Source organism: Prochlorococcus marinus str. MIT 9401 (assembly GCF_000760095.1).
GTDB lineage: Bacteria > Cyanobacteriota > Cyanobacteriia > PCC-6307 > Cyanobiaceae > Prochlorococcus_A > Prochlorococcus_A marinus_I.
Genome location: NZ_JNAR01000012.1, coordinates 1 through 44,189, shown reverse-complemented (window position 1 = coordinate 44,189; position 44,189 = coordinate 1). Strand labels below are relative to the sequence as shown.

At 29.6% G+C, this 44,189-nt stretch carries 66 protein-coding genes and 2 rRNA genes; 29 read left to right on the top strand and 39 right to left on the bottom strand.

Going from position 1 to position 44,189, the window contains the following annotated elements:
• Positions 1 to 36: 36 nt before the first annotated feature.
• Entirely contained in the window at positions 37 to 291 is a 255-nt protein-coding gene (locus EV01_RS04535) for a hypothetical protein (RefSeq protein ID WP_025967683.1), read from the bottom strand.
• Between the two features lie 175 nt (positions 292 to 466).
• On the opposite strand from EV01_RS04535, the gene EV01_RS04540 reads away from it, so the two are divergent.
• Positions 467 to 1,231 carry a 3-oxoacyl-ACP reductase gene (locus tag EV01_RS04540; RefSeq protein ID WP_032517503.1) on the top strand — a complete coding sequence of 255 codons (765 nt, stop codon included), beginning with the start codon at positions 467 to 469 and terminating at the stop codon, positions 1,229 to 1,231.
• A 121-nt stretch (positions 1,232 to 1,352) separates the two neighbouring features.
• Here the strand turns inward: EV01_RS04540 and EV01_RS04545 are convergent, their stop codons facing one another.
• From EV01_RS04545 to EV01_RS04555, 3 genes are all read right to left on the bottom strand, one after another.
• Positions 1,353 to 1,544, bottom strand: coding sequence for a hypothetical protein (locus tag EV01_RS04545; protein WP_032517502.1), 192 nt, complete (start codon positions 1,542 to 1,544; stop codon positions 1,353 to 1,355).
• A gap of 200 nt (positions 1,545 to 1,744) precedes the next feature.
• Complete coding sequence (locus tag EV01_RS04550; protein ID WP_032517501.1) at positions 1,745 to 1,951, bottom strand: hypothetical protein; 207 nt, start codon at positions 1,949 to 1,951, stop codon at positions 1,745 to 1,747.
• Positions 1,952 to 2,099: 148 nt separating this feature from the next.
• On the bottom strand, positions 2,100 to 3,284 hold the full coding sequence (locus EV01_RS04555) for a glycosyltransferase (RefSeq protein ID WP_032517500.1): 1,185 nt from the start codon (positions 3,282 to 3,284) through the stop codon (positions 2,100 to 2,102).
• 248 nt (positions 3,285 to 3,532) lie between these two features.
• Between EV01_RS04555 and EV01_RS04560 the strand changes: the two genes are divergently transcribed.
• From EV01_RS04560 to EV01_RS04570, 3 genes are all read left to right on the top strand, one after another.
• Positions 3,533 to 3,730, top strand: coding sequence for a hypothetical protein (locus EV01_RS04560; RefSeq protein ID WP_032517499.1), 198 nt, complete (start codon positions 3,533 to 3,535; stop codon positions 3,728 to 3,730).
• Positions 3,731 to 3,808: 78 nt separating this feature from the next.
• Entirely contained in the window at positions 3,809 to 4,507 is a 699-nt protein-coding gene (locus tag EV01_RS04565; RefSeq protein ID WP_193741464.1) for an esterase/lipase family protein, read from the top strand.
• Positions 4,508 to 4,597: 90 nt separating this feature from the next.
• A complete protein-coding gene (locus EV01_RS04570; RefSeq protein ID WP_032517497.1) occupies positions 4,598 to 5,230 on the top strand; it encodes a TVP38/TMEM64 family protein in 633 nt (210 codons plus the stop codon).
• A gap of 32 nt (positions 5,231 to 5,262) precedes the next feature.
• Here EV01_RS04570 and EV01_RS04575 read toward each other — a convergent pair whose 3' ends face one another.
• The 10 genes from EV01_RS04575 to EV01_RS04615 all read right to left on the bottom strand — a co-directional run bounded on the left by EV01_RS04575 (position 5,263) and on the right by EV01_RS04615 (position 11,731).
• Positions 5,263 to 5,517: a hypothetical protein gene (locus EV01_RS04575; RefSeq protein ID WP_032517496.1), complete on the bottom strand. Its 255-nt coding sequence runs from the start codon at positions 5,515 to 5,517 to the stop codon at positions 5,263 to 5,265.
• A gap of 4 nt (positions 5,518 to 5,521) precedes the next feature.
• A complete protein-coding gene (locus EV01_RS04580; protein WP_032517495.1) occupies positions 5,522 to 5,707 on the bottom strand; it encodes a hypothetical protein in 186 nt (61 codons plus the stop codon).
• 4 nt (positions 5,708 to 5,711) lie between these two features.
• The gene (locus tag EV01_RS04585) at positions 5,712 to 6,422 is read right to left on the bottom strand and encodes a helix-hairpin-helix domain-containing protein (RefSeq protein WP_032517494.1); all 711 of its coding nucleotides are present in this window, start codon (positions 6,420 to 6,422) and stop codon (positions 5,712 to 5,714) included.
• A gap of 48 nt (positions 6,423 to 6,470) precedes the next feature.
• The gene (locus EV01_RS04590; protein ID WP_032517493.1) at positions 6,471 to 7,658 is read right to left on the bottom strand and encodes an FAD-dependent oxidoreductase; all 1,188 of its coding nucleotides are present in this window, start codon (positions 7,656 to 7,658) and stop codon (positions 6,471 to 6,473) included.
• Positions 7,659 to 7,662: 4 nt separating this feature from the next.
• On the bottom strand, positions 7,663 to 8,706 hold the full coding sequence (locus EV01_RS04595; RefSeq protein WP_032517491.1) for a glutamate dehydrogenase: 1,044 nt from the start codon (positions 8,704 to 8,706) through the stop codon (positions 7,663 to 7,665).
• Positions 8,706 to 9,758 (bottom strand): SAM-dependent methyltransferase, encoded by a 1,053-nt coding sequence (locus EV01_RS04600; protein WP_032517488.1) that lies wholly within the window; start codon positions 9,756 to 9,758, stop codon positions 8,706 to 8,708. The genes EV01_RS04595 and EV01_RS04600 overlap by 1 nt, the downstream gene beginning before the upstream one ends.
• A gap of 228 nt (positions 9,759 to 9,986) precedes the next feature.
• Positions 9,987 to 10,364: a hypothetical protein gene (locus EV01_RS09975; protein WP_241433448.1), complete on the bottom strand. Its 378-nt coding sequence runs from the start codon at positions 10,362 to 10,364 to the stop codon at positions 9,987 to 9,989.
• A gap of 312 nt (positions 10,365 to 10,676) precedes the next feature.
• On the bottom strand, positions 10,677 to 11,099 hold the full coding sequence (locus tag EV01_RS0108895; protein WP_241433447.1) for a hypothetical protein: 423 nt from the start codon (positions 11,097 to 11,099) through the stop codon (positions 10,677 to 10,679).
• A gap of 181 nt (positions 11,100 to 11,280) precedes the next feature.
• The gene (locus EV01_RS0108890; RefSeq protein ID WP_032517485.1) at positions 11,281 to 11,490 is read right to left on the bottom strand and encodes a hypothetical protein; all 210 of its coding nucleotides are present in this window, start codon (positions 11,488 to 11,490) and stop codon (positions 11,281 to 11,283) included.
• A complete protein-coding gene (locus tag EV01_RS04615) occupies positions 11,480 to 11,731 on the bottom strand; it encodes a hypothetical protein (protein WP_032517484.1) in 252 nt (83 codons plus the stop codon). Before EV01_RS04615 ends, EV01_RS0108890 begins: the two co-directional genes overlap by 11 nt.
• A gap of 540 nt (positions 11,732 to 12,271) precedes the next feature.
• Here EV01_RS04615 and EV01_RS04620 point away from each other — a divergent pair.
• Positions 12,272 to 15,880, top strand: a complete 3,609-nt coding sequence (locus tag EV01_RS04620; protein ID WP_032517483.1) for a BspA family leucine-rich repeat surface protein — start codon at positions 12,272 to 12,274, stop codon at positions 15,878 to 15,880.
• 69 nt (positions 15,881 to 15,949) lie between these two features.
• Here EV01_RS04620 and EV01_RS04625 read toward each other — a convergent pair whose 3' ends face one another.
• From EV01_RS04625 to EV01_RS04635, 3 genes are read right to left on the bottom strand one after another with little or no spacing between them, the layout of a single operon-like run.
• Positions 15,950 to 16,207, bottom strand: coding sequence for a DUF1651 domain-containing protein (locus EV01_RS04625; RefSeq protein WP_032517482.1), 258 nt, complete (start codon positions 16,205 to 16,207; stop codon positions 15,950 to 15,952).
• A 32-nt stretch (positions 16,208 to 16,239) separates the two neighbouring features.
• Positions 16,240 to 16,518 carry a DUF3764 family protein gene (locus EV01_RS04630; protein ID WP_032517481.1) on the bottom strand — a complete coding sequence of 93 codons (279 nt, stop codon included), beginning with the start codon at positions 16,516 to 16,518 and terminating at the stop codon, positions 16,240 to 16,242.
• A 52-nt stretch (positions 16,519 to 16,570) separates the two neighbouring features.
• Positions 16,571 to 16,891 carry a DUF3303 domain-containing protein gene (locus EV01_RS04635; RefSeq protein WP_032517480.1) on the bottom strand — a complete coding sequence of 107 codons (321 nt, stop codon included), beginning with the start codon at positions 16,889 to 16,891 and terminating at the stop codon, positions 16,571 to 16,573.
• A 168-nt stretch (positions 16,892 to 17,059) separates the two neighbouring features.
• On the opposite strand from EV01_RS04635, the gene EV01_RS09750 reads away from it, so the two are divergent.
• Positions 17,060 to 17,209 (top strand): hypothetical protein, encoded by a 150-nt coding sequence (locus EV01_RS09750; RefSeq protein WP_193741400.1) that lies wholly within the window; start codon positions 17,060 to 17,062, stop codon positions 17,207 to 17,209.
• Positions 17,210 to 17,278: 69 nt separating this feature from the next.
• On the opposite strand, the gene EV01_RS04640 is transcribed toward EV01_RS09750, so the two are convergent.
• The 3 genes from EV01_RS04640 to EV01_RS09745 all read right to left on the bottom strand — a co-directional run bounded on the left by EV01_RS04640 (position 17,279) and on the right by EV01_RS09745 (position 18,410).
• A complete protein-coding gene (locus tag EV01_RS04640) occupies positions 17,279 to 17,656 on the bottom strand; it encodes a hypothetical protein (RefSeq protein ID WP_032517479.1) in 378 nt (125 codons plus the stop codon).
• A 66-nt stretch (positions 17,657 to 17,722) separates the two neighbouring features.
• Complete coding sequence (locus EV01_RS04645) at positions 17,723 to 18,190, bottom strand: cupin domain-containing protein (RefSeq protein ID WP_032517478.1); 468 nt, start codon at positions 18,188 to 18,190, stop codon at positions 17,723 to 17,725.
• Positions 18,191 to 18,266: 76 nt separating this feature from the next.
• Positions 18,267 to 18,410 (bottom strand): hypothetical protein, encoded by a 144-nt coding sequence (locus tag EV01_RS09745; protein WP_179850525.1) that lies wholly within the window; start codon positions 18,408 to 18,410, stop codon positions 18,267 to 18,269.
• 182 nt (positions 18,411 to 18,592) lie between these two features.
• Between EV01_RS09745 and EV01_RS09500 the strand changes: the two genes are divergently transcribed.
• Positions 18,593 to 18,778 carry a hypothetical protein gene (locus EV01_RS09500; protein ID WP_152556193.1) on the top strand — a complete coding sequence of 62 codons (186 nt, stop codon included), beginning with the start codon at positions 18,593 to 18,595 and terminating at the stop codon, positions 18,776 to 18,778.
• An 18-nt stretch (positions 18,779 to 18,796) separates the two neighbouring features.
• On the opposite strand, the gene thiD is transcribed toward EV01_RS09500, so the two are convergent.
• Complete coding sequence (gene thiD / locus EV01_RS04650; protein WP_032517477.1) at positions 18,797 to 19,576, bottom strand: bifunctional hydroxymethylpyrimidine kinase/phosphomethylpyrimidine kinase; 780 nt, start codon at positions 19,574 to 19,576, stop codon at positions 18,797 to 18,799.
• 49 nt (positions 19,577 to 19,625) lie between these two features.
• Positions 19,626 to 20,249 carry a TenA family protein gene (locus EV01_RS04655; protein WP_032517476.1) on the bottom strand — a complete coding sequence of 208 codons (624 nt, stop codon included), beginning with the start codon at positions 20,247 to 20,249 and terminating at the stop codon, positions 19,626 to 19,628.
• 565 nt (positions 20,250 to 20,814) lie between these two features.
• On the opposite strand from EV01_RS04655, the gene EV01_RS04660 reads away from it, so the two are divergent.
• From EV01_RS04660 to EV01_RS09740, 5 genes are all read left to right on the top strand, one after another.
• Entirely contained in the window at positions 20,815 to 21,222 is a 408-nt protein-coding gene (locus EV01_RS04660; RefSeq protein WP_241433446.1) for a DUF2834 domain-containing protein, read from the top strand.
• Positions 21,209 to 21,592 carry a hypothetical protein gene (locus tag EV01_RS04665; RefSeq protein WP_032517475.1) on the top strand — a complete coding sequence of 128 codons (384 nt, stop codon included), beginning with the start codon at positions 21,209 to 21,211 and terminating at the stop codon, positions 21,590 to 21,592. Before EV01_RS04660 ends, EV01_RS04665 begins: the two co-directional genes overlap by 14 nt.
• 60 nt (positions 21,593 to 21,652) lie before the next feature.
• On the top strand, positions 21,653 to 23,146 hold the full coding sequence (locus tag EV01_RS04670; protein WP_032517473.1) for an FAD-binding domain-containing protein: 1,494 nt from the start codon (positions 21,653 to 21,655) through the stop codon (positions 23,144 to 23,146).
• Positions 23,147 to 23,285: 139 nt separating this feature from the next.
• Positions 23,286 to 23,543 (top strand): hypothetical protein, encoded by a 258-nt coding sequence (locus EV01_RS04675; RefSeq protein WP_032517472.1) that lies wholly within the window; start codon positions 23,286 to 23,288, stop codon positions 23,541 to 23,543.
• Positions 23,543 to 23,716, top strand: coding sequence for a hypothetical protein (locus tag EV01_RS09740; protein WP_193741401.1), 174 nt, complete (start codon positions 23,543 to 23,545; stop codon positions 23,714 to 23,716). The genes EV01_RS04675 and EV01_RS09740 overlap by 1 nt, the downstream gene beginning before the upstream one ends.
• Before the next feature lie 23 nt (positions 23,717 to 23,739).
• Here EV01_RS09740 and pip read toward each other — a convergent pair whose 3' ends face one another.
• From pip to EV01_RS09735, 3 genes are all read right to left on the bottom strand, one after another.
• Positions 23,740 to 24,690, bottom strand: a complete 951-nt coding sequence (gene pip, locus EV01_RS04680) for a prolyl aminopeptidase (RefSeq protein WP_032517471.1) — start codon at positions 24,688 to 24,690, stop codon at positions 23,740 to 23,742.
• Between the two features lie 505 nt (positions 24,691 to 25,195).
• Positions 25,196 to 25,378 carry a hypothetical protein gene (locus EV01_RS04685; protein ID WP_025887448.1) on the bottom strand — a complete coding sequence of 61 codons (183 nt, stop codon included), beginning with the start codon at positions 25,376 to 25,378 and terminating at the stop codon, positions 25,196 to 25,198.
• A gap of 2 nt (positions 25,379 to 25,380) precedes the next feature.
• Entirely contained in the window at positions 25,381 to 25,521 is a 141-nt protein-coding gene (locus EV01_RS09735) for a hypothetical protein (protein WP_193741402.1), read from the bottom strand.
• 377 nt (positions 25,522 to 25,898) lie between these two features.
• Between EV01_RS09735 and EV01_RS04690 the strand changes: the two genes are divergently transcribed.
• Both EV01_RS04690 and EV01_RS04695 read left to right on the top strand, forming a co-directional pair.
• Positions 25,899 to 26,096 carry a hypothetical protein gene (locus EV01_RS04690; protein WP_025952379.1) on the top strand — a complete coding sequence of 66 codons (198 nt, stop codon included), beginning with the start codon at positions 25,899 to 25,901 and terminating at the stop codon, positions 26,094 to 26,096.
• 29 nt (positions 26,097 to 26,125) lie between these two features.
• A complete protein-coding gene (locus tag EV01_RS04695) occupies positions 26,126 to 26,974 on the top strand; it encodes a CPBP family intramembrane glutamic endopeptidase (protein WP_241433413.1) in 849 nt (282 codons plus the stop codon).
• Between the two features lie 254 nt (positions 26,975 to 27,228).
• Here EV01_RS04695 and EV01_RS0108885 read toward each other — a convergent pair whose 3' ends face one another.
• Positions 27,229 to 27,477: a DUF1651 domain-containing protein gene (locus EV01_RS0108885; RefSeq protein ID WP_032517469.1), complete on the bottom strand. Its 249-nt coding sequence runs from the start codon at positions 27,475 to 27,477 to the stop codon at positions 27,229 to 27,231.
• 72 nt (positions 27,478 to 27,549) lie between these two features.
• Complete coding sequence (gene arfB, locus EV01_RS04700) at positions 27,550 to 27,978, bottom strand: alternative ribosome rescue aminoacyl-tRNA hydrolase ArfB (protein ID WP_032517467.1); 429 nt, start codon at positions 27,976 to 27,978, stop codon at positions 27,550 to 27,552.
• Between the two features lie 90 nt (positions 27,979 to 28,068).
• Here arfB and EV01_RS04705 point away from each other — a divergent pair, with 90 nt between their 5' ends.
• Both EV01_RS04705 and EV01_RS04710 read left to right on the top strand, forming a co-directional pair.
• Positions 28,069 to 28,419, top strand: coding sequence for a hypothetical protein (locus EV01_RS04705; protein ID WP_241433414.1), 351 nt, complete (start codon positions 28,069 to 28,071; stop codon positions 28,417 to 28,419).
• A 229-nt stretch (positions 28,420 to 28,648) separates the two neighbouring features.
• The gene (locus EV01_RS04710; RefSeq protein WP_032517466.1) at positions 28,649 to 28,993 is read left to right on the top strand and encodes a hypothetical protein; all 345 of its coding nucleotides are present in this window, start codon (positions 28,649 to 28,651) and stop codon (positions 28,991 to 28,993) included.
• A 100-nt stretch (positions 28,994 to 29,093) separates the two neighbouring features.
• Here EV01_RS04710 and EV01_RS04715 read toward each other — a convergent pair whose 3' ends face one another.
• The 3 genes from EV01_RS04715 to EV01_RS04725 all read right to left on the bottom strand — a co-directional run bounded on the left by EV01_RS04715 (position 29,094) and on the right by EV01_RS04725 (position 30,362).
• Positions 29,094 to 29,366, bottom strand: coding sequence for a small RNA NsiR4-regulated ssr1528 family protein (locus tag EV01_RS04715; protein ID WP_032517465.1), 273 nt, complete (start codon positions 29,364 to 29,366; stop codon positions 29,094 to 29,096).
• Positions 29,367 to 29,432: 66 nt separating this feature from the next.
• The gene (locus EV01_RS04720; protein WP_012007141.1) at positions 29,433 to 29,882 is read right to left on the bottom strand and encodes a peroxiredoxin; all 450 of its coding nucleotides are present in this window, start codon (positions 29,880 to 29,882) and stop codon (positions 29,433 to 29,435) included.
• A gap of 315 nt (positions 29,883 to 30,197) precedes the next feature.
• Positions 30,198 to 30,362, bottom strand: a complete 165-nt coding sequence (locus EV01_RS04725) for a hypothetical protein (RefSeq protein ID WP_233119437.1) — start codon at positions 30,360 to 30,362, stop codon at positions 30,198 to 30,200.
• A gap of 459 nt (positions 30,363 to 30,821) precedes the next feature.
• Here EV01_RS04725 and EV01_RS04730 point away from each other — a divergent pair, with 459 nt between their 5' ends.
• The gene (locus tag EV01_RS04730; RefSeq protein WP_002808122.1) at positions 30,822 to 31,082 is read left to right on the top strand and encodes a TatA/E family twin arginine-targeting protein translocase; all 261 of its coding nucleotides are present in this window, start codon (positions 30,822 to 30,824) and stop codon (positions 31,080 to 31,082) included.
• A gap of 4 nt (positions 31,083 to 31,086) precedes the next feature.
• Positions 31,087 to 31,479 carry a hypothetical protein gene (locus EV01_RS04735; protein WP_032517460.1) on the top strand — a complete coding sequence of 131 codons (393 nt, stop codon included), beginning with the start codon at positions 31,087 to 31,089 and terminating at the stop codon, positions 31,477 to 31,479.
• Position 31,480: 1 nt separating this feature from the next.
• Here the strand turns inward: EV01_RS04735 and EV01_RS0108880 are convergent, their stop codons facing one another.
• Entirely contained in the window at positions 31,481 to 31,798 is a 318-nt protein-coding gene (locus EV01_RS0108880) for a hypothetical protein (protein ID WP_002805817.1), read from the bottom strand.
• Positions 31,799 to 31,889: 91 nt separating this feature from the next.
• Here EV01_RS0108880 and EV01_RS04740 point away from each other — a divergent pair, with 91 nt between their 5' ends.
• Positions 31,890 to 32,105 (top strand): Nif11-like leader peptide family natural product precursor, encoded by a 216-nt coding sequence (locus tag EV01_RS04740; RefSeq protein ID WP_011817836.1) that lies wholly within the window; start codon positions 31,890 to 31,892, stop codon positions 32,103 to 32,105.
• Position 32,106: 1 nt separating this feature from the next.
• On the opposite strand, the gene EV01_RS04745 is transcribed toward EV01_RS04740, so the two are convergent.
• Positions 32,107 to 32,592, bottom strand: coding sequence for a hypothetical protein (locus tag EV01_RS04745; RefSeq protein WP_032517459.1), 486 nt, complete (start codon positions 32,590 to 32,592; stop codon positions 32,107 to 32,109).
• A 322-nt stretch (positions 32,593 to 32,914) separates the two neighbouring features.
• On the opposite strand from EV01_RS04745, the gene EV01_RS04750 reads away from it, so the two are divergent.
• Both EV01_RS04750 and EV01_RS04755 read left to right on the top strand, forming a co-directional pair.
• Entirely contained in the window at positions 32,915 to 34,444 is a 1,530-nt protein-coding gene (locus tag EV01_RS04750; RefSeq protein ID WP_032517458.1) for a phytoene desaturase family protein, read from the top strand.
• A gap of 117 nt (positions 34,445 to 34,561) precedes the next feature.
• On the top strand, positions 34,562 to 34,765 hold the full coding sequence (locus EV01_RS04755) for a hypothetical protein (protein WP_025922916.1): 204 nt from the start codon (positions 34,562 to 34,564) through the stop codon (positions 34,763 to 34,765).
• Between the two features lie 11 nt (positions 34,766 to 34,776).
• Here EV01_RS04755 and EV01_RS04760 read toward each other — a convergent pair whose 3' ends face one another.
• Together EV01_RS04760 and EV01_RS04765 are read right to left on the bottom strand one after the other, a co-directional pair.
• On the bottom strand, positions 34,777 to 35,067 hold the full coding sequence (locus EV01_RS04760) for a TIGR03894 family protein (RefSeq protein ID WP_011817831.1): 291 nt from the start codon (positions 35,065 to 35,067) through the stop codon (positions 34,777 to 34,779).
• A gap of 90 nt (positions 35,068 to 35,157) precedes the next feature.
• Complete coding sequence (locus EV01_RS04765; RefSeq protein ID WP_032517456.1) at positions 35,158 to 35,364, bottom strand: hypothetical protein; 207 nt, start codon at positions 35,362 to 35,364, stop codon at positions 35,158 to 35,160.
• 303 nt (positions 35,365 to 35,667) lie between these two features.
• Here EV01_RS04765 and EV01_RS04770 point away from each other — a divergent pair, with 303 nt between their 5' ends.
• Entirely contained in the window at positions 35,668 to 35,976 is a 309-nt protein-coding gene (locus tag EV01_RS04770; protein WP_032517455.1) for a hypothetical protein, read from the top strand.
• 277 nt (positions 35,977 to 36,253) lie between these two features.
• Here EV01_RS04770 and EV01_RS09730 read toward each other — a convergent pair whose 3' ends face one another.
• On the bottom strand, positions 36,254 to 36,391 hold the full coding sequence (locus EV01_RS09730; RefSeq protein WP_193741403.1) for a hypothetical protein: 138 nt from the start codon (positions 36,389 to 36,391) through the stop codon (positions 36,254 to 36,256).
• Between the two features lie 154 nt (positions 36,392 to 36,545).
• Between EV01_RS09730 and EV01_RS04775 the strand changes: the two genes are divergently transcribed.
• A complete protein-coding gene (locus EV01_RS04775; RefSeq protein ID WP_032517454.1) occupies positions 36,546 to 37,055 on the top strand; it encodes an alternative oxidase in 510 nt (169 codons plus the stop codon).
• Here EV01_RS04775 and EV01_RS04780 read toward each other — a convergent pair.
• Positions 37,052 to 37,486 (bottom strand): hypothetical protein, encoded by a 435-nt coding sequence (locus EV01_RS04780; protein ID WP_032517453.1) that lies wholly within the window; start codon positions 37,484 to 37,486, stop codon positions 37,052 to 37,054. The two genes, EV01_RS04775 and EV01_RS04780, sit on opposite strands and share 4 nt — an antisense overlap.
• Positions 37,487 to 37,850: 364 nt before the next feature.
• On the opposite strand from EV01_RS04780, the gene EV01_RS09725 reads away from it, so the two are divergent.
• Positions 37,851 to 37,988 (top strand): hypothetical protein, encoded by a 138-nt coding sequence (locus EV01_RS09725; RefSeq protein ID WP_002807298.1) that lies wholly within the window; start codon positions 37,851 to 37,853, stop codon positions 37,986 to 37,988.
• A gap of 451 nt (positions 37,989 to 38,439) precedes the next feature.
• Complete coding sequence (locus tag EV01_RS04785; RefSeq protein ID WP_032517452.1) at positions 38,440 to 38,688, top strand: DUF3104 domain-containing protein; 249 nt, start codon at positions 38,440 to 38,442, stop codon at positions 38,686 to 38,688.
• A 69-nt stretch (positions 38,689 to 38,757) separates the two neighbouring features.
• Here EV01_RS04785 and EV01_RS04790 read toward each other — a convergent pair whose 3' ends face one another.
• Positions 38,758 to 39,648 carry a GNAT family N-acetyltransferase gene (locus EV01_RS04790; RefSeq protein WP_032517451.1) on the bottom strand — a complete coding sequence of 297 codons (891 nt, stop codon included), beginning with the start codon at positions 39,646 to 39,648 and terminating at the stop codon, positions 38,758 to 38,760.
• 156 nt (positions 39,649 to 39,804) lie between these two features.
• Between EV01_RS04790 and EV01_RS04795 the strand changes: the two genes are divergently transcribed.
• The 4 genes from EV01_RS04795 to EV01_RS04810 all read left to right on the top strand — a co-directional run bounded on the left by EV01_RS04795 (position 39,805) and on the right by EV01_RS04810 (position 43,203).
• On the top strand, positions 39,805 to 41,196 hold the full coding sequence (locus EV01_RS04795; protein ID WP_032517450.1) for an aldehyde dehydrogenase family protein: 1,392 nt from the start codon (positions 39,805 to 39,807) through the stop codon (positions 41,194 to 41,196).
• 72 nt (positions 41,197 to 41,268) lie between these two features.
• The gene (locus EV01_RS04800) at positions 41,269 to 42,030 is read left to right on the top strand and encodes a LysM peptidoglycan-binding domain-containing protein (RefSeq protein WP_032517449.1); all 762 of its coding nucleotides are present in this window, start codon (positions 41,269 to 41,271) and stop codon (positions 42,028 to 42,030) included.
• Between the two features lie 80 nt (positions 42,031 to 42,110).
• On the top strand, positions 42,111 to 42,320 hold the full coding sequence (locus EV01_RS04805) for a photosystem I reaction center subunit IV (RefSeq protein WP_012007121.1): 210 nt from the start codon (positions 42,111 to 42,113) through the stop codon (positions 42,318 to 42,320).
• 4 nt (positions 42,321 to 42,324) lie between these two features.
• Positions 42,325 to 43,203, top strand: a complete 879-nt coding sequence (locus EV01_RS04810) for a DNA-formamidopyrimidine glycosylase (protein WP_032517448.1) — start codon at positions 42,325 to 42,327, stop codon at positions 43,201 to 43,203.
• Positions 43,204 to 43,246: 43 nt separating this feature from the next.
• Here EV01_RS04810 and rrf read toward each other — a convergent pair.
• A 5S ribosomal RNA gene (gene rrf / locus EV01_RS04815) occupies positions 43,247 to 43,363 on the bottom strand.
• Positions 43,364 to 43,424: 61 nt separating this feature from the next.
• Positions 43,425 to 44,189, bottom strand: a 23S ribosomal RNA gene (locus EV01_RS04820); the annotation flags it as partial.

Genomic DNA, 44,189 nt, shown 5'->3' with positions numbered 1-44,189 from the left:
ATTTATCCCTCTATGTTAGATCGACTGTCAATCAAATTACTTTGTTTTAAGTTCAGGTTCGTACACAGCACCATTGCAAACTGCTACTGCAATACTTTCTTTTGATGCTTTATCCCAATTTTTTAGTTCCATCTCATATTTATCAATCCATTTAAAAGTTTTTTTAAAACATTGATTCCAGTAAAATGCCTTTTTTGAGATAGGTATCAAGGAGATAAAAATGAGAACTATCGCAGTTGTAGATGTTATTACACAGTATTTGATGACCTTTGGTCCTTTATTAGGTGACATAAAAAAGAGGGTATTATCCCTCTCAGTTTAGATCGACTGTCAATCAATAAAATTATCTCATTACAGTAAGTGCATAGGCAAAAAAATGGATAGTAAAAAATTTTACATTTAACAATTGTATTTTTTCATCTAGAATAAAATTTTAATTTAGGGCATTAATTCTCATAAAAAATTCATGAATTTACCATTAGAGAAACAGACAGTTTTAGTAACAGGTGCAGGGAGAGGATTAGGTTCCGAAATCGCTAGATCATTTCATAGAGAGGGTGCAAAAGTAATTATCAACTATAGAAATTCATATGAAAGTGCAAAAAATTTATCTGATTCGTTAGGAGAGAATTCAATTTTAGTAAAAGGCGATATCAGAGAAAAAGATCAAGTATCTAAAATGCACGAAGAATTGGCAAGTCAAAATATCAGAGTGGATACGATAATCCACAACGCAATAAATGATTTTATTTTCAATGGTGATCAAAGAAAAAAAATAGACACTATAGAGTGGCAAGATTTCCAAAATCAGATTGAAACTACTCAAAAAGGATTTCTAAATCTGCTGAATATTTTTACACCAAATATGAAAAATAATTCTTTTGGAAGAGTTATATCTATTGGAACTAATTTATTTCAAAATCCAGTGATTCCGTACCATGATTACACCGCAGCCAAAGGCGGGTTATTATCACTTACAAGAACTGCAGCAATAGATCTAGGGCAATTTAATATCACAGTAAATATGGTTTCAGGAGGTTTATTAAAGGTCACTGATGCTAGCAAAGGTACTCCAGATAGTGTTTTTGAATATATTTCCAGCATTACACCCTTAAGAAAAGTTACAACTACAGAGGACTTTTCAGATGCTGTATTATTTTTTGCTTCCCCTTGGTCGAGGGCGGTCACTGGTCAAAATTTAGTAGTTGATGGTGGTTTAGTTCTAAACTAATTAGCTTATAAAAGTTATTTTTTTGCTTAATTATTTTTTCTTTTTAGAGAATAAATAATTGATAATTATTAAGCTTTAATTAATTTAGATTTAGGCTTATTCATGATTTGATTTGTAAATATCAATTATCTTTATCAATTATATAAAGGGAATTACTTTCAAAAATCCCCTCAGTTATCCATTCTCTATACTCCTCAATTAATGCTAATTTGTTTTTTAAATTTTCTTCTTCCCCAAGTGACTTCTGTCTATAAATCATAGAATCCAATACATATTTACAGATTGATAATGCTTTATTATTGTGCTTATTCATACTGACTCATAAATATAAAATTTTCAAAATCCTAAATTAATTAAAACTTTTTTGATGTAACAAAATATCCTTATTAAGATAAAAATTTACTCCTTTAAGAAGAATCTTCCTTATCAAAAGATTATTTTGATTAAAAAATATTATCAAAATTTCAAAAGCAGGAATATACAAAAGTGAGTTGATCTTGGAATAGTTCTAAATTAATTACCTTGAAAAGCTGGCGTTAAAATACCTCCACCAAAATCATCATCATCATCGTTACTATCTTCTGAAAAAATTAATTGCCCAACTTGTAATCCAAAATATAAACAAAAAATCCATATAAAAACATCCCCGCCAGAAAGTCCCATAATCCAACTGAGGACAAATCCAATTAATAAACCAATTCCTACTAGAGTAATTTCCAATGTCTTATAAGTTTTAAATAATCTAATAAATAAAATTTAAAAAAGAGGTCTCAAAGATATCAAAATCCTGTGATATTTTGATATTGACTTATGAGAGGTTTTTCTGATTTTATTTCTCTTATTAAAAGCAATTTAATTAAAAAAGTAATTAACCTTTAGATAAATTTCTTCCCTTCCAAGTCCATCCATTTCCGGTATATGTTTTATAAATCGAAAGCAGGCTAATATAAAATACAATTATCCCTCCTATGCCATTCAAATACCAATATTTTGATGGGATTTCATATTTCACTTTTAACCAAATTCTTTTAAAAAGATAAGTACATAAGGCCAGAAAAGTGAATAAAGTTGTGCATAAAATATTTAAAGAATAATTATTAAACAAAATAATTAAAGAGATAAAAAATAATAACCAAGGAAGACTAAAATTTAAAAATACAAATATTGATCCTGAAATTGATCTGAAGAGATCTTTCTCTAAACCTAAAAACCAGTTTTTACTCCATCCCTCAATTAGGGAATTGAAATCTTGATACATATTTAGTGAAATATCTTTAATAGCTATTAAAAAATTTAATTTTAAATTTCTATTTTTGATCTTTTTGGCCAGAGCTATATCTTCAACTACCTCATCAAAAGTGGCTTCATGTCCTCCAATCAATTCATAGGATTCTTTCTTAAAAAGCATAAAAGGGCCAGCTGCAAATGATGTATTATTTCTACTATCGTTAGTATCAGAAATGGGGAAACCTATCATTAATAAGCTAGTCATAATAGGTTGTACCATCCACTCTGCCAAGCAATTGCAATTTACTTTAGGAGCGAGAGATAATAAATCAATATTATCTTCGCGTGCCTTAAATAGAGCATTATAAATACAATTTTTTCCTAAAATTATATCTGCATCAATAAAAAGTATCCATTCAGAATTTATCTTTTTAGAACCTACATAACAAGGCCAATTTTTACCAACCCAATTTTTATCTTCAGGTCTTTTCCCTGATGAAATGATCTCCAATTCTTTTGAATTTTTAAATATATTTTCTTTTAAGTTTTTTGCTTCTAAAAAGGTTTTGTCAGTACTTAAATCATCTACTACTAATATTTTAAAATTGACGCTGGGTCTTTTAATTTCACTTAATGATTTTAAGCACTTAGCTATATTTAATTCCTCATTATAAGCAGGGATAATTATTGTAAGACTTGTTTCTATAGGTTTTTCAGAATTAATATTTTGAAGAAAAGGAGCATTAATAAAGCTGTATCTCTCAATAATGAAGGTGCCTAGAGCTGATATAAAAGTAAAAATTGAAAGCAATAGTAAAAAGAACATATTTCTATATCAAATTTCTGAGTAAATATAAATCAAATTCTTAATTATTTACTTTTTATTTTTTAAAGGATCAAATCTAATATCAAAAGAAACTACAATTCCAATACTTATAAGCAATAAACTAATAGCGATTTGAGGAGAAGGTAAAATCATAACAAAAATATTTACATCACCCTATCTAAAAAATTTGGGGATTGAAGAAAGATTGCCTAATATTAACTTTATAAAGAACTTGAAAAAAATCTAAAATGGCAAACTCTCAAAATGATATTGATATTTATTACGCAGTAGGAAATACAAATACTAAAAGACAAGAAAATGAAATAGCCTCAATAATGAAAATAAGAAATGAAGCAGGCTGGAAGTTAATTTCAACAAGCACAGCAGTTGTAGATACTAAGAATCAATTTTCAAATCTTTATCTTTTTTGGGAAAAGGATATTTAGATTTCTTATTAAAAATGTTTTAATCTAAATATTTTTCTGCTAATCATTTAAGCGAGAGTATATTTTTTATAGACACTAATAAAAAAGATTAATAATCCAATAATTATTCTTGGTGGTTTTCTCATTACCAAAGAAGCTTATGATGAAGCTAAAAACATTATTGAAAATGTTTTCAAAAGAAAAGTATATGTGGTAAATGTTACTAGAAAAGATTGGTTTAAAAGTAATTCTGAAAAAGGCTGGGTAGATATTTTAAATAAAGTTAGAGATACAGTTAATCTTGCACTGAAAGAAAATAAATCTAGAAAAATAGATTTTATTGGTCATAGTTCCGGTGGGGTAATGTTGAGACTTTATCTATCCGATGAACCTTTTAATAATGAGATATTTAATGGTAAATCTCATACCAAAAATTTAATTACATTAGGCAGCCCGCATCAGGCAGTAAAAGCGACTGCATTAAGAAAATTTGTAGATGAAAAATATCCAGGTAATTTTTTTAAAAAAATAAATTACGTTTCTGTTGGTGGTGAAGTTGAAATTAAATCTAAACAAACATCACTGATCACTAAAATTATTGCGATAGGATCTTATAAATCAATTTCCGGAGATAAAAATGCTAAAGGGGACGGACTAGTTCCTTTATCATCATCTCTTTTAGAAGGATCACAGAAAATAATTCTTCCTGAAACAGTACATGGGGGTATTTTTGGGAAAAACTGGTATTGCACATCTTCCAAAGTAAGTGAATGGTGGAAACAAATAAATTGGAAATAGAGCTACTTTACTTTTTGTATTAACTTTTGATTTCTTATTCAACTAAAAACATTTTCATCTAATATCCTATTCAAATATAGATTGATTTTTGTGGTTGAAGCTTTATCAGGAAACTGGGGAATTTTATTAATTTTACTTTTAAGATTTACAAGCATTGTTATTCCTATATTACCGGGAACTTATTGCTTATTAATTTCTGGATATCTTTTTGGATTGATAAATGGATTACTTCTAAGTTTTATTGCAGATTTAGTGGCATGTTCAATTAGTTTTTCTTTATCAAGAAAATTTGGGAGGAAAATACTTCAACGAATTATGTCGAAAAAATATTTAGATAAATTTGAAAATCTATCTAAAAAATATCTTGAGAAAAACTTATTTCTTTTAACTGGTTTTTTAATGACGGGTTGGTTTGATTTTGTAAGTTATGGTGTTGGGCTGACTAAATTAAGGTTTAGAAAATTTCTGTTAGCTTTATTTGTTAGTGCTCTTCTTTCAGATTTACCATTTGTTGCCACTGGAAATGGATTTAGAGAATTACAAAATCAGAATTTTAATATTAGAAAAATTATTGATGGAGAAGTCCCATCACTTCAACGAGAATATTTAATTATATTTATCGTAAGCGTGATATTGATATTCGGTTTGGGAATTATCAGAAATCTAATTGAAAGAAAGTATCTTAAATCAACAAATGAAGGTAGAAATCTTGATAATTTTTAGCCCTCAGATAATATTCACTATCAAAAAAAACTTTATTTACCCTTTGACAAAAAGTAATTTAAAAAAATACCGCCTGTAACTAATAAGCCTCCAACCGCGATAAAAATAATTAAATCTAAAATTGATTTATCGGTATTTACTTTTAAGAAAGTTAAGGCAAAGGCTATTGAGGGAAATAATAATATTATTTTAGGAATTATTGATTCATACCATTTTTTTAAAACAGTATCTTCTTCTTCATTTAATTTTTGATAAATCCTTTCTAGCTTTTCTTTTTGTTCTTCCATTAATTTAATCTTTCTGATCTTTTGCTGATTGTATGAATTCTAGCTTTCTTGCAAGTCTATGAAGACCTGACCAAGTTGCTGTTTTTCTTTGAGCAGAAATTATTACTTTTTGTTTGTTTTTTGGCGTTAAGTCATATATTTTCAGAAGTTTTCCCAGTGATTTTGAATTTGCAGAGTTGCATGTATTCATTATTTTAATTTTTAATTTTTGAAATCAAACTTTTTCCAAGTCCCTTAATCTGTATTAATTCACTATAAGGTGCATTAAGAACTTGTTCTTTAGTATGGTATCCAGATTCCCATAATATTGAAGCAGTATTTTTAGAAACTCCATTTATTTCACATAAAATATCTCTAAAGAAAGAATCAGGAAATCTTTTCTCTAAAACTAACTTTTTATAAATGTCTTTATAAGCTTCTGATTTAATACTTAGTTCATCATTTATCATAAACAATTTTTTTTCTATAGAAATATTTGATTCAACAATTATTCTAAAATCAATTAAAAAGCTTTTAAAATCATCTTCTAATTTTGATTTGGGTGGGATTCTTCCAATATCAGATGGTCTTGCATAAATCATATTTTGAGAAATATTTGCCAATTCTTCAAATTCCTCTTCATGTCCATGCCTCCTTATCCAATATCCAAAATTTCCAGATGGGTCTCCATCTTTTCCAAGATTATTTGGTTCACCTATTAACTCTGGTTTTACTGATGTATCTTTTGTAATAAAACCATCTTTTTCTATACAAATTCTTGGAGTTGTCAATAATAAATTGCAAGTATATTCCCAACCTGTTGTTACAGAATCGGCCCAGAGATCATTGGAGTTTTCAAGATTATCTTCGGAAATAACATCTTCTCTTTTATTCCAATTTCTGAAAAAATAATCAAATAAATTCATTTCACTATCGAAGAAAATAATGTAATTAATAATTATCCAAAAAGGTCATTATTTTGTAGTAAGAAATCTATCAAATTCCCAGCAGCTTATATCAAAACTACATTTTTTATTTAATGCTTTTTCCGCAAGACATTTACCAATTAGTGGTGCAAATTTAAATGACTGACCAGATCCACCTGAAAAAACGGTGATATTTGACTTAGGTTTATCGAGAATAAAATTAACATCATTTGTCATCGTATATGGACTGACAAAAGTTTCATCACAACTTATTACACCATCAAAATTATTTATCATAAAATCATCAAGCATTTTTATTAGAGGTTCCATAAAAGGTCTTTTCATAGCATCCTCATCACCACCAATTAATTCTGGGGGTGTCCAATCAATTCCAACTTTTATTCTGGGAACATTATTTTTATTTCGACTTAAGACGGGGAAACCATAATACAAACCACCATCATCTCCTCTTGATTTCTGGAAGCAGAACCATTGCGGATAACTATTTATGAAATCCTCATCAACTAGATAATGAGCCCAGAGCATCGGCCAAATTTTTAACTCTTGTCTTAAACCTATTGGTTCCAATAATTCATTAGTCCACATTCCAGATGCAACTATTAATTGATCAAAAATTACAGGTTGATTTCCTATTATTTCAAGAGAATTATTTTTGTCGTCTATTCTTTTAATTCTGCAACCTTCGTAAATCTTATTACCATTATTTCTAATGATTTGAATCCAATTTTCAATCGCTTTATTACTTAATATTGCTCCTGCACTTGGTTCAAAAAGTCCTACAAAATGGTCTTTAGGTTTTATAGGAAATCTTTCAGAAATCTTTTCAGATGTTAAAAACTCATAAGGTATATTTTGCTCATCCATAACTTTCTGAGCACCAGGTATAGAACCTTCTATGGTTTCTTCATCCCATGATTCACCATAAAACAATAATCCATGTTCTTTTCTGAGAGAATATTTTGATACTGATTCCTGCTCAGCCCATAATTTATTTGATTCTTTAGCAAGTTTGCATAGCACAGGATCAGAATACATTTCTCTATACATTCTGGACTCTCCAAAACTACTCCCATCGCAATGAGCAAGTTTTTCAGATTCAAAAACAGCTACATTTTTTACTCCCATTTGACTTAATGATGCTGCTGCACTTAGGCCTGCCATACCTCCGCCGATAATGGCCACATCAACATGTTCAGGGATATTAATATTATTCATTAATTTAAAATAACTCTCCTATGATTTCCTGCTTTTCATTTTTTATTAATTCTAAAATTTCCTGAGAAGCTAATCCACTCTGCTCAAGAGCTAGGTATGAAATACATTTTTTCTTTACTTCATTCTTTACAAAATCATACACCTTTTCAGGTGATGTTTTAGACCATTTAACCGGTGCATATCTTTCAATTGAATCAGCTATTACAGCTCCTGCATTAACAAGAGGATCAGGTACTATAACAACATTCGAATCTCTCAACTTTTGAGGAATCTTATCATTTTCAAAAGGAGCATTTGCAGCTGAAATAATAGCTTTAGAATTTAAAAGAAACTGAGAAATATTTTTATTTATTAATCCCGAGATTGAGCAGGGGAGAATCACATCAAAATCCTTCCTGTACCAATTTTCGTCATTTCCAAGGGAAATAGCGCCCTCAATATCAGTTTTTTCTAAATCAATATCAACAACATAAGTTTTTATATCTCTTTTAATTAATTCATAAGCGATTATACTGCCAACCGAACCGCATCCATGAACCAGAACACCATTTGAAAGATCGCACTGAATACATTTCTCAAAAGCTTCGAAGGCTCCTATAACTCCCATCGCAGTGGCAGTACTTGCATCAACATTACTATTAACAGCTGCAAGGACATGAGGAGTCAATTTATATAATTTTTTCATATCATTCACATCAGTATTCAAGTCACATCCGGTTATCATTCTTCCATCAAGATTTTCTAGAAGTTCAGATGTTACTGAGATAAGTTTTTCTTTCACTGATGAAATATCTGAAGATCTCGCAACAACTTTCCCGCCAGAAAAACCAGTGGAATATAGATCATGTTTACTCTTCATAAGATTCGCGAGTCTGAACCCATCCTGAAGACATTCCATATCAGTTTCATAATTAAGAAGCCTTAAACCTCCATTTGCAGGGTGATCGTCAGATTTATTTTCAGCAACTATGAAAACTGATAATTCATCACTTATGTATTCAGCAAGTACGCCTACTTCACTTTTTAATTGAGTCTGTAAATTAACCATCAAACTTTCTCCATCATCAGGTGATGCTCTACGTAATCAAGACTCCAGTTTTCAGGATCAGATTTTATTCTGCTGGTTAATCGATCAAAAAGGATATCGGCGGGATTAACATTTCTCGAATTATTCTCATCCAAAGCGGCGACGAAACTGTGTTTACTCCAACTACGAATGGTCTCCATCAAGCCAATGGAAAATTCCTCAGTATTTTGAGTTTCTCTCCACTTTTCCTTGTAAGGACAGTCCACATAAACTGTTCGTTCCTTTAAAAGCCTCAATCCATTTTTATAAGCAGCAGAATCTTCATTGGTTAAAGGTGATGTAAATTCTTCAGGAGACTTATAGAAATTCTGAATTGTGCCATTTCTATATTCAATTTCGGTAATAAGATGTTCATCGCGCAATTCCTTCCAGATTGAATGAATCTGATCATGAACATTTATAGTTTTTCCTCCGTTATTTCCGAGATATCTATCTTCGTAGTCTCTAGATAAATTTACAGTAAGTAATTTACCTCCGACTTTAAGCTCTCTGCTCCTCATTTCAAGAATCTGATTCCAGTCAAACAATGCCTGTTCAAGAAAATCTTTTCTTGCTCTCTTGTTGTCTGAAGCAAGTACATGGGTATGATCCACAAGAGTTTCCACCTTCTTATTAAGCCAGTGCATTGCCGTGGCAGAGAAACCGAAATCAATGAAACTATTAGGGACAAGCTGATCATAAAAACTACCTGCACATATAAGGGTAGAGATTGATTCTTGACCAGAAGAATGGAGTGAGAGATTGTTTATAAGAGCCTGATTATCATTTGAATAAAGATCATTTCCGATGAGCGAGATCTGAGAAGTTGTCTTTCTTTCTTGAATATCCTTTATTATCTTTCCCCAGAATTCAGAAGCCGTTCCACCATCGGCCGCGCCATAATCCATGAGGAATAAATTATCTTCAATCTTTAAATCTGCGATGCATTCACCTGCCCAGTCACTTGCCAGATCAATGCAAAGTTTGGCCCCAGCGGTCTGCTCGCTGTAACCCTTCGTCATTGCTATTACCATCAAATATTAAGAAATTGTTAAGACTTGTTAATACTACATAGATATTTTTATTTCCGCGGACGATCAATAAAATGAGGTTTTAAAAAGCACAGTTTTATAGATCATTATTTCCAGAAAAAATTGATCGATTTAAAAAAAATAGACTTAGAGCAATAAACATCAGTCCTTTTTTTCCAAGTTCTTAAAAAAATCAAATAAATTCATTTCTCTATTCAATTCATTTAAATTTCAAGTATTAAAATAAGGTATAAGATTATTCTTAAATATATTTACTGAAAGGACAAATAAGGAAAAAATGGTTAGCTGGACAATGAGCCAAGCTAACATTTTATAGTTCGGATTATTTGTGAAAAGTGAGATGTTTTTTGTGATAAGAGAATTCAAGTGAAAACTCTCCTTATCTTTGACTACATTGATCAAATCTTTTTTCTCATTTTTATTTTTATTTTTATCTTTTAAATCTTGAGCCATAGATTTCTCAATTGTTTTTTTTGATTTGTTGATTTCAGGCATTTTATTTTGTAGTTTCTTTACTAATAGGATGTTTCCATATATCCAAAATGAAAATCCTATAACTAGCGGAAATAATGATTTGAAATTAATCAAAATTTATTCTCTTAAGCTAATCCCAAGTCTTAATGCTAAGGTTCCTGCAAATATTACAATAAGCATTCCTAAAGCAATAAAAATTATCTCTTTGGATGATTCCATTTTTAATTTTCTCGTTGAAAATATTGTTTCTTCCCAATCAACAGGTAAGCAAGAGCTTCAAACATTTTTTATCTAAAAATTTAAAATAACTAATAAGATTTATTTTCAAGATAGGAATAAAATATGAACTTCTAAAAGATAAATTTTATATCCTTCAAAGTAATCAATGCATTTGTTTCAATAAAAAATTCCAAAAGTTGAGAAAAGCTAGACTTTATTTATCCTTCCTCCATAACACCCACTCCCAATTCTGAAAAAACCAGAGGCAGCCTTCAGTAAATCTGTGTTATCAGTAATTCTTGATAATTTTGAGGATAAACCTGAAAATAAAACCATGTTCACTTCATGTGATTTAATTTTTGTTTGATATGGATGCCATATTTTCCCATCTTTAAGAAGTATTGCCTCACCATTTAATTTGGTCACTCCGTTTTCAAAGCTCCAGCTTGTGGGCTTATCTTTAATTGGTCTATGAGTATAAAAATTACCCTTAAGATTGCTCATAGATGAGATTGATCCTTTTAATGCATTTGATCTGCGTTCTTTTAAAATTATCGAAATATTTGGCACTTCTTCTGAAATTAAAAAGCATTGTATAGGGTGGCTTATCTCAGCTAAAAAGGGATACAAAATTATGATGAAATTATAGAATTTTATTTTAAAACAATTTTCAAAAACAAAGGAATCCTTTTTTTAAAGTTTTGACTGGGAGTAAGTCGGCATAGATTCATTTAGTGATGCCAAACCAACCAAAATAATCCGCAGCCATAAATAATTCCTATAAAAACTATTACTGAAATAAATAAGGATTTCATTTGACTAGAAATCTGCCCATATCATTCATAAAAAACCAAATTGCAATTGAAAGATTGAAGAGTAATGTAAGAGAAATGGAGATTATTAAAAACTTTTTTCCCACGCCTGATTGATTAGCATCTTTGCCCGCAACTGAAATCGATTCAAGTTTCATAAAAGAGATGATTTGATTGCCTTCTATTTTAGATCTTTTGTCAATCTTCAAAATTTGATATCTGCGTTTCTGCCTCTATATCTCTTTCAGGACTTTCTATATATTTAGTCATATCTATCTGCCATTGCCTTATTTTATCGATATTAAATAAAACATTGCTTCTGGGTTTACCTGTAACGTATATCCAATGCTTACCAGCTTCTAATACTTTTGTGCTCTTTAATTCCCAAAGTGATGATGATGAGATTCCTAGTAACTTTGATGCTTCTGAACTTTTTAAATATCTATCCATAAAAAAAGAGGATCATTACTTTCCTCTTAACTCAAATAGATTATCAATCAAGCCAGTTGTATATATCGATTTTGGAGTATGTAGTAAAGAAATAGCCATAGAGTTTCTGATGATACGAACTTACTCAAAGAAAGATAAAAAATTAAACAAGAGTAGATTTAACTGATTATCCAAAAGATACTTTTGTGAAAGCTATGGAATACTTTTATAAAACATCTGGGATTATTCATACCAAAAACCAATCAAAGAGGCACCCAGATTTTATTACTCTTATTCATTTAATAAAGGCTTTTATAAATGAGATGATTAATGCCAAATAAAATAAAATTCTGCAAGAAGTATTTTTGTATTATGTATTGGCTAAAAAATACTTATAGAAATAATTTAATTTGACAAAATTTTTTAAAATAAACAACTAATAATAAAAAAATCAAGCTTTAAGAATCAAAACAGATATTAATCATGGATTTCAGAAAATTGATTGTTAATATAGAAAAGATTTTCTAGATGTAAAAATTTAATCAATAATTATAATAAAAGGTGAAAAAGCAAAATATATATAGATATCTATTCTTAATCTCATTATTTTATCCCTTCAATTCATCTAAAGCTGATGATTCAAATTGCTACTCAAAGCAATATGTAGGCACAGTTGGTGCATCCGGAACAGTTTGCGCGAACATGCTTATCGTTGATAGAGATTTACTTGACGAAGGTATAGCAAATGGTGCTATTGGATCAGATTTTCAAATAACCAGAGATGAGATTACCTACAATTTTGGAAACTCGGGCAATAAAATATTCACCGGTCAAATCAAGAATTTTTCAAACCTATTTAAGAATCAAACCAACTTTAATGCAGATATAGGTTATTGGAATACCAGTAAAGCTACAACAATGAGTAGGATGTTTATGAACGCATCCAGTTTTAACCAAGATATTTCAAGCTGGGAATTAAATAATGTCACTAATATCAATGGAATGTTCCAAGATAGCTTGGTATTTAATCAAGATATTAGTAGTTGGAATATTTCCAAGGTTACCAGACTTAACAGCACCTTCAGGGGAGCAGCAAAATTTAATCAAAATCTTAACAGCTGGGATGTAAGTAATGTAACAAGATTAGACAGAACTTTTTTAAAGGCTATTAAATTCAATAGTGATTTAAATAGCTGGGATGTATCGAAAGTTGTGAGCATGCACAGAACATTTGCCGGAGCAAAAGAGTTTAATGGAAACATCTCAAGCTGGAACACTGAAAGTTTAAGGTCATTAAGGAGAACTTTTGATGGAGCGATAGCATTCAATAAAGATTTAAGTAATTGGGATGTGGCAGAGGTCACAAATTTTACAAGGACCTTTAAAAATTCAACCGCATTCAATCAGAATTTAACTTCCTGGAATGTTGAACACTATCCTCAGACGCCAATTTTATTCGCTCCAAAATTATCTATTAATAAGAAACCATGCTGGGGATTTAATGGATGTCCGAGTGGCATAAATTTAATTTCCTCAAATCCATCAGATAATTCTTTTGGTGTTGATACAAGCCTGAATCTCACATTGACCTTTGACAAAGATATAAAAGCATCAAAAACAAGTGGAAATATTTCTCTTTATAGATCTGATGCGACTTTAGTCGAATATTACAGCAATGATTCATTAAATATTTCAGGCAAAGTGATTACTTTACCTACAGAACTTACTGCAAACACAGATTATTATCTACTTATCGATCCAAAAATAATTGAATCTTCAGATGGCATTAGTTATAGAGGGATTACAGATAAAACTGAACTGAATTTTTCAACTTTCAGTAATGACTCAGTTGCACCAGTTATAACTTCCCAATCTCCAGAGAATAATGCTACTGATGTTTCTTCATCTGATCCAACAGTTGAAATAATTTTCAGTGAAAACATTGTTCGTGGTTCAGGAAATATTTCTCTATACAACTATTCAACTGATGCATTAATAAGATCATTCAATATAAGCAACAAAACTGATATCTCTTTATCTGGAAATGAAATGTCAATTTCATTAAGAGATTCTGACGGATCAGTTTTAATAAATGATGGGACTCAATACTATATTTTAATTGATGAAGGAGCAGTAGTGGATGAAGCTGCTTCGCCTAACTCTTTTGCTGGAATTAAGTCAAAGGATATTTATAATTTCACTACCAAAAGTTTTTCCTGCGGATCAATATCGGGAGTTGTTAGATATAAAAACGGTAATCCTGTTAACGGTTCAACTGTAAAACTTTATAAAGACAATTCTCTAATCAACTCTACTACAACAAATAGTGTGGGCAACTATAGTTTTTTTCCTAGTAGCGCTGGGACTTTTAAAGTAGAATTCGTTAAATCAGAAGGGAAGAGAGGGAAAGGGAAAGTTGATTTAACAGATGGACCAGTTTCATCAGGAAGATTTATCAAAAATATCCAGATCAGTTCTTCATGTGAAGAATTTCTTGATTTAGATGGCCTTTTAATTGACCCTGCTGGGGTGATATACGAATCATCTACAAGACAACCGGTAGCTGGAGTAACTGTTAAATTACTTTATGAGGGGAGTCTTGTAAATAACGACTGGCTGGATGACAGTGGAGGAAATAATGTCCAAGAAACGGGTGCAGATGGCAAATATAATTTTGTCCTAAAAGGGGATGTTGCACAAAGTGGTAATTACTCAATTACTGTAGATCCGCCTAAAGGATATGGGTTTGAAAGCACAAAGATTATCTCGGAAAGTGGTTTTTTCACTCCCGATCTTGGCGGTGGAGCTCAAAACATTCAAATACAGGAAGACGCTCCAGATTCCGGAGAACTCACAACATATTATTTGAATTTTAACTTTACTTTTACAGGCGTTTCATCTACCTCATCAAATGGTGTAATAAATAATCATATTCCTATAGATTCAAAGGGTGATCCAACTTTAAAACCTGATGTTATAGGGCTGGCAGAAGCTTGGACAGATGCATCAATACGATTCAGTAAGGCGGGGTTAGATTCTGTGAATAGAAGGCTTGATTGGCTTGCGAGGAATAAAAGATCTAATAAAAAATCATATCAAGGCATTAATTTATCTTTCTCAAATCCAATATTAGAGAGGGTTTTTAATGGATCGGGGAAAAAGTTTAAAGATATAGAAAGTAAAGATTTTGAAAATTGGGCCAGAGCAAACTGGACTGATAAAAGGATGAAGAACGAATCTGAAGAAGTTTTCAATGACCTCAAAGATAACTCAGTAAACATTGCGTTTGCTGAATTACGAGAAAAAACATTTGATCCTGAATTAAATCCAAAAGGTGGGCAATTACTAGGAAACTGGTTTTTGTGGACTGATGGAGAAATAGTTGTTGGTAACACTAAAAAAAATACGACATCGTCAAATCAGAAATCAGATGCCCTAAATTTAACTTTTGGTGCGGACAAAAAGTTAAAAAATAATACTCTGATAGGTTTCTCTTTTACTTATGGTACTGACTACATAAAAATTGGCTCAAATGGAAGCAATTTAAATTCAGAAAACTATAGTCTTTCAATTTATTCCTCTCAAAAGTTTAAAGGCTTTTTACATACAGATTTTCAATTAGGAATTGGAAAAATGGATTTCTCTACAACTAGATTCGAAAACTCAATTGCCCACAAAGGCCAAAGAGATGCCAATCTTCTCTTTGGATCATTCTCTATTAAGCCTGAACCAATATCCAGAAAAAATATTACTTTTAGCCCTTTCGCACAAATTAAAGCTTCATATATATCGTTAGAACCGTTCTCAGAATCAGGCAGTCATCTTGCTCTAACTTTCAAAAAACAGACAATCAATTATAAAACTTTGACATTTGGATCAGATTTATTTAGCGATTTTGTGGTTAAGGAATGGAAAATAAAACCTTTCGCAAAAATTGAATACAACTTTAACTTCACAGATGACTCGATTGTAAATTTAAATTATCTAGATGACAGCACCACGAATTACAGATTTTCAATTTTAAACTCATCTGATAATTTCCTCAGCAACACTATTGGATTACAGATGAATAGGAAAAACAAATTTGGAGCTGTACTTTCATACAAAAATGAACGAGGAGATTCAAAAAAATTAGATTCCTATCAATTACAAATAAATTGGAATTTCTAAAAAAACTTAAAAGTGAATTAAAGAGTAATTAGAGCACTTCCTTTAAATGGTTTTAGGCCTATATAAAGACTAGCTATCTTTTTTTATCCAAACTTCTTCAATTGTCTTCCATCCGTGAGAAAGTAATCTTTTATAAATTTCTCGGGCTAAATCTATATCTACAGAAACTGTGGTTGTCATTATCGGTGGCTCTTTTCCAAATACTCCAATTATTTTTCCAGTATCTACAAACATATACTCGAAGACTCCATCAATACTCTTCTCATTTTTTATAAATCTTTTTACTTCTGTTCTGTTTGAATTAATTAACCAATGGGATTTAGTCATTAATAAAACAGTTTAAGAAATAAGATTATCACTTAAAAGTAACTGGAAATAACAGTTGAATCATAAATATGATCTGCACTCTCAATATATGTTTTCAACGTTGGATCTTCAAGCATAAAGATTGATTTACTTTCTTCACCCTTTTGAATGAGGATTACATTGGTTGGATCATCTTTCTTTACACCTTTGTATAAGCAAAAAATTTCACGGTCTTTATTCATTTGTATATTTTCTTCGCTGTCATAAACTGCAGCCCATTCTGCAAAAGGGACTTTTATTTTGAATGTAAAAACAGTAGCTTCAACAGGCATTATAAAAGGAGCTATTTGCTCCTTATTCTAAATCCAATGTCAATGAATCTAATTATCCCATTGCGGTAACAGCATCTGCAACTTGTTTATTTCTTTGGATCACCTCATCATCATTTAAAACAGCAGTGATATTCCAATCAAGTCCAAATTTTGCTCTCCACACTCCAAAATGTTGAGATATGGCTAAGTGATTATCAGCCTTAAAAGTAACAAAAACCTCTCCTGTTTCAGGAGCATGGAATCTACTTACCAATTCAAATCCATCAAAATTATCCATAGGTGCGCCTGAAGCAATATATTGCTCAAACATCTTGTAACCTTCGGACTGAGAAATTCCGTCTGGAATAATTCCATGTACATGATAGTAGGCCATAAAAAAATCATATTAGTAATCTCAATTTAAGAACCACAATTTAAAAAGTATAGAATTTATCTTTAAATTTTGATTTTTCAGTATTTATAAATATGTATTCATAAAAAAAAATCTTTATTTGGTATCGCATGTACCGTTTATATGTTTTTTGAAAGCTATTAATTGGATATGAGCTATTTTGCTGAACCAAACCATATTGAATATGATGCATGGTTCGATGAAAATATCGACCCATTAGATCTTATGAATTACTTAGATGAAAAGGAGTTTAGTGATTCGGTACACTTTAAGTTCCATAAGATGTCCAGTAAAAACTAAACAATTGGGTCTTCTGATAATTTTCACTGGTAAGTAAAAGATTTTTCAATCCATAAATATTGATGAATCTTACGCAGAATATGTTCCATCACTTTCTCTTCTTGCCTTAGCTAATACAATTTCATCTACAACTTTTTCAATCATGTAAGCACTTTTTTTACCAAAACATTTTTCTTTTTTAATACTCTCAAAATCATTTGAGATTAAATCATTATGTTCACAACAGTCGCATTTAATATCAAGTTTCTTGCCTCTAAAAACCTCCAAAGCTCTAGAAAAAATCCATTGCTGAACAGATATACTTTCCCAACTATCAAAATTCGACCATTCATCGAAATCCCTATTAAGAATGCCTTTTAATCCATCAGCCTGATTTACATATACTAAGTATGCATTTTTTCTTGGTTTATCATTAATACCAATTATTTTGACAGCATTTTGATTCATTAAATATAGATTGAGTAACCTTATAAATCTAAAGGATAATTTCAAAAATATAAACAAAAAAATGTCTCAAATAAGATCATTAATTGCTTTATCTAATCTAGAAGTATGATTTGTATTTCTGAGTAATTCAAAATCCTTAAAATCAAAGCCCGGGCCAACACAACAACTCACTAAAGTAAATTCGCCTGTACTTTTTGCAGCTTGCCAATATCCAGATGGGATCATTTCTACTGGATTATTGGAATCTAAAATTAAATTTCTTATTAACTTATTATCATTATCTAGGCACCATAAATTCAAAGGATCGCCCCTTAGATAAATCCAAATTTCATCAGCATTTTTTACTCTGTGCCAAGCACTTTTCTCATCTCTCTCCAAAAGATAATAAATTCCCGTAATAAAGTTTCTACTTTGGCCATCTTCCCTTATTAGAGAATTCCCACTCCTTACTACCTCTCTAAACCATCCACCCTCAGGATGAGGAGATAAATTGAGTTGTTTAATTATTTCTATTTTTTTATTATGAGGATTCACGTCACAAAAATATCTTTTAAATTTCTCTTATAGTAAAAAGCTTCCTGAAAATAAATAAAAATATATTTTCTAAAAATTAAGCACAAATAACTGACAAATCTACGAAATTTTTATTTTCATCTGCCAGTTCAGTAATGATTCTATTGAGCCATTCAGAGGTCGTTTCACAATAGCCTACATTTAAAATAGTTTTTTGATTTGATGTTTCTTCTTTATTCATAGTTAAAGTATTTTTATATAAATTAGTCTTTAATTAAATCTATGTGAATAAGTCTTAATTACTATCTATTTTAAAAAGTTGTATTTAATACATATTTAAAAACTGCTAGTAAACAAATAAAATTAAATCGTTGACAAGAAAATGTATACAAGTAAGAGTAGAAAAAATTTATTATTTAACCTATGAATAACATCAAGATTGAGGAATTGATGAAAGTAAGGTTCGATGGTATTGCTAGTAGAATTGGGCAACTAAGCAAAAGGGAAAGTGAGTCTTTATTACTTGAGCATCTTGAGTGGTTGGAGGGAGGATGGGAGAGTGAAGAAATCTTATTTTTAAAAAAGCCCTACAGAAAATGGTGGTTCTAACTCCACTTCTATAAATAATTAATGATGGCCTAGGGGACCAGGGCCAGAGCCTATTTTATAAGAATTGTCTAAAGATTTCTCAACAAACAATTTCGCTTTTTGTATGGAATCAAATAGATCAAAACCTAAAGCCTTGTAACCACAAATAGCAGCACTCAAAGTACAGCCGCTACCGTGGGTATTTTTAGTATTTATAAAATTATTAAATAGCCACTCTTTTCTACCATTTAAGTCAAGGAAAAAATCTTTCCCTTTCATATCTTTTAAACCGCCACCTTTTACAAGTACCGCTTTAGCTCCAAGACCAATAATTTTTCTTGCTGAATTTTCGATATCTTCTTTACTCCCTATTTCTAAACCAGAAAGTAGATTTGCTTCATAAATATTTGGAGTTACCAAATCAGCAATTGGTAATAAGAGTTTTTTATAAGCATTAATAGCAGAATCTTCCAGTAATTTAGAACCAGTTCTTGTAACCATTACTGGGTCAATAATTTTGGTTATTTTGTATGTATTTAATTTTGTAGCAGTATCATTAATTATCCTTTCATTTAATAACATTCCAGTTTTTAAGGCATCAATTCCAAAATCAGCAAATAAAGTATCTAACTGATTTAATAAAGTATTCTTCTCTACTGGTTGAACGCATGTAACCTCTATACTATTTTGTGCGGTAATACATGTAATAACAGAACATCCATGTACTTTAAGGGCCATGAAAGTTCTCAAGTCAGCCTGTATGCCTGCTCCACCCCCAGAGTCACTACCGCCTATTGAAAGTGCAATTTTAGAATACATAATTTATTAACCCGTTTTTAAAAGTACTATAAGTAAATTTTAATTTAAATCAGAAATCTGAATATTCATTAAAAAAATCTAACTCCAATTCCATAGCTCTCCTGTATAAATATTTGGCCTGATAAATATCATATGTTTCTTTATTAGTCTCAATAAGATTTTCAAGTGAATCTACTAGCTTTTCAAAGCTCTCATCAGAATAAGTAATTATCCATTCTTTATATTTCATGTCAAAATCCTCCTCATACAAACTTTTTCCTATCCAAGAATAAAGTCGCATACATGGAGTCATTGCAAACATTATTTCAACGGAGCTAAGTCTTTTGGAAGTATCATCAAGAAAATCTGTATAATTTTTAGTGGCTTTTTTTATATAGTTATTAGACAAATCAATATCCCATTCTTTTGCATACTTTTCATGAAGTATTAACTCCTCTGAAACGCCCATTAAAAGTTCACTTAACTTCCTTATTGAGTACTTATCTTTTGATTTGGAAACAGCAAGACCATAAGCTTTAGCAAAAGTTTCTAAAAAGAAATAATCTTGAGCTAAATATTCTTGAAATATATTTTTAGGGAGACTTCCATTCTTTAAACCTTGAACAAATTTTGTATTTAAACTTAGTAAAGCAATCTCATAATTATCCTCCCAAAGTTGTTTTGTAATTGACATAGATATTTCTTGAAAAGTTAAAAAATCTTCCTTTCTTAAATTTAATACCTAAGAAATTATTTATTCTAAAATTAGTCAAATTAAAAGAGTTTTTCATAAAATTTCCCATTTTACTTCACAATAAAATAACTTTAGAATCATAGGGAATTTTATCTGGTATTAATCCTCAAGAATTGAAATTTATTAAATTCCAATATCAAGCGGCATTATTTTTTATCAATTTATTTTAATCCTGATAATTTTTTGGGGTCATTAAATAAAACTTTTTTTAAACCTAAAATATATAAACAAACCCCAAGAAAACTTAAAATAAAGTCAACATAAAGATATTGAGTCATAGTAATTTGATCTTTAATTATTTATAGCTGATTAGGAAAAATCAAGATGTGATTAATTAAACCCAAAAGCATATAATAATAATCAACAACAGATTAAATTTGCACATAAATAATGCATTATTTTGAATTCTTATGAATATCAAATATTTCAAAATAAATGCATTAGTTTTACTAAATATGTATTAATTAAATTTTTCTTAAAAATTGATATTATTTTATACATCAAAATGACGTCAATCCTAGCTATATATATATTAAAAACTATGTGGTCTAAGATCAGACTTGCCATTTACGGAACTACTGCTTTAGCAGGAATTATATGGCCATTTTATTTTATTAATCAGTTTATTAATTTGGTAAGAAATGGAAACATTCAAGGTTCCATGATAGATATAGGAAACGCCTTTTTTGATGATGCATGGATAACACCTACATCTGGATTTATATCCGCTGATACAGCGGTTCTTCTAATAGCTATTTTTGTTTTTTATGCTGCTGAAGGTAGGAGACTAAAATTACGTTTTTGGGGTATTTATTTCCCGCTAACATTTATAATTTCGCTTGCTTTTTCATTTGGGGCATTTATGTTTATTCGTGAACTAAAAACTAATAAAGAACTAAATGAAATTAATTGACAATTTTGTAGAAAAATTCCACAATTATTCTCTTCCTGCGCCTGAAAAGTGCTTTGTATTAGAAGAGGGAGATGAACTATACATAAATAAATGGATAAAAAATGGAAAAATTAATGGAAAAATGAAAGATATATTTGAATGGATTGAAAAAAAATATTTATCTAATAAAAAGCAACTAGAGAAAACTGATAAAAAAAAGTTTGATGAATTAATAAGAAGATTTTATTTAAAAAATTGGAGGATTATCTTATTAATGTGTAATTATCAAGCTAAATATAGATATTATTCAAAAGTTATAATTTCAATTAAAGATAAAAGTTTTTCTGAAATGAAAAATAAAGATTTTCTGAAATTATTTGAAAATAATTAGTTATTTAATAAATTCATATACAAATTAAAATTTTGTTTTTTAGTATTAAACAAAAAGTTAATGAAGGATATAAATATTTTATGGTTCAAAAAGGATCTAAGAATAGATGATAATGAAGCACTTTATGAATCTTTAAAAAATTATGACATCATACCAATATATATATTTGAAATTGAGTTATGGAATCAAAAAACTCATTCAAGAAGGCAATGGCAATTTTGTAAGGAAAGTGTATTAGATTTAAGAAATTCACTTAAAGAAAAAGGTCAACCACTAGTAATAAGAACAGGAAATGTAATTGAAATCTTTGAAGAAATTAGTTCCAGTTTTAATATAGTGGGTATATATAGCCATCAAGAAACTGGAGATTGGCTTACTTATAAAAGAGATCAAGAAGTAAAATTATGGGCTTCAAATAAAAAAATAATTTGGAAAGAATATTTGCAGTTTTCTGTATTTAGAGGAAATATAAATAGGGATGACTGGTCAAAGAAATGGGCAAAAAATACATCCAGGAGATTAATTAAAGGACCATTAAAAATTAATCCAATAGATTTTGATGCTGGGGCAATACCCGACGAAAAAATATTTTCTTTTAAAACAGACGAATGTAAAGGAAGATTAAAAGGAGGAAGAAAAAAAGGCCTTGAAAGGATGAGATATTTTTTTAAAGAAAAATTAAATTCATATTCAAAAGATATTTCAAGCCCAGAAAAATCTTTTGATAGCTGCTCAAGATTATCTCCTTATATTAGTTGGGGATGTCTTTCATTGAAAGAGATTTTTTATCAAGCAAATTTACATAAAAATAATAATTCAAGAATGTTGAAGAGTAGATTAACTTGGCATTGTCATTTTATTCAGAAACTTGAAAGCGAACCAGAATTAGAATTCCAAGATTTCCACCCTTATTTTCAAAATATTAGAACTAGTAAAACTGAATTACTTGTTTTATGGAGTCAAGGAAATACTGGTTTTCCTTTTATAGATGCTTGTATGCGTTCATTAAACTTTAATGGATGGATTAACTTTAGAATGCGCGCAATGCTCATGTCTTTTGCAAGTTATAATTTGTGGTTACCTTGGCAAGATTCAGGATCAGAATTAGCAAAAAAGTTTATAGATTATGAGCCTGGAATACATTGGAATCAATGTCAAATGCAGTCTGGAACAACATCTATAAATACCAATAGAATTTACAATCCTATCAAGCAGGGAAAAGATCACGACCCCAAGGGTAGATTTATAAAAAAATGGGTCCCAGAATTAAAAAAAGTAACTGATACTTTTATTCATGAGCCTTGGTTACTAAGCAAATTTAATAATGAAGAATACTCAAAATTAGAATACATTAAACCAATAGTTGATATTTCTAAAACATCTAGAGAAGCTAGGGAAAAAATTCAAGAAATCACACAAAAAAAAGGCTACTGGGATATATCAAAAAAAATATATTTAAAGCATGGCTCAAGGAAAAAAACAGTAATCAATAAAAGATCTAAAAAAAGTAATCACAACAAACAAATCCAATATGAATTAAATTTAGGGATATAAATTTAATTGATTATTTTATTATTCATCTATGATTAAATCCTTCATAATTAAATATTCAGGTAATAATTTTGGTAAAACCATTTAAAAAATCCACAGTCTAGTTATCTAAGCTTTAAGGTAGATTTAACCAGATAAGAACATGCCAAAACCTACTAAAGAGCTAAAGTCAACTCCTTTTACAGAAGTAATAGAACTAGAAAGGATAGTTACTCCAGATGAAGAAAAAAGAGTTGATCATATTTTCGTAAGGAGAAAGAAAATTTGTACTCGTCATCCTGAAGGTTTTGCTACAGAAGAAATTGCAAGATTTGATGTTGCCTGGCCAGAAGAACCTAAAGAAGAATTAAAAGATTCAACTAAAGTCAATGAAGAGGTCGAAATCAGTATTAATAAGTAATGTCAAATAGATTTGAGTGGGATGATACCAATAGTTCAGGTATATGGTGGAGTACTAATGTAAGTATTAGAGACGAGTGCATTCTGCTCAAAGAAGATACCAAATGCGAAGATTCTGATATCGTAGAACTTCTTAGGAGTATTGCACAAAATATTGAAGATAATGGCCTTTAATTTTTAGAGGGATATTCTCTCTTTTAGAGATTTTGAATTCCTTTTACAGCTTTTATTAATTCGATACTTATACCTTTTTCACTCATCGAATGACCAGCATCATTAACAATAATTAATTCAGAATTCTTTAATTTCTTATTTAGATCCCAAGCACTCCTAACAGGACATACAACGTCATACCTCCCTTGAATTATTTTTGTTGGAATCGACTCTATTGTATTTATATTTTTCAAAATAAAATCATCTTCTAAGAAAATATTATTAATAAAATAATGACACTCGATCCTTGCAAAGGCATCTGAAAAAGAATTTACTTCAGACTTATCAAAATCAAATTTTTTATTTATTAAATGACTTGTTGAGAGTTCCCATTTTGTCCAAGCTGCTGCTGCTTTTGATCTCAGATTCGCATCTGAAGATGTTAGATATTTATAAAAAGAACTTATTAAATCATTTCTTTCTTCTTTTGGTATTACAGAAATATATTCTTCAAATTCATCGGGGAATATCTCACTTGCACCATATTGATAGAACCATAACAATTCAAACTTTCTACATAAAAATATTCCTCGCAAAGTTAAGCTGATAACTCTAGAGGGATTTTTAATCGCATATATAAGTGAAAGTGTTGAGCCCCAAGATCCACCAAACAAATGCCAAGTATCTATTTTTAAAAGAATCCTTAATTTCTCAATATCATCAACTAAATGATTGGTCGTATTTTCTTTTAATTCGGAGAAAGGAGTTGAAGAACCGCACCCTCTTTGGTCAAATTGAATAATATCGAATTTATCTGGGTCAAAGTATCTTCTATATCTTGGTTGACTTCCTCCTCCTGGACCTCCATGAATAACAAGAATTTTTTTGCCATTTGGATTACCAGATCTTTCCCAATAAATAGTATGAATATCACTTACTTGTAAAAAACCCTTTTCACGTACTTCTATTTTTGGAAACAAGACTTGATCTTTCATTTTAAATATTTTTAATCACTTTATTAGTCCATAATATCCAAAAAGGAGTCTAGTTTAGAAGAAATTTGTTAAAAAAAAGGACTGCTTGTACAGTCCTTTTTAATATTTGATTTCCTTCTTACAGGATATAAAATTACATATTTTAAAGTCTATTTACTCATAAACTTAGAATACGTGAATTCGGGGATTTCTCTCGATAATTTCAGTCCCTATTATCGCTAGTAATTATAAAGCGAAGTCTTATCAGACTAATTGATTGAACTTTAATTTTCGAATAATCCCATTCTCAGGAATACACTTCCTATATTTTGGAATTTGCTAAATTTCAGGCGGACTATCAATCATTTAGATTGCCTCCGAACTCAACATTTATAAATTACTCCTTTTTATATTTTCAGTAAATCCGTAAATATGCTGATTTACTTTTTTCCTAATTTGTAAGAGGATTTTAATGATCCTTTGTTTTTTATAGATAAATATAAAATTAAAGTCTATAATCCCCTATTTATTCAGATTCATAGAGCAAAATAGATTCAATTATTCTTTTATCACTATCAGAAAGTTTATAGTCTTCTAATTTCCACTGAACAAATTTTACACACTCATCAATAGAAGGATTCTTATCCCGGCACTTCCGCCACTCTCTAATCCAATCTGCCAAGGCAAAAGTTATTTTTGTAGTAAGCATATTTACCAATCAGGATAATTAAAATCTCCTCCAATAGGTTCTTCATAAAATTCCCTTTCTTTTATACCTTTATCATATTTTTCAATTATCTTTTTATAAGAAGCTATTGAGGGAACTAAATCTCCTATGTATATGGGTTCCATTGTAATTGTTATAATAGTTTTAATTATTTATTATTTTATATAAGAATTTAATAAAAAGATTATTAATATGCATTATGGATTTCATCAAAAAGAACAAAATATTAACACTAATGGCTGTAATTGCAGTTTTATCATTTGCATTAGAAAAAGTAGGCATAATACACCCTTAAATTAATTAAGTTTATTTGTAAATACTTCCTAATGAAATAAGTAAACCGATACTATTACTGCAAAAATAAGCAATGGAGATAATAATGTAAAAACTAAAGTTGAAAGATTAATCAGCATAAACTTTAAATAAATACACAAATTTAATAAACATCACTTTTAAGCATTTGCAATAAGTAAAATTTAAATTATTACGATATAAAAAAAATTTGAATAAAGAAAGATATAAAGAAGAATATGAAGAGGGCTCAGACTTACTATGGCCTAGTGATAAAGAAGATAAAATAACTCGGCAATTTTATAAAGATTTATCTAATCTTTCAAAAAACATAAATTATAGTAAAAAGAAAAAGCTAAAACTTTTTGAACAAGTAGTTAGAATAATAAAAGGCAAAGGCTGGGATTAATTAATATACAAACTAAAATGAAAAATTTAATGATACTAATTAGAAGTTTTTTTCTTTTAAGACCAAGATTTTTATCCACTATATTTTTTATTCCTATTCTTTATGGTATTGGCTGGGCTTTATCGCAGCCACTTTTATTGTTTAATTTTGAAAAAGATAATTTATCCTTAATTGGTACTATTATTACTTTCTTACTTTTTATCTTTTTACTCCCATATTGGTTTCATATCAAACGAAATAAATCAAGTGCTTGGATAATTCTTGGGATAACAAAAGACAAATTCTTGAAAAACTTTTTCCATTTTTCTCAAGGTATTTTATTTGCTTTAGTTTTAATAATTCTAATTCTGGTACCACTATTGCAAAAAAATTATATTTCTTGGATAGGTGAATTCTCTCCAATAATATTTTTAAATTCTATTTTACTGGGATTAGGTGTTGGATTCGCAGAGGAAATAATTTTTAGAGGCTGGTTACTAGAAGAATTAAAATTTGAATATGGTACAAAAATATCAATAGCTTTACAAGCTATAATTTTTAGCCTTGTTCATAATTTATCAAATGAGCTCTTTTGGAACATAGTAGGATTACGATTGGGATTTATTTTACTTGGGATATTTCTATCATTAGTAAAAATTAGAGATAAAGGTTCTTTATGGAATTGCATAGGAATTCATGGAGGACTAGTGGGTATTTGGTTTTTATTAAATAACGGATTAATAGAATTCAAAGAAAATACACCTTCTTTTTTAGCAGGGCCTTTTACACAAAATATTCCAAACCCAATCGGAAGCTTTAGTGCAATTTTAATATTACTTTTATTATGTATTTTTTATACCGTACAATCAAAAAAGATTTTTACTAGACGTATTAATTAGATATAAATACCGATTGATTTTTGATTAGTAATTGTCAGATTAAAATAAAGCTTAATATTCATATGAACTTTGATGCAGGAATAAGATTTATTATGTTTTTAATAATTTTTGGAGTTACAAACTATCTAATGATGTTGAGAAGATATGAAAACGACGTCAAAAAAAAGAAATATTTGCAACAGGAAAAAATTTCCAAGCTATACCCTAAAGGTTCATTTATTTTCTGAAATTAAAAAAAATTTTGTAGAATTTGCTCACCATTTTTTATTAGTTTTTTGCCAACATTCATTTAACAATTTTTGCCATAATAATCTCTCTTCTTCAATAACAATTTTTTTTCTAGTTTTCATTAATGGAGGATTTTCTCCATGAATTCCCATAATAATTCCTTCTTCAATAAACATATCATCAATGGATTTATCAGAATAATCTCTATCTTTGTAGAAACGCATCACCCCTACAAAATTAGAGTCAATTAACCAGAAATCATTAGTTGAATTCAATAAACCAAAATTAAATTAAATTTATCACATGCTTTGATTGCAATCTGCGAGGAAAAAATTTATTTAGTTTATTCATATTTGATATATTTTTTCTTTTTGTCGACTTTTTTTCAATTCGCCGCGTTTTTTCTTAACCTCAACTCTTTTCTTTTGTGATGCTTTAGTAGGTTGTGTAGATTTTCTCAATTTAAATGGTTTATTTAAAGCATTTTTTATGATTGAACTAAATTTTATTAAAGCTAGCTGCCTATTTAATAATTGATTTCTGTGTTCTTGAACCGTTAAACGCAAGCTATTATTTACTAATTTGTTTTTCAAGTTTCTTTTAAGAATTTCTTTCTGATAATCATTTAATACTTTGGAATCTTTTAAATCAAAAATAATCTCTACTCTGCTTTCAATTTTATTTACATTTTGCCCTCCAGGACCGGAGGATCTGGAAAATCGCCATTTAATTTCGTTGGATGGGATTACTAATGTTTTAGTAATTTTTAAATCCATTTTTAGTTCTTTTTGATTTAAATTTTTAGAAGCATCTCCTTTATACTTTAAAACATACCTTAAAATTTGATCGGTAAATACTGGGCGGTTATGTTATGTAAACCGAAATTCGGTGTATTTGCCGTATCAATATCTTCGGTATACATCCTTTCATATTCCAAAGAATTATCAGATATTGAATTTGTACTAATTCAAAGGTCACTTATGTATTCAATGTTTGATCTTCTTTTTGAAACACCTTCATATCGCCCTGTATATGTTATTTCCGATAGTGAAATGAAGGAGTTAAAGAAAAACCAACATCAAGAAGAGCTTGATGAAATTACAACACAAAAAGCAAGACTTGAAGATGCTTTTAAAGCTCAACTAAAACATCTTGAAGAGAGAGAAAAAGAAGTAAAAAAACAACTTAAAGTACTCTCAGTCTCAAAAGATAAATAATTTATTATTAGAGAAATTACTTTTTTCAAAGACGGTTAAAAACCGTCTTTTTTAATTCTTCTGATTTTAAGGTATCTATTAAATCCACAGATTTTAAAAATATTTTCCATAATTAAAAAATGAATAACAATAAAGAAAAAATAAGAATGTTCTTACCCTTCAGTTGGGTAATTTGTGCAGCAATATCTTTTGCTTATATAAATTCACATTTAATAAATACCTAACATAAATGTCTTACCCCTCAAGAGACGAAATACTTGCATCTTCAAAAGGATGGGTAGCATCTTTTTTGAATTTTCTTCCTGGTTTAGGATCAGGTTACTTATATCAAAGAAGATGGAAACCCTATTTTTTTACCATCACTGCTAGTACTGCATGGTTCGCTTTAGGCATTTTTTTTCAAGGTGATTCAGAACCTTCTCAAAATGAACAAATAATTGGGATTTCTGGTCTTTTTTTCATATCAATAGTTACAGTTATCGAAGCCAACTTGGCTTTCAAAAAAGCAAGTAATAAAACAAAAGCTGAAAAAGAGAAAATAATATCCTCTAACAAAAAAGGATGGTTTAAATAATTTAAAAAATTAGATCTAAATAAATATTTTGTTAGTTCTCAATTTTTTTAATTTTAAGTAAAAATTACCATATATAAATTTCAAGATAATTTAAAAATTTTTAGTTATAAAAAAACAAAATTTCTTTTTCTTTGAGACCTTCCCATCCCGAGTCTATTAATAATTGATTCAATGTTTCTTTATCAAAATGCTTAGAACCCGTTTTGACGCATCTATTTCTCATTGATTTTTTAACACCACTCCTTTTTCTTTTATTCTCCTCATCCATAATTCTATTGTATAGATCAAGCATTTTTTGAGGGATTGGAGTACCGTCAAGATCCACTCCATTTTGAATAGCAAGATCAACAGCCTGCATTCCTAATTTCTTCATATAGTTAAAAAAGCTGAAACTATAATAAGACAAAACTTATTAATCTAAAATTCTTTGAATAATAATTTATTGATTTTGAATTTCCTTAAGTACTCTAATAGCCTCTTTAATGTGTTCAGGACCATTCAATAAATCTCTAAAAATATGCCTAACTGTCCCTTTGCGATCTATAACATAAGTTACCCTACCATCCATAAAACCTAATACTTTAGGAACTTTAAAAGTTTTCCTAAGAGAGTCATTCGTATCACAAAGTAATGGATATTGTAATTTATTTTTATTAGCAAATGCCAAATGACTTGAGGTACTTCCATTACTTACTCCCCAAACTTGTGCGCCTAATACTTTAAATAAGTCATATTTATCTCTAAATCCGCAAACTTCTATAGTGCAACCCGGCGTATCATCTTTTGGATAAAAAAACAAAACAAGGGGATTTTTTAAACCCTTATTTGATCTTTTAACTCCATTTTGATCCAGTAAAGAAAATTCTGGAATTTTATCTCCAATCTGCACAATAATTCTTATAAAATTCCATATTAGAGGTTTATATGTTTTTTTTGTGGCCTTGAAGTAAATAACTAATATTAAAGTCAGTTTTTTTGTTTTATAAGATACTAAAAAATTATTGAAATAAACTAGGGTGAATATAACTATGGTAAATTTATTAATTCAATAATATGGAACTAATAATTTATATTTTTTTATTTCTTATTCTTTTTTTGGGAGTTATTTTAAATTTAAAAATAACTAATTATAAAAAAGTTAAAGAAATAAGAAGCAAAGCTAAAGATTATTCAAAAAAGAATAATTAAATATATAGTGCTAAATTTAAAATTCAATTTTTTCATTTGGAGTAAATACTGAGCAATATTTTTTTACTAGATCCTTTGGCTGACTAATGGAAGAATTTTTTAATTTTAGTTTTTCTATAGCCTCATTAGCATTAATCTCACCGAGTCGATATCTTGCACACGTATCCAATACTTTAAACATTTTTGTGGTAACGGCTTCAGCTGGATAAATTAGAAAGAATAGATAAAAAACAACAAATAAGTACTTCATTTTTTTTAAGAAGGTAGATATTTAGCGAATAGTTTCAATAATTTAGAAAAGATTAAAATCTAATAGAATAATCTATTATGGATTAGATGTAGGATTTCTATAAAATAATAATAAAAGAAATTAAGATAAAATAAGTGATAGTAATAAATTATCTCGGTGAAAATGAGAAAATTAATAGACAAACATAAAACTCTTATAAAGAGGTACCAAAAAAAATTAAAATTGAGTGATTATCAATTACTTTGGTTAGTTTTCTTTAAAGGAGTATTAATAACAATAATATTTTTCAAAATTTTTTAATATTAAAAAAGCTCTTCCGAGAATGAAATTTTCACATGATTTGACTATATTTAATAGTAGATTTCCTAATTAGTTAAATAGTTATCAGTTATGAATATTTTTGGTGTAGGTTTGCCTGAAGTTACTGTAATACTTATCTTAGCTCTTTTAATTTTTGGTCCCAAAAAGCTTCCAGAATTAGGGAAACAGCTTGGCAAAACTTTGAAAAGTCTTAAAAAAGCATCGAATGAATTTCAAAATGAAATAGACCAAGTTATGAACGAAGAAGATGAATCTCCTAAATCTATAGAAAGCAATCAAACCAATGAAATTAATCAAGAAAAAATAGATTCAGAAAACAGCAAAAAATAATATCTTGGATAGGCCCATAACCCCCATAGACGAATTTGAAAGAGCATTAGATAAAGCAGCTCTTACTAAAGAAGAATATGAATTGATAGACTACATCCGCTATACAAGTGTTTTTACACAACCTAGTCTTATTAAAGATTTAAAAAGGCCATCAAAACCTCCTCTTTTGTCAGTTCTATGTCAAATTTGCAGAAAAATTGGTTCGGAGATGCCAGATCATTTCAAAAAAGTAATTGAGTGGTCAATCGAAATAAGTGATCACAATACAAAATGGGATGCTCATTTAATTTGCGCAGAAGCATTAAATATAGACAAAATCCCATTAAGTCCTATGCATGGAACGACTTTATTTGATGTTCTTGTTGTACACAAAGAATTATTTCTTGGATTTGATTAAATTAATCATCTAAAGGCACAGAATCAGTATCTATAACTTCCGAATCATCATAATTATTTATTTTATTTTCAATCCAGTTATTTATATAACTAACTAAAGGTAATGAACCTCTAAAAATAAAAATAGAGGTAGGCAAAGCGCTTAATAATCCGACTACAGGACTTTTAAAAAGTAATCTTCCGGCTTTTATGTTAAACAAAATAATAAGCGCTGAGGGTACTATAACTTTAACTACTGTTTTGAGCGCCTCAAGCCAACCGACACGATATATCCACCATATTAAAATTATGCCAACTATATATAGGAATAAGTAAGTCATAAAAATAGTATAATGATTATCTATTTATCTTGTTCTTGCTAAGAAAAAGATTTTATAAATTTCTTTAACATCAATCAATCAAATTCTAGTAATGAGTTTTTCTGAAATAAGAAAATTTTTAATTAAGATGCAATCTGATGAAGAATTAAAAAAGCAGGTTACTACATCCTCTACAGCAGATGATGTAGCCCTAATAGGTCAACGCTTAGGTTATGACTTTTCAGGAGATGATCTCTTAAGATTTAATGGACAAAAAGTTGATAAAGTTACCGTAAGAAAGGTAGATCATCCAGGAGAATACCACTAAATTAAGACTTAACCCATATTGCAAGCCCTCCGCCTCTGCCTCGAGCACACAACCAATTATCTTTAGTACTAATTCCTACAAGTGAGAAAAAAGGCATTCTTTTATCTTCTGGTTTTTTTAATTCCTTATTAAATATAGGAAAACTACTAATACTAATTTTTAATTTTTCAAAATAGAAAGCCAATAAAGGTCTAATCCCTTTTAATTCTGCGTTGCCTATAAAAGTGATATTTAATAATCCGAAATTAATTGAATTTTTTATTTCATAATTTATTTGATCCTCTTTATTTTTACTTTTCAGTTCGAGTCTTGCCGACAATACTTGGAGAATGGAACTGGGTATATTTTTGATTTCATCTGACTCCTTTCCCCATACATACTTAAACTTCCATATTCCTAACAATTCCTCATATGCAATTCCGCTACCATTTTTTTGGGAATTTTTTTCTAATAGTTTTATCTCATTAATATCAGGAAATTGTTTCATAATAGATTTTTATCTAAGATTCAAATACTAAGATAACTCTATAAAAAATGTTCTTTGTTAAAAATATCTCCAAAAAGATTTTTTTATTTCAAAATATTTCCAAAAAAATAATTTTATGGCACACATAAGGAACAAGATCTCGTTATAGTATTTACATAAAGTAACTAAATCAATGGATTTTATTTCTAAAAGTCAAGGATACATCCCTTTAAAAGCAGTCCCTTACATATTTTTCTTAGCTGTTGTACTAAGTATTACAACTTCTACTAATACATTTGTTTAAAACTAGTTAGTTGCGCCTGAAGAGTAAAGTAAATATTTAATGGAAAAGTACGATGTTGTAATAGTTGGTAGTGGTATAGGGGGATTATGTTGTGGTTCGATTCTCGCTTTATCAGGCAAAAAAGTACTTATATGTGAAGCTCATAGCCAGCCAGGTGGTGTTGCCCACAGTTTCAAAAGAAATGGTTACACTTTCGAATCAGGTCCTTCCTTGTGGAGTGGAATAGGTAAATGGCCGACAACTAATCCCCTAGGGCAAATTCTTAAATTACTTGATGAAGAAGTTGAACTATTTCAATACAAAGGTTGGCAAGTAATTGTCCCAGAAGGCAATTTTAATCTTGATGTGGGGGAAGAACCTTTTAAACAAACAATTAAAACTTTAAGAGGTGAGAAATCTGTTAAAGAATGGGAATCATTTATTTCCGGAATAAAACCTCTTAGCCAAATAATAAATGAAATACCATTACTTTCTTTTTCTCCCGAATCAATAAATTTCTTAGATCTAATAAATTTAACACCAAAATTTTTACCTAATATCAATCAAATACCAAAAATTAATAAAGGATTTGGGAATTTAGTAAATAATCATCTAGAGGATCCTTTTCTCAGAAATTGGGTTGATTTATTGAGCTTTTTGATAAGTGGTATGTCAATGCATGATACAAATACAGCTGCGATGGCTACTTTATTTAACGAATGGTTTGAACCAAATTCATACCTTGAATACCCCAAAGGAGGTAGTGAATCTATCGTAAAAGCCTTAATTAATGGATTTAAAAAAAATGGAGGAGAATTAATTCTTTCTTCGAGAGTAAAGACTATTAACTTCAATAAAAATTTAGCCACAGGTATAACTCTTAATAATGGTTCTAGTTATAGTTGTGAATCTGTGGTCACGAATACTGATGTTTGGAATTTAAAAAAGTTAATTCCAAATGAAATTTCAAAAAGATGGAATACAAAAGTTTTGAACCCTAATAAATGTGATTCTTTCCTTCATATACATCTAGGTTTTGATGCTGATGGTCTTGAAAATTTGCCAATACATGCGATACATGTTGATGAATGGGAAAAAGGTATAACCGCAGAAAGAAATATAGCTGTATTTTCAATCCCATCTGTTTTAGATAAAAATATGGCCCCTGAAGGAAAACATGTTCTTCATGGATATACTCCCGCAAATGAACCTTGGGAAATTTGGGAAAACCTAAATCCAAAGGAATTAGAATATAGAAATTTGAAAGAAGAAAGATGTTCAATACTCCTTAATTCAGTGCGAAAATTCATCCCTGATATAGATGAAAGGATTGATTTAAAGATGCTAGGAACCCCAATCACTCATAAAAAATTCACCAATACCTATTGCGGCAGTTACGGCCCTGCATTATCTGCAGCAAAAGGTCTTTTCCCAGGCTGCAAAACTCCAGTGAAAAATTTATTTACTTGCGGTGCAAGTACATTTCCAGGTATTGGAATTCCTGCTGTTTCAGCAAGTGGCGCTTACGCAGCTGAAAAAATTATTGGTAAAAAAGAATTTAAAACTCTTCTAAAGAAAATAAATTTATGAATCAAGTTCTTTTTTATAACTCTACAAATACTTAGTTAAGAAATAAGAATAAAGAAAGCAAAAACGTTCAATAATGATAATCTTTATTTGAACATAAACTTAACTTATAGCTCTTATATGTTTTTCTTATCAATTCCTCAAGCCTGGCATTTAGTTGGCACTTGGTCAGAACAACTTCCAAACGAGTCGAATCTTATAGGAATGGGCCAAACAGAATTAATGATGACTTTACATTCAATATTCGTTCCTCTCTTACTTGTAATTTCATATTATCTATTCAATAGACTTAATAAAAACGAATCAAAGAAAATTAAAGGATGATCGTTTAAGGTTTATTTAGCTGAACTTCTTCTAACTACTTTTCTGCCTGTAGAAGTATCAACTCCGCTTGAATCTTTAGTTTGTGAATTAGTTTCAACATTATCAACATCACTTTTATCCATTTCTGCGCAAACACCTACTACCATGGCGGCTTGCATTTGATCTGGTAAATCTCCAATAGTTAATAAAGCCTTTAAAACTAATTGAAGTCGAGTTTGCCGATCTATTTCAGGTCTTAGTTTTTTTACGGTATTCCAAAGTTCTTGGGTAACTTCTTTTAAAAGTTCTCGATCAACAGCCAAATTAAATCCTTCTTGTATTTCTACTAATCTAACAAAAAATGGGATCTCGTAAAATAATATTCAATAAAAAGATTGTTAGTTAATATTTTTCTATCCGAATACAAGCTGCATTTGTTGGTGCAATTCAATCTTCTCTTGCAAAAGTTTATCTTTTTCAATCTTTTTTAGAGTAGAAGTTCTATAAAATTTTTTTTGAATCTTTATTGGAGTATTTTCAAACTTTACATTTTTGCTTATTAGAAAATTCCACTCTTTTGAATTAAAAGGGGCATAAGGAGAAGATGAAATCACTTTCATACCTTAATAATACATCTGTACTAATTATAGTACAGGTTTACTATTATGCAACAATTGAATCAATCTTTTTCTTAATTTTCAAAGTGTCTTTAATAATGGATTGATTTTTTTTATCTAATTTGTAGGAATTATAAGTTTGATAAATGAATAAAAGTATAATGTGTAACTAATTGATCCCTTTTTTTAGTGTTCTAAGACTTATCTTGCTTAAAAACCTCTTAAAGTAGCCAATTTGTTGAAATTAACATTGACAAGATATATTTAGTAATCCTTCCTATAAAAAGAATAATGAATTGATCAAAAATGCTTCTTAGTAATGCAAAAAGACTAAAAATCCAAGGGATAATCAAAAGAATTGCTCAAGATAAATCAATTACATTAGAAGAAAGGATATTTGTTGAGAAATTTGCACACCATAATTCAACGATTTCTCTTTGGCTGAAAAAAGCTAACAGCTTTAGAAGGAATGGTACAAAAAATGATGGAGGGATTGATAACCTTTTACAATCATTTGGGATAGATGGACTAGATAAAGAAAATCATTTTAACCCTAATGAAGATGATATATCGGATTGGTTTGGCGGCGCTCCTGGTTGGCTAAGGAGAAGCTAGCTCAATAAATTATTCAATTTACCCAGGCAATCTTACACAAATATATACTCATAAAAGATATAAATACCCAAAAAACCCATGGTATAAATTTAAGCGGCACTAAATATTTTTTTGAAAAGGTTTTCATATAGATTTTTCTTTTAGATTATTTCTTCCTTACCGTTTTTGAAAATAGGTTTAATTGCTCTATATAAAAAATTAAACAAAATTGGAAAAAACTCAAAGATATTAAATCACTTTAAGTAGATAAAAGTTAATCAGCCTCAATCATCACAATCTAAGCAACTTTATTTTGAATGTTCATTGTAAAATTTACTTTTGACTCATCTTGTTCTGAATTATTCCATAATTTTATAAGTCTTTCTAATTCATCAATCCTCTTTTTGGCATTTGCAATTTTTTCAGTAGTTGTCATGTAAAGTTTTTATCTATCCAATTAATGCATGAAAAAAAAATATTTCAATGGAAGTAACAATTTTTAGACTATAAAGATTAATTTTTGGTTAACAAGTTCAATAAATTATAGCCCTCGAAGGTTGAGTAATTATACTTAAAGAAAAACTAAATTCATGAAGAAATTAAATTCTTTGATTTTGAATAGTACAGTTAACTTCTTAGACTTCATATACTCTGGTAGGTCTTTACAAAGATTTTGGGTTTTAGAAGTTATAGCTAGATCACCTTATTTTGCATTTCTTTCAGTTCTTCATTTTAAAGAATCCCTAGGAATTAAAAATGAGAAAACAATGATTTTAATGAAAGAACATTTTTATCAAGCTATTAACGAAACTGAGCATCTTAAAGAAATGGAGAAAAGAGGAGGAGATAGATTCTGGATTGATAGATTTTTTGCGAGACACCTTGTACTTGTCTATTACTGGATCATGGTTTTTTATTATTTCCTTTCTCCAGCTAATGCTTATGATGTCAACATAAAAATCGAAGAACATGCATTTGAAACTTATTCCAAATATTTAATAGATAATCCTAATGATCAAAAAATAAAAGAAATTGCTCAAGATGAATTAAATCATGTCCAAGAACTTAACGAAGCTTTGTCAATGCTTACAAAAGTTTAGATTAGTGCTGAGAAATCTATTAGCATTATTGAGAGTATCACCGAAGAAGAAATTAATCCTAGGCTAATCATTAATGAGACATAACCTTTTTTTCTAGGCAATATATAAAAAGATATTCCAATAATTAATATCATTATTAATGAGAAAAAAATTATAATTTTCTCATTTACTAAATTGAGATGTATAACTAAATTTTTTTCTTCAAAAAATTTGAGAAATTCAGATAAAACTAATTCTTTTTCTATTTTCTTAAAATAGTCAAATGAGCTTATAAAAGCAGAACTTAATAAAGATAATGCCACCAGTGCAGTAACTGGCTTTGTTAACCTGTTAAGTGTTCTGTTAAAACTTGCCAATAAAATAAGAATAAATAAAGAGGTTACTAAAGGTATTAAAGGTATAAGAGTTGTTGAATTTATGAAATTTCCCACGAAAATAATATGTATCTAACTTAAAATTTTATATTATTTCGACGCGTTATTTTATTAAATAAGATTTTTTAAAATCTAAAATGTAATTAGTACCTATTGCATTCTGTGTTAATTGATACCAAAATTAAATTAGTATCGAAAAATAAAATGTTAGCCATTTCTGAAATTATTATTGCAAGTGCTATCTTCCTAGGAATTGTATATTGGGAAGTTAAATTCCTATATAACAAGCCTTCTGTAGTTAAATGAATTCACTAAAAAAGGAAAATTAAAAACATAGAAAATTTAAATAAAATTTAAGAATTTAAATTGACAAAAAAACCTCTCAATATGAGAGAATAAACACAAATAATTAATTCCTCTAATGAGCGAAGTCCAAAATCCTAATACTAACTCAACTCAGCAGCAACAACAGCAACAGCAACAATCCTATTCAGACAGCAAAATTAATTCTGCTGAGAGCGAGAGACTTTATCTTGAGATGAAAGAAGCTTGGCTTTAAATTTAATTCGTGTTTGAAATAATATTTCTTTAATTTTTTTTTAATTTTGAAGTAATCAATACTTTTTTTTTTTCTATACCCTTTAAATTTTGTTTAACCGCAAGAGTAATTTTTGAGAAAATTAAAACAGTTAGAAAAAATTAAAGGAAGTCTCGCAATGGGAGGGTTTATATATTTAGTTTTTACAAAATTAGTTTCCAACCGTGCCGACATATTAGACCAGCTTAAATCTTATTTAATTTAAGAAATGAATTGGAAATATTATCCAGGAATATTTCTTTCTATATAAGCGTCGGTTAAAGCTAGAATTAACCCCAATAATGTTGAAAATATAGCAATTTCAGTTGATCCCATTTTATTTTTGAATTACCCCTAGTTTGCTAAATAATTCAAAGTTCAGCAACAAGACTAATAACTTACTATAGTACGTATATACTATTAGTTATTTATTATGAGCTCAGCAACTCCTGAGTTTCTTTTCGTTAGGCCTGGTGATTATGTCGCAATTAAAAAAGAAAATTGCGAATATACCAAGGAAAAGGATGAAAATTATTGGGTCGGTCAAGTTATCGACTGTATTGGAGGAGCTAGAAATCCAAATTCATGGACCTTGTTTCAAGTTGCCAATATTGACAATGGAGAGATCACTATAATCAATGCCGATATTGTAGAAAAAATTTTGAAACCTTCTGGAAGGTAATCTTAATCAAACAAACTTCTTTCAGTATTACAGAAACAAAAGGCAAAATGCTCGCTTTAAAGGGAATTATTACCCCAGTTCTAAGCAGGCAAGTCCGTATACTTGATTCATTGGGCAGGGAGGTTGAATGCCTTTATACATTCTGTAAGTTTTTGATATTTCCTCAAATCCCAAACTTGATAACAGATAATTTGCATAAGGATTCAGATTAGAGCAATCCAATAAGATTTGAGCATTTAAATCACCAACTAACTCCCTTATTAATAATTCAGCAAGTGGTGGGGTATCCGCTAAAAGAGGGCCAATTCTCCAACCTTGCTCATTATCCTCCAATACACAAGGTCTTATCCTGCCAAATCCATGGCACATCCCATTATTATCGACAATTGCACTGACATTACCATGAGAATTTTTCAACCAGTCATTTAGAAAATGTGGTCTGGGACTAGGTTCTCTTTGATCATCATAAATTAAGACTGCTTCAGAAGAAATTTTATTACCTGGGACAACTTTAAAAGAATGAAATTGATCTTTATAGAAATTTCTCAATGGCAAATCTTGAGAACCATTTAATTTCCATCGATTTGTAATGGAAGACTTTCTAAACCCCCACTTGGAATAATCATTTAATCTATCTGGGGCAGCCTCAAGACCAATACAATCAACATTTTTTAAATATTCGAGGGCATGTTTCCATAATTTCACTCCATATCCATTATTTCGGAATTCTTTTTTAACGATAAATAAACCTATAAAACCATATGAGGAATTATATTTTATACATGCAATGGAACCTATGGGATTATTTTCTAGACAAGCTACCCATAGCCCTTGTTTATCTGTATTTCTATAAATTGACACGTCATCCATTCCAGGAGAAAATCCTTCTAACCTTGCCCAGTTTGTGACTTCTGGAATTTCATTTATTGATATCAATCTAATTGAAAATTTTTCCCTCATAGAAATATACTAACCAAGAAAAATTCAGATTTTCAAAGATGATATAAATAAATTTGATTATTACTGATAAATCATTCATTTTGATTTAATCGGCTAAGAACCTGAGTTATTCAGAATTTATCCTCTGATATATTTAATACTATTCATAGGAATAAAATGAAAGTTTCTGATAAATTTCATTTGGAAGAAATTAATAAATTAAAAAATACAGTTCTCACTGGTAAAACAGAAGATATAAAATGGCGGATCCAACATATCAATAAAGTTTCTCAGCTTTTGGATGAAAATAAAAAAGAGATAATAAAATCACTTTTTGTTGATCTAGGTAAATCTGAAATTGAGGGGCTTTCAGAAATTCTTTTAGTGAAAGAAGAAATTTCACTAATAAAAAAGAAACTCAATTCTTGGATGCGACCAAAAAAGATTGATACACCTTTTTATCTATTTCCATCAACTTCCAAAGTTATTTATGAACCTCTTGGATGTGTCTTAATTCTTGGTCCTTATAATTATCCATTACTTTATGTTTTAAAGCCATTGGTAAATATTTTCTCAGCAGGAAATACCGCAGTTATAAAACCATCAGAGAAATGTCCTGCGACATCAAAACTTATTAAAAAGCTTACTTCCAAATATTTCCATAAAGATGTCCTAATGACAGTAGAGGGTGATTATAAACAATCCATAAAATTAATTGAACAAAATTTTGATCATATATTTTTTACAGGAAGTACTGAAACAGGAAAATCTATAATGAAATTAGCTTCTAAAAACTTGACTCCATTAACTCTTGAGTTAAGTGGAACAAATCCTGTAATTATTTTCAAGAATGCAAATTTAGAAGTGGCTGCTAAAAGGATTGTTTGGGGTAAATTTTTTAATTCTGGTCAATCCTGCATAGCTCCGAATCATATCTTTGTAGATAAAGAAATTGAAAATATTTTTATAGAAAAATTAAAGAAATGCATAGTAAGTTTTTACGGAGATAATCCAATTATTTCCGAAAACTTATCAAAATTAGAGAAAAAGCAATTTACATCAACTTTAGAAATTCTCAAACAATTTAAAAAAGAAAAAAGAATTTTATTTGGGGGGACTTTTAGTAAAAAAAAGTTGAAAATAGCTCCTACAATTTTGAGAACTAAATTAAATGAAACAGATATTTTGCAAAAAGAACTATTCAGTTCACTACTTCCAGTAATTGGATTCAATGATAAGGAATCAGCTTTAAAACAGATTAATCAAACATCAAAACCATTAGCAATCTACTTATTTGGAGGCAATAAAAAAATTCATAATCATATTTCAAAAGTAACCAGCTCAGGAACAATTTGCATAAATGATGTGATGTTACCAGTCCTTATTCCAAATTTACCGTTTGGAGGCGTTGGGCAAAGTGGTATTGGTAAATTTCATGGAGAAGAAGGGTTTCGAAATTTTTCAAATCAAAAATCTATTACTTTTAAAGGTTTTTTATTTGATTTAAATCTGAGATATCCCCCCTACGAAAGAGTAAAGAAATTTTTAAAGTTTATTTTTCAGGTTTAAATTAATTAAATTGTTTTCAAATACCTAGCGATTTTAAATTTAAAGATTATCTTTAAATAAATAGTGCGTTTTATGAAATTTGCATTTTTAGTAATTGCTATATTTATTAATTTCTTTAATCAGTCATTGATAAAATCAGAAGAAAAGATATTTTCAGAAAAAAATAAAATTGAGAATATAGTTAGAAAAGAATCAATTACTGAAAAAAAAAGTGAAGTAAAAAAAATTCATATTGTAAAAAGCGGAGATACAATATCAAGTATTTCAAAATTATATTCAATAAATAAAGATTTAATTATTAAATTGAATAACTTAAAAGATGAAAATTATATCTTTGTTGGCCAAAATCTAATTATCTCCGAATCTACTGAAAATCTTAAAAAACAATCAAATTTAGTAAATTATTATCATATTGTTCAAAATGGTGAAAATCTTACTGAATTATCAAACAAATATAATTTAAAAGTAATCGATCTAATAGAGATTAATAATCTCAATAATCCTGATTCAATAAAAGTTGGTCAAAAACTCAAAATAAGAAAAAAGAACATAATTAATTCAGAAAATCATGAAGCAACTGAAAATAAAAAAAATAATGACTTAAATGAAATAGATAAAAAAATTTATGGTCCTTTAATTGTTCAAAGTAAATCAAATAAAAATATTAAAGGTAGACAAGTTTTAAACGTGCTAAATCAAGAAAATAAAAAACTAATTCTTTCAATCAATTGTGATACTGACGAATTAGATGTAAGAGTACCTGGCAGAAAATGGATGGGAAGTAAGAATGCTAAAGAGGAATTCGAAAAGGATTTGATAAATGATTTTTGTTAGAACTTTAATTAATTTGTGTGAATAATTTGTCTAAAGCTATTAATAATGAGCTATTGTCAAATCAAGTTAATCCTAATCAAATGGCAATTGCAAGAGGCGATTTCGTAAGAATAAAAAGACCAGAATCATACTGGTACAACGAAATAGGTAAAGTTGCTTCTATTGATAAAACAGGTATTAAATATAATTGCACTGTTAGATTTGATAAATGTAATTATGCAGGAATTAGTGGAACTGCTGAAGGGGCAACTACAAATATGTTTGCAGAAAGTGAATTAGAAAAAGCTTAAATAATTGCCTGAATTACCTGAAGTTGAAACTGTTCGCAGAGGTTTAGAGCAAAAACTTAATAACTTTATAATCAAAAAAGTTGAAGTCTGCAGAGACTCAACAGTTGCATTCCCAAAAAACAAATCAGAATTCATTAAAGGACTTCGGAACTCACTTATTTATAAATGGGACAGAAGAGGAAAATATTTAATAGCTGAATTAAAAGAAGTTCAAAATGATAATACTCAATATCCTCTAGAAAATGCACAAAATAACGGATTTCTTATAGTTCATCTTAGAATGACTGGCTATTTCAAATTCATCAAAAACTCTACTCCACCCTGTAAACATACAAGAATAAGATTTTTCGATAAAAGCAATTATGAGCTTAGATACATTGACGTAAGAAGTTTTGGCCAAATGTGGTGGATTGAGCAAGGGTTATCGCCAAATAAAATAATCAAAGGATTAGGTTCATTAGGACCAGAACCATTTTCTAAAGAATTTGATACAAAATACCTCAAGAAAGTTATTTCGAAAAGAACAAAATCTATAAAAGCTATTTTATTAGATCAAACAATAGTGGCAGGTATAGGTAATATTTATGCTGATGAAAGTTTGTACTCGGCTGGCATATCACCTTTTAGGGAAGCTCAAACGATAAAGAAGAATGAGTTAATCAAACTTAAAGAATCAATCGTATCTGTATTAAAAAAAAGTATAGGTTCTGGCGGGACGACATTTAGTGATTTTAGAGACTTGGAAGGAGAGAATGGGAATTTTGGTTTACAGACAAATGTGTATAGGAGAACTGGTAAAGAATGTCACAAATGTGGAAATTTAATTGAAAGGCAAAAAATTACAGGAAGAAGTACCCATTGGTGTCCTAAATGCCAAAAATAAAAAAGGGCTCACTCTTGAAGAGTAAACCCTTTTAAATATTTTTACCTGGCATTGAGCTATTTTCTCAAGGGGCTACCCCCTAAATATTTTCGCCGCTGATGCGTTTCACAACCGAGTTCGAGATGGATCGGAGTGGTTCCACATCGCCATGAACACCAGGATAGTATGAACCTTGAAAACTGCATAGAAAATATAAATTAAAAACAATAAATTAAGTTTATTTGGTCAAGCCCTCGGTCTATTAGTACTCCTCCGCTGCACTTGTTACCAAGCTTCCACGTAGAGCCTATCAACGGGTGTTCTTCCCGTGACCTTACTGGCTTAAGCCATGGCAATACTCATCTTGAGGTGGGCTTCCCACTTAGATGCTTTCAGCGGTTATCCACTCCGCACATGGCTACCCAGCGTTTACCGTTGGCACGATAACTGGCACACCAGAGGTGCGTTCCTCCCGGTCCTCTCGTACTAGGGAGAAATCCTCTCAATATTCCTGCGCATACACCGGATATGGACCGAACTGTCTCACGACGTTCTGAACCCAGCTCGCGTACCGCTTTAATGGGCGAACAGCCCAACCCTTGGGACCGACTTCAGCCCCAGGTTGCGATGAGCCGACATCGAGGTGCCAAACCTCCCCGTCGATGTGAACTCTTGGGGGAGATCAGCCTGTTATCCCTAGAGTAACTTTTATCCGTTGAGCGACGGCCCTTCCACGCAGAACCGTCGGATCACTAAAACCGACTTTCGTCCCTGTTCGACTTGTAGGTCTCACAGTCAAGCTCCCTTCTGCTTTTGCACTCAACGACTGATTTCCAACCAGCCTGAGGGAACCTTTGTGCGCCTCCGTTACCTTTTAGGAGGCGACCGCCCCAGTCAAACTGCCCATCAGATACTGTCCGCTTCCCGGATAACGGGTAAGCGTTAGAACCCTAGCTCTGAAAGAGTGGTATCTCACCGATGACTCAATAGTACCCACAAGCACTATT

Excerpts from the sequence above, each read along its gene's own strand:
- EV01_RS04660 (WP_241433446.1), top strand. The coding sequence starts at position 20,815 with ATGACGTCAATCCTAGCTATATATATATTAAAAACTATGTGGTCTAAG.
- EV01_RS04675 (WP_032517472.1), top strand. The coding sequence starts at position 23,286 with ATGCCAAAACCTACTAAAGAGCTAAAGTCAACTCCTTTTACAGAAGTA.
- EV01_RS04625 (WP_032517482.1), bottom strand. The coding sequence starts at position 16,207 with ATGACTAAATCCCATTGGTTAATTAATTCAAACAGAACAGAAGTAAAA.
- EV01_RS04535 (WP_025967683.1), bottom strand. The coding sequence starts at position 291 with ATGTCACCTAATAAAGGACCAAAGGTCATCAAATACTGTGTAATAACA.
- EV01_RS04545 (WP_032517502.1), bottom strand. The coding sequence starts at position 1,544 with ATGAATAAGCACAATAATAAAGCATTATCAATCTGTAAATATGTATTG.
- EV01_RS04615 (WP_032517484.1), bottom strand. The coding sequence starts at position 11,731 with ATGGATAGATATTTAAAAAGTTCAGAAGCATCAAAGTTACTAGGAATC.
- EV01_RS04740 (WP_011817836.1), top strand. The coding sequence starts at position 31,890 with ATGAGTTTTTCTGAAATAAGAAAATTTTTAATTAAGATGCAATCTGAT.
- EV01_RS04635 (WP_032517480.1), bottom strand. The coding sequence starts at position 16,891 with ATGGCCTACTATCATGTACATGGAATTATTCCAGACGGAATTTCTCAG.
- EV01_RS04685 (WP_025887448.1), bottom strand. The coding sequence starts at position 25,378 with ATGCTTACTACAAAAATAACTTTTGCCTTGGCAGATTGGATTAGAGAG.
- EV01_RS04695 (WP_241433413.1), top strand. The coding sequence starts at position 26,126 with ATGATACTAATTAGAAGTTTTTTTCTTTTAAGACCAAGATTTTTATCC.
- EV01_RS04670 (WP_032517473.1), top strand. The coding sequence starts at position 21,653 with ATGAAGGATATAAATATTTTATGGTTCAAAAAGGATCTAAGAATAGAT.
- EV01_RS04725 (WP_233119437.1), bottom strand. The coding sequence starts at position 30,362 with ATGTTTAAAGTATTGGATACGTGTGCAAGATATCGACTCGGTGAGATT.
- EV01_RS04580 (WP_032517495.1), bottom strand. The coding sequence starts at position 5,707 with ATGAATACATGCAACTCTGCAAATTCAAAATCACTGGGAAAACTTCTG.
- EV01_RS09500 (WP_152556193.1), top strand. The coding sequence starts at position 18,593 with ATGAATAACATCAAGATTGAGGAATTGATGAAAGTAAGGTTCGATGGT.
- EV01_RS09750 (WP_193741400.1), top strand. The coding sequence starts at position 17,060 with ATGAGCTATTTTGCTGAACCAAACCATATTGAATATGATGCATGGTTC.
- EV01_RS09725 (WP_002807298.1), top strand. The coding sequence starts at position 37,851 with ATGAGCGAAGTCCAAAATCCTAATACTAACTCAACTCAGCAGCAACAA.
- EV01_RS09740 (WP_193741401.1), top strand. The coding sequence starts at position 23,543 with ATGTCAAATAGATTTGAGTGGGATGATACCAATAGTTCAGGTATATGG.
- EV01_RS04710 (WP_032517466.1), top strand. The coding sequence starts at position 28,649 with ATGTCTTACCCCTCAAGAGACGAAATACTTGCATCTTCAAAAGGATGG.
- EV01_RS04600 (WP_032517488.1), bottom strand. The coding sequence starts at position 9,758 with ATGGTAATAGCAATGACGAAGGGTTACAGCGAGCAGACCGCTGGGGCC.
- thiD (WP_032517477.1), bottom strand. The coding sequence starts at position 19,576 with ATGTATTCTAAAATTGCACTTTCAATAGGCGGTAGTGACTCTGGGGGT.
- EV01_RS04715 (WP_032517465.1), bottom strand. The coding sequence starts at position 29,366 with ATGAAGAAATTAGGAATGCAGGCTGTTGATCTTGCTATTCAAAATGGA.
- EV01_RS04560 (WP_032517499.1), top strand. The coding sequence starts at position 3,533 with ATGGCAAACTCTCAAAATGATATTGATATTTATTACGCAGTAGGAAAT.
- EV01_RS04585 (WP_032517494.1), bottom strand. The coding sequence starts at position 6,422 with ATGAATTTATTTGATTATTTTTTCAGAAATTGGAATAAAAGAGAAGAT.
- EV01_RS09745 (WP_179850525.1), bottom strand. The coding sequence starts at position 18,410 with ATGAATAAAGAAGAAACATCAAATCAAAAAACTATTTTAAATGTAGGC.
- EV01_RS04805 (WP_012007121.1), top strand. The coding sequence starts at position 42,111 with ATGGCAATTGCAAGAGGCGATTTCGTAAGAATAAAAAGACCAGAATCA.
- pip (WP_032517471.1), bottom strand. The coding sequence starts at position 24,690 with ATGAAAGATCAAGTCTTGTTTCCAAAAATAGAAGTACGTGAAAAGGGT.
- EV01_RS04595 (WP_032517491.1), bottom strand. The coding sequence starts at position 8,706 with ATGGTTAATTTACAGACTCAATTAAAAAGTGAAGTAGGCGTACTTGCT.
- EV01_RS04745 (WP_032517459.1), bottom strand. The coding sequence starts at position 32,592 with ATGAAACAATTTCCTGATATTAATGAGATAAAACTATTAGAAAAAAAT.
- EV01_RS04575 (WP_032517496.1), bottom strand. The coding sequence starts at position 5,517 with ATGGAAGAACAAAAAGAAAAGCTAGAAAGGATTTATCAAAAATTAAAT.
- EV01_RS04785 (WP_032517452.1), top strand. The coding sequence starts at position 38,440 with ATGAGCTCAGCAACTCCTGAGTTTCTTTTCGTTAGGCCTGGTGATTAT.
- EV01_RS09730 (WP_193741403.1), bottom strand. The coding sequence starts at position 36,391 with ATGACAACTACTGAAAAAATTGCAAATGCCAAAAAGAGGATTGATGAA.
- EV01_RS04730 (WP_002808122.1), top strand. The coding sequence starts at position 30,822 with ATGAATATTTTTGGTGTAGGTTTGCCTGAAGTTACTGTAATACTTATC.
- EV01_RS04540 (WP_032517503.1), top strand. The coding sequence starts at position 467 with ATGAATTTACCATTAGAGAAACAGACAGTTTTAGTAACAGGTGCAGGG.
- EV01_RS04770 (WP_032517455.1), top strand. The coding sequence starts at position 35,668 with ATGCTTCTTAGTAATGCAAAAAGACTAAAAATCCAAGGGATAATCAAA.
- EV01_RS04790 (WP_032517451.1), bottom strand. The coding sequence starts at position 39,648 with ATGAGGGAAAAATTTTCAATTAGATTGATATCAATAAATGAAATTCCA.
- EV01_RS04750 (WP_032517458.1), top strand. The coding sequence starts at position 32,915 with ATGGAAAAGTACGATGTTGTAATAGTTGGTAGTGGTATAGGGGGATTA.
- EV01_RS04755 (WP_025922916.1), top strand. The coding sequence starts at position 34,562 with ATGTTTTTCTTATCAATTCCTCAAGCCTGGCATTTAGTTGGCACTTGG.
- EV01_RS04705 (WP_241433414.1), top strand. The coding sequence starts at position 28,069 with ATGTTATGTAAACCGAAATTCGGTGTATTTGCCGTATCAATATCTTCG.
- EV01_RS09735 (WP_193741402.1), bottom strand. The coding sequence starts at position 25,521 with ATGGAACCCATATACATAGGAGATTTAGTTCCCTCAATAGCTTCTTAT.
- EV01_RS04665 (WP_032517475.1), top strand. The coding sequence starts at position 21,209 with ATGAAATTAATTGACAATTTTGTAGAAAAATTCCACAATTATTCTCTT.
- EV01_RS0108880 (WP_002805817.1), bottom strand. The coding sequence starts at position 31,798 with ATGACTTACTTATTCCTATATATAGTTGGCATAATTTTAATATGGTGG.
- EV01_RS04655 (WP_032517476.1), bottom strand. The coding sequence starts at position 20,249 with ATGTCAATTACAAAACAACTTTGGGAGGATAATTATGAGATTGCTTTA.
- EV01_RS04775 (WP_032517454.1), top strand. The coding sequence starts at position 36,546 with ATGAAGAAATTAAATTCTTTGATTTTGAATAGTACAGTTAACTTCTTA.
- EV01_RS04630 (WP_032517481.1), bottom strand. The coding sequence starts at position 16,518 with ATGCCTGTTGAAGCTACTGTTTTTACATTCAAAATAAAAGTCCCTTTT.
- EV01_RS04555 (WP_032517500.1), bottom strand. The coding sequence starts at position 3,284 with ATGTTCTTTTTACTATTGCTTTCAATTTTTACTTTTATATCAGCTCTA.
- EV01_RS04765 (WP_032517456.1), bottom strand. The coding sequence starts at position 35,364 with ATGAAAGTGATTTCATCTTCTCCTTATGCCCCTTTTAATTCAAAAGAG.
- EV01_RS04590 (WP_032517493.1), bottom strand. The coding sequence starts at position 7,658 with ATGAATAATATTAATATCCCTGAACATGTTGATGTGGCCATTATCGGC.
- EV01_RS04800 (WP_032517449.1), top strand. The coding sequence starts at position 41,269 with ATGAAATTTGCATTTTTAGTAATTGCTATATTTATTAATTTCTTTAAT.
- EV01_RS04795 (WP_032517450.1), top strand. The coding sequence starts at position 39,805 with ATGAAAGTTTCTGATAAATTTCATTTGGAAGAAATTAATAAATTAAAA.
- arfB (WP_032517467.1), bottom strand. The coding sequence starts at position 27,978 with ATGGATTTAAAAATTACTAAAACATTAGTAATCCCATCCAACGAAATT.
- EV01_RS04640 (WP_032517479.1), bottom strand. The coding sequence starts at position 17,656 with ATGAATCAAAATGCTGTCAAAATAATTGGTATTAATGATAAACCAAGA.